This is a genomic window from Nostoc favosum CHAB5714, assembly GCF_020829495.1.
Taxonomy (GTDB): domain Bacteria; phylum Cyanobacteriota; class Cyanobacteriia; order Cyanobacteriales; family Nostocaceae; genus Nostoc; species Nostoc favosum.
Window position 1 is genome coordinate 1 of record NZ_JAIVFQ010000060.1, and the last position, 41,718, is coordinate 41,718.

The 41,718-nt window shown below is 43.1% G+C and carries 45 protein-coding genes and 4 pseudogenes; 28 read left to right on the top strand and 21 right to left on the bottom strand.

The annotated features are described in order from the left end of the window. Positions 1-679 precede the first annotated feature (679 nt). Positions 680-2,293 carry an NAD(P)H-quinone oxidoreductase subunit 4 gene (locus tag LC586_RS27260; RefSeq protein ID WP_229488356.1) on the top strand — a complete coding sequence of 538 codons (1,614 nt, stop codon included), beginning with the start codon at positions 680-682 and terminating at the stop codon, positions 2,291-2,293. Positions 2,294-2,651: 358 nt separating this feature from the next. Here LC586_RS27260 and LC586_RS27265 read toward each other — a convergent pair whose 3' ends face one another. After that, positions 2,652-3,365 carry an SDR family oxidoreductase gene (locus tag LC586_RS27265; protein WP_229488357.1) on the bottom strand — a complete coding sequence of 238 codons (714 nt, stop codon included), beginning with the start codon at positions 3,363-3,365 and terminating at the stop codon, positions 2,652-2,654. Positions 3,366-3,577: 212 nt separating this feature from the next. On the opposite strand from LC586_RS27265, the gene LC586_RS27270 reads away from it, so the two are divergent. Genes LC586_RS27270 through LC586_RS27280 form a run of 3 tightly spaced genes read left to right on the top strand, consistent with a single transcriptional unit; the run spans position 3,578 to position 4,949 of the window. Next, complete coding sequence (locus LC586_RS27270) at positions 3,578-4,183, top strand: Uma2 family endonuclease (RefSeq protein ID WP_229488358.1); 606 nt, start codon at positions 3,578-3,580, stop codon at positions 4,181-4,183. A 26-nt stretch (positions 4,184-4,209) separates the two neighbouring features. Further along, a complete protein-coding gene (locus LC586_RS27275) occupies positions 4,210-4,626 on the top strand; it encodes a XisH family protein (RefSeq protein ID WP_229488359.1) in 417 nt (138 codons plus the stop codon). Then, entirely contained in the window at positions 4,614-4,949 is a 336-nt protein-coding gene (locus LC586_RS27280) for a XisI protein (protein ID WP_190913376.1), read from the top strand. Before LC586_RS27275 ends, LC586_RS27280 begins: the two co-directional genes overlap by 13 nt. 147 nt (positions 4,950-5,096) lie before the next feature. On the opposite strand, the gene LC586_RS27285 is transcribed toward LC586_RS27280, so the two are convergent. The 6 genes from LC586_RS27285 to LC586_RS27310 form a co-directional block, all read right to left on the bottom strand. Further along, the gene (locus LC586_RS27285) at positions 5,097-5,342 is read right to left on the bottom strand and encodes a hypothetical protein (RefSeq protein WP_229488360.1); all 246 of its coding nucleotides are present in this window, start codon (positions 5,340-5,342) and stop codon (positions 5,097-5,099) included. 84 nt (positions 5,343-5,426) lie between these two features. Next, complete coding sequence (locus LC586_RS27290) at positions 5,427-5,798, bottom strand: hypothetical protein (RefSeq protein ID WP_229488361.1); 372 nt, start codon at positions 5,796-5,798, stop codon at positions 5,427-5,429. 380 nt (positions 5,799-6,178) lie between these two features. Further along, positions 6,179-6,529 (bottom strand): DUF1257 domain-containing protein, encoded by a 351-nt coding sequence (locus LC586_RS27295; RefSeq protein ID WP_012407317.1) that lies wholly within the window; start codon positions 6,527-6,529, stop codon positions 6,179-6,181. 140 nt (positions 6,530-6,669) lie between these two features. Further along, positions 6,670-8,184: a stress-responsive protein Ycf46 gene (gene ycf46, locus LC586_RS27300; protein WP_229488362.1), complete on the bottom strand. Its 1,515-nt coding sequence runs from the start codon at positions 8,182-8,184 to the stop codon at positions 6,670-6,672. A 78-nt stretch (positions 8,185-8,262) separates the two neighbouring features. Beyond that, positions 8,263-8,616, bottom strand: coding sequence for a slr0373 family blue light stress response protein (locus LC586_RS27305; protein WP_229488363.1), 354 nt, complete (start codon positions 8,614-8,616; stop codon positions 8,263-8,265). A gap of 226 nt (positions 8,617-8,842) precedes the next feature. Beyond that, the gene (locus LC586_RS27310; protein ID WP_229488364.1) at positions 8,843-9,652 is read right to left on the bottom strand and encodes an FHA domain-containing protein; all 810 of its coding nucleotides are present in this window, start codon (positions 9,650-9,652) and stop codon (positions 8,843-8,845) included. A 220-nt stretch (positions 9,653-9,872) separates the two neighbouring features. Between LC586_RS27310 and LC586_RS27315 the strand changes: the two genes are divergently transcribed. Both LC586_RS27315 and LC586_RS27320 read left to right on the top strand, forming a co-directional pair. Continuing rightward, a complete protein-coding gene (locus LC586_RS27315; protein WP_229488365.1) occupies positions 9,873-10,403 on the top strand; it encodes a hypothetical protein in 531 nt (176 codons plus the stop codon). A gap of 296 nt (positions 10,404-10,699) precedes the next feature. After that, complete coding sequence (locus tag LC586_RS27320) at positions 10,700-11,854, top strand: NAD-dependent epimerase/dehydratase family protein (RefSeq protein ID WP_229488366.1); 1,155 nt, start codon at positions 10,700-10,702, stop codon at positions 11,852-11,854. Between the two features lie 236 nt (positions 11,855-12,090). Here LC586_RS27320 and LC586_RS27325 read toward each other — a convergent pair whose 3' ends face one another. Further along, positions 12,091-12,552 carry a GNAT family N-acetyltransferase gene (locus tag LC586_RS27325; protein ID WP_229488367.1) on the bottom strand — a complete coding sequence of 154 codons (462 nt, stop codon included), beginning with the start codon at positions 12,550-12,552 and terminating at the stop codon, positions 12,091-12,093. Between the two features lie 96 nt (positions 12,553-12,648). Between LC586_RS27325 and LC586_RS27330 the strand changes: the two genes are divergently transcribed. Beyond that, the gene (locus LC586_RS27330; RefSeq protein ID WP_229488368.1) at positions 12,649-13,794 is read left to right on the top strand and encodes a glycosyltransferase family 4 protein; all 1,146 of its coding nucleotides are present in this window, start codon (positions 12,649-12,651) and stop codon (positions 13,792-13,794) included. Here the strand turns inward: LC586_RS27330 and LC586_RS27335 are convergent. After that, positions 13,729-14,031 carry a hypothetical protein gene (locus LC586_RS27335; protein ID WP_229488369.1) on the bottom strand — a complete coding sequence of 101 codons (303 nt, stop codon included), beginning with the start codon at positions 14,029-14,031 and terminating at the stop codon, positions 13,729-13,731. The genes LC586_RS27330 and LC586_RS27335 overlap by 66 nt on opposite strands. Positions 14,032-14,073: 42 nt before the next feature. On the opposite strand from LC586_RS27335, the gene LC586_RS27340 reads away from it, so the two are divergent. Beyond that, positions 14,074-16,668 (top strand): GAF domain-containing protein, encoded by a 2,595-nt coding sequence (locus tag LC586_RS27340; RefSeq protein ID WP_229488370.1) that lies wholly within the window; start codon positions 14,074-14,076, stop codon positions 16,666-16,668. 110 nt (positions 16,669-16,778) lie between these two features. On the opposite strand, the gene LC586_RS27345 is transcribed toward LC586_RS27340, so the two are convergent. Further along, the gene (locus LC586_RS27345) at positions 16,779-17,054 is read right to left on the bottom strand and encodes a DUF7219 family protein (protein ID WP_229488371.1); all 276 of its coding nucleotides are present in this window, start codon (positions 17,052-17,054) and stop codon (positions 16,779-16,781) included. 723 nt (positions 17,055-17,777) lie between these two features. Here LC586_RS27345 and purC point away from each other — a divergent pair. From purC to fabZ, 4 genes are all read left to right on the top strand, one after another. Continuing rightward, on the top strand, positions 17,778-18,515 hold the full coding sequence (gene purC, locus LC586_RS27350; RefSeq protein WP_229488372.1) for a phosphoribosylaminoimidazolesuccinocarboxamide synthase: 738 nt from the start codon (positions 17,778-17,780) through the stop codon (positions 18,513-18,515). Between the two features lie 166 nt (positions 18,516-18,681). Further along, positions 18,682-21,174, top strand: a complete 2,493-nt coding sequence (locus LC586_RS27355) for a BamA/TamA family outer membrane protein (protein WP_229488373.1) — start codon at positions 18,682-18,684, stop codon at positions 21,172-21,174. A 224-nt stretch (positions 21,175-21,398) separates the two neighbouring features. Beyond that, positions 21,399-22,247, top strand: a complete 849-nt coding sequence (gene lpxC / locus LC586_RS27360; protein ID WP_229488374.1) for a UDP-3-O-acyl-N-acetylglucosamine deacetylase — start codon at positions 21,399-21,401, stop codon at positions 22,245-22,247. Between the two features lie 106 nt (positions 22,248-22,353). Continuing rightward, positions 22,354-22,884, top strand: a complete 531-nt coding sequence (gene fabZ / locus LC586_RS27365) for a 3-hydroxyacyl-ACP dehydratase FabZ (RefSeq protein WP_229488375.1) — start codon at positions 22,354-22,356, stop codon at positions 22,882-22,884. On the opposite strand, the gene LC586_RS27370 is transcribed toward fabZ, so the two are convergent. Beyond that, positions 22,881-23,060, bottom strand: coding sequence for a hypothetical protein (locus LC586_RS27370; RefSeq protein WP_229488376.1), 180 nt, complete (start codon positions 23,058-23,060; stop codon positions 22,881-22,883). The two genes, fabZ and LC586_RS27370, sit on opposite strands and share 4 nt — an antisense overlap. Positions 23,061-23,196: 136 nt before the next feature. On the opposite strand from LC586_RS27370, the gene lpxA reads away from it, so the two are divergent. From lpxA to LC586_RS27385, 3 genes are all read left to right on the top strand, one after another. Then, a complete protein-coding gene (gene lpxA, locus LC586_RS27375; protein ID WP_229488377.1) occupies positions 23,197-24,015 on the top strand; it encodes an acyl-ACP--UDP-N-acetylglucosamine O-acyltransferase in 819 nt (272 codons plus the stop codon). Between the two features lie 115 nt (positions 24,016-24,130). After that, positions 24,131-25,297 (top strand): lipid-A-disaccharide synthase, encoded by a 1,167-nt coding sequence (gene lpxB / locus LC586_RS27380; RefSeq protein WP_229488378.1) that lies wholly within the window; start codon positions 24,131-24,133, stop codon positions 25,295-25,297. A gap of 183 nt (positions 25,298-25,480) precedes the next feature. Continuing rightward, positions 25,481-26,737: a DNA cytosine methyltransferase gene (locus tag LC586_RS27385; protein WP_229488379.1), complete on the top strand. Its 1,257-nt coding sequence runs from the start codon at positions 25,481-25,483 to the stop codon at positions 26,735-26,737. Positions 26,738-26,890: 153 nt separating this feature from the next. Here LC586_RS27385 and LC586_RS27390 read toward each other — a convergent pair whose 3' ends face one another. Further along, positions 26,891-27,067: a DUF6887 family protein gene (locus tag LC586_RS27390; protein WP_229488380.1), complete on the bottom strand. Its 177-nt coding sequence runs from the start codon at positions 27,065-27,067 to the stop codon at positions 26,891-26,893. Positions 27,068-27,553: 486 nt separating this feature from the next. On the opposite strand from LC586_RS27390, the pseudogene LC586_RS27395 reads away from it, so the two are divergent. After that, positions 27,554-28,294 (top strand): annotated as a pseudogene (locus tag LC586_RS27395) (IS5 family transposase). A gap of 34 nt (positions 28,295-28,328) precedes the next feature. On the opposite strand, the gene LC586_RS27400 reads toward LC586_RS27395, so the two are convergent. The 3 genes from LC586_RS27400 to LC586_RS27410 all read right to left on the bottom strand — a co-directional run bounded on the left by LC586_RS27400 (position 28,329) and on the right by LC586_RS27410 (position 30,998). Then, positions 28,329-29,318: a J domain-containing protein gene (locus LC586_RS27400; RefSeq protein WP_229488381.1), complete on the bottom strand. Its 990-nt coding sequence runs from the start codon at positions 29,316-29,318 to the stop codon at positions 28,329-28,331. Positions 29,319-29,575: 257 nt separating this feature from the next. After that, positions 29,576-30,376, bottom strand: a complete 801-nt coding sequence (locus LC586_RS27405) for a spherulation-specific family 4 protein (RefSeq protein ID WP_229488382.1) — start codon at positions 30,374-30,376, stop codon at positions 29,576-29,578. Positions 30,377-30,695: 319 nt separating this feature from the next. Further along, on the bottom strand, positions 30,696-30,998 hold the full coding sequence (locus tag LC586_RS27410) for a hypothetical protein (RefSeq protein ID WP_229488383.1): 303 nt from the start codon (positions 30,996-30,998) through the stop codon (positions 30,696-30,698). 91 nt (positions 30,999-31,089) lie between these two features. Between LC586_RS27410 and LC586_RS27415 the strand changes: the two genes are divergently transcribed. Both LC586_RS27415 and LC586_RS27420 read left to right on the top strand, forming a co-directional pair. Then, a complete protein-coding gene (locus tag LC586_RS27415; RefSeq protein ID WP_229488384.1) occupies positions 31,090-31,242 on the top strand; it encodes a hypothetical protein in 153 nt (50 codons plus the stop codon). Between the two features lie 74 nt (positions 31,243-31,316). Beyond that, entirely contained in the window at positions 31,317-31,475 is a 159-nt protein-coding gene (locus LC586_RS27420; protein ID WP_438822938.1) for a DUF4351 domain-containing protein, read from the top strand. A 1-nt stretch (position 31,476) separates the two neighbouring features. Here LC586_RS27420 and LC586_RS27425 read toward each other — a convergent pair whose 3' ends face one another. Continuing rightward, positions 31,477-31,704, bottom strand: coding sequence for a hypothetical protein (locus LC586_RS27425; RefSeq protein WP_229488385.1), 228 nt, complete (start codon positions 31,702-31,704; stop codon positions 31,477-31,479). A 331-nt stretch (positions 31,705-32,035) separates the two neighbouring features. Between LC586_RS27425 and LC586_RS27430 the strand changes: the two genes are divergently transcribed. The 3 genes from LC586_RS27430 (at position 32,036) to LC586_RS27440 (ending at position 33,914) form a co-directional block, all read left to right on the top strand. Beyond that, the gene (locus tag LC586_RS27430; protein ID WP_229488386.1) at positions 32,036-32,383 is read left to right on the top strand and encodes a hypothetical protein; all 348 of its coding nucleotides are present in this window, start codon (positions 32,036-32,038) and stop codon (positions 32,381-32,383) included. Next, positions 32,371-32,661, top strand: coding sequence for a type II toxin-antitoxin system RelE/ParE family toxin (locus tag LC586_RS27435; RefSeq protein WP_229488387.1), 291 nt, complete (start codon positions 32,371-32,373; stop codon positions 32,659-32,661). The genes LC586_RS27430 and LC586_RS27435 overlap by 13 nt, the downstream gene beginning before the upstream one ends. 653 nt (positions 32,662-33,314) lie before the next feature. Then, entirely contained in the window at positions 33,315-33,914 is a 600-nt protein-coding gene (locus LC586_RS27440; RefSeq protein WP_229488388.1) for a Uma2 family endonuclease, read from the top strand. A gap of 394 nt (positions 33,915-34,308) precedes the next feature. Here the strand turns inward: LC586_RS27440 and LC586_RS27445 are convergent. Next, positions 34,309-34,884: pseudogene (locus LC586_RS27445) on the bottom strand (AAA family ATPase); the annotation flags it as partial. A gap of 1 nt (position 34,885) precedes the next feature. Then, positions 34,886-35,056, bottom strand: coding sequence for a hypothetical protein (locus tag LC586_RS27450; RefSeq protein WP_229488389.1), 171 nt, complete (start codon positions 35,054-35,056; stop codon positions 34,886-34,888). A gap of 242 nt (positions 35,057-35,298) precedes the next feature. On the opposite strand from LC586_RS27450, the gene nfi reads away from it, so the two are divergent. The 3 genes from nfi (at position 35,299) to LC586_RS27465 (ending at position 38,822) form a co-directional block, all read left to right on the top strand. Continuing rightward, positions 35,299-35,964, top strand: a complete 666-nt coding sequence (nfi, locus tag LC586_RS27455) for a deoxyribonuclease V (protein WP_229488390.1) — start codon at positions 35,299-35,301, stop codon at positions 35,962-35,964. A 107-nt stretch (positions 35,965-36,071) separates the two neighbouring features. Next, entirely contained in the window at positions 36,072-36,623 is a 552-nt protein-coding gene (locus tag LC586_RS27460) for an FHA domain-containing protein (RefSeq protein WP_229488391.1), read from the top strand. Between the two features lie 243 nt (positions 36,624-36,866). Continuing rightward, positions 36,867-38,822, top strand: a complete 1,956-nt coding sequence (locus LC586_RS27465) for an FHA domain-containing protein (protein ID WP_229488392.1) — start codon at positions 36,867-36,869, stop codon at positions 38,820-38,822. Here LC586_RS27465 and LC586_RS27470 read toward each other — a convergent pair. Together LC586_RS27470 and LC586_RS27475 are read right to left on the bottom strand one after the other, a co-directional pair. Next, positions 38,814-39,236 (bottom strand): hypothetical protein, encoded by a 423-nt coding sequence (locus tag LC586_RS27470; protein ID WP_229488393.1) that lies wholly within the window; start codon positions 39,234-39,236, stop codon positions 38,814-38,816. The two genes, LC586_RS27465 and LC586_RS27470, sit on opposite strands and share 9 nt — an antisense overlap. A 447-nt stretch (positions 39,237-39,683) precedes the next feature. Next, positions 39,684-39,953: a hypothetical protein gene (locus LC586_RS27475; protein ID WP_229488394.1), complete on the bottom strand. Its 270-nt coding sequence runs from the start codon at positions 39,951-39,953 to the stop codon at positions 39,684-39,686. Between the two features lie 134 nt (positions 39,954-40,087). Between LC586_RS27475 and LC586_RS27480 the strand changes: the two genes are divergently transcribed. The 4 genes and pseudogenes from LC586_RS27480 to LC586_RS27495 all read left to right on the top strand — a co-directional run bounded on the left by LC586_RS27480 (position 40,088) and on the right by LC586_RS27495 (position 41,583). Then, the gene (locus LC586_RS27480; protein ID WP_229488395.1) at positions 40,088-40,384 is read left to right on the top strand and encodes a hypothetical protein; all 297 of its coding nucleotides are present in this window, start codon (positions 40,088-40,090) and stop codon (positions 40,382-40,384) included. Next, positions 40,368-40,772: pseudogene (locus LC586_RS27485) on the top strand (NB-ARC domain-containing protein); the annotation flags it as partial. The gene LC586_RS27480 and the pseudogene LC586_RS27485, both read left to right, overlap by 17 nt. 84 nt (positions 40,773-40,856) lie before the next feature. Further along, on the top strand, positions 40,857-41,111 hold the full coding sequence (locus LC586_RS27490; protein WP_193200542.1) for a UPF0175 family protein: 255 nt from the start codon (positions 40,857-40,859) through the stop codon (positions 41,109-41,111). Beyond that, positions 41,101-41,583 (top strand): PIN domain-containing protein, encoded by a 483-nt coding sequence (locus LC586_RS27495; protein WP_229488396.1) that lies wholly within the window; start codon positions 41,101-41,103, stop codon positions 41,581-41,583. The genes LC586_RS27490 and LC586_RS27495 overlap by 11 nt, the downstream gene beginning before the upstream one ends. A gap of 32 nt (positions 41,584-41,615) precedes the next feature. On the opposite strand, the pseudogene LC586_RS27500 reads toward LC586_RS27495, so the two are convergent. Next, positions 41,616-41,718 (bottom strand): annotated as a pseudogene (locus LC586_RS27500) (IS1 family transposase); the annotation flags it as partial.

Consider the following 41,718-nt stretch of genomic DNA (forward strand, 5'->3'; position numbering starts at 1 on the left):
CTTTCACCTCAGCACTTGAGGGGTAGGATTTACACCTACAAAGTCATTCAGTTTAGAGATAAAATCTCTAGGATAATCCTCCAAGACCTTTACAGGTTCTAGTTTCTATCCAACAAATCACACCCAATCAACTGAGTCCAATGTATTGGCAGATTTATTACAAGCCTTTCATTACTGGGTTCAAGACAATCTCCGTTCCCTATGTCCGATCTGATGGGGAAGTGTGGACAATTGTCAACCGGATTGTTTAATGTTTTAGCCTTTTCGTTTGTATGCAATACATTGACCTCACTTCCATTCCTCTCTCCTAAGAGGAGAGAGGCTTTGAATCTTACTCCCCTTCCCTTATAGGGAAGGGGCTGGGGGTTAGGTCTTTGACTCAACTTAGAAACGTAGACTAAATAGCCGTGACAATTGGGCTAGAAAATATGACGGTTTTGTAACGGTGGTTTTAGCTGCCGTTTTTTGTTGACGTTGCAAAAGTTTACATTTAGAATGGAAGCGTCAAAATACGATAAGTATTTATTCCTATTTATCCTAATAATTTGACATTCAATGAGTATATATTCTTGTCAATAGTTAAGATTTAATCTTCTAAAGTTCAAGATAGTTTACAAAAGTATAGATTCCTTAATATAATCAAATTAAAAGCGAGAAGCCAAATTGATTGTCAGAAGTGATGAATGCTATTGAATTTCCCTGGCTAACAGCCACAATCCTCTTACCCTTGGTGGCTGCCTTAGCCATCCCCTTAATCCCAGACAAAGAAGGTAGAACTGTCCGGTGGTATAGTCTGGGAGTTGCGATCGCCGACTTTGCACTGATAATTTATGCGTTTTGGTATAAGTACGACTTTCAGAGTTCAAGACTCCAATTTGTAGAAAACTATCCTTGGGTACCGCAGTTAGGTTTGCATTGGGCTGTGGGGGTTGATGGTTTATCGATGCCCTTGCTGCTTCTGACAGGCTTAATAAATACCCTCGCAATATTCGCGGCTTGGAAAGTTACCACCAAGCCGCGATTATTTTATGGTTTGATGTTAGCGATGTACAGCGCCCAACTTGGCGTATTTGTTGCCCAGGATTTGCTGCTGTTCTTCCTGATGTGGGAAATCGAGTTAGTGCCAGTTTACCTGCTGATTTCCATCTGGGGAGGACAAAACCGCCGCTATGCAGCTACCAAGTTCATTCTTTACACCGCCGCTGCATCAATATTTATCTTGATTGCTGGTTTTGCACTTGTCTTCTCTGGAGATACCGTCACCTTTGATATGGCGACTCTGGGAATGAAAGAATACCCCAAAACCTTGGAATTGTTGGTTTATGCAGGTTTCTTGATTGCCTTTGGTGTGAAGTTACCAATTTTCCCTTTACACACTTGGCTACCTGATGCTCACGGTGAAGCATCAGCACCCGGTTCGATGATTTTGGCTGGTGTGTTGTTAAAAATGGGTGGTTATGCTCTCATCCGCTTCAATGTGGAAATGTTGCCCAATGCCCATGTGACTTTTGCCCCAGTGCTGGCAATTTTGGGTGTGGTGAACATTGTCTACGGTGCTTGCTGTGCCTTCGCTCAAACCAATCTCAAACGCCGCTTGGCTTACTCTTCAATTGCCCACATGGGGTTTGTGCTGATTGGGATTGCCTCCTACACAGAACTGGGTATCAGTGGTGCAGTGCTACAGATGGTTTCCCACGGCTTGATTGCTGCTAGCTTGTTCTTCCTGTCTGGCGTGACTTACGATCGCACCCACACCTTAATGATGGATAAAATGGGCGGAATGGCTAAGGTAATGCCCAAAACCTTTGCTCTGTTTACCATTGGTTCAATGGCTTCTCTCGCCTTACCCGGAATGAGTGGCTTTGTGGGTGAGTTGATGGTATTTCTCGGTATCGCCACCAGTGATGTTTACAGTTCCAGCTTTAAGGTTGTAGTTGTGTTGCTGTCAGCAGTTGGCGTGATTTTGACACCGATTTATTTACTTTCAATGCTGCGTCAAGTGTTCTACGGTGAGCAAAATAAAGAATTACACTTGGATGCTGTAATATCTGATGTCAAACCCCGCGAAATATTTATTACCGCTTGTTTGTTGCTGCCAATCATCGGTATTGGGTTTTATCCCAAATGGGCAACGCAGACTTATGATGTGAAGGCAGTGGAATTAGCCGCCCATGCTCGTGAAGTTCTACCAGTTGTTGCTCATCAGCAACCATCAAGTCTGTACTCGCGGATTTTCTCTGCACCAACATTAGCTACTTCTCAAGTTGAAAGTTCGATTAATATTTCTGAGTAAATTAACTTCCCATTAAGGGGGCTGCAACTAAATTCTAAATATGAGGGGAATGATATCATGTTCGCTTGATTACTTATTAAACCCAAAGAACCCCACCCCGCCAAAGCTACGCTTCGCCTCCCCTCCTGCTTGCGGGGAGGGGATTAAGGGGAGCCAGTGCGGTCTTGGGGTCTCCCCAAGTGGAGCATCTGGCGTGTGGGGTGCAATGACTGTGGAAATCATAACTAATTATGCGAACATGATATGAAGGGGTGGTTACGAAACCACCCCTAAAATTTTGGCATTTTCGAGAGGTAATCAGGTGCGTAGGCGTAGCCCGCCATAGGCATCGCTTGCATTCCCCGACCTAGAAATAAAACTAAATCGCAGCAGAATAGGCTTCATCCACCTTGAGAGTTGTGCCTGTGATAAACTTGGCATCATCAGAAATCAGAAAAGCAATTGTTTTAGCAAACTCTGCATAGGTAGTAGGACGACCAAACATCAAATCCGAAGGCACATTCCATCCCTCTAACTCTGCCATTGAATCTGCAACAAAAAAAGGCGCTACGGAAACCATGCGAATTCTATCTGCTTTGTAACGCTTGGCATAAAGTTTTGTAAATCCTTCCATTGCGGCGCGGAGTGTACCGCTAAAGGGTGTCCCTAATTCTGGTTCATGGGAGTCACATGCGGAAATATTCACGATGACACCGCCTCCTGAATATCGCATTGCTTCTGTAACTAATCTGGCGATGCGGACAACACTCAAAAACAGCATTTCAAAGTTTTCTATCCACATTTCATCAGAAATAGATAGCAAATCTGGTCGAGGTGGATCTCCAAAACTATTTACCACTGCATCAATACGACCGAATTGAGCTAAAGTCGTTTCTACCAATCGCTGTAAGTCTTGGAAATTGGTAATTGATCCTTGAGTAGCAATACCGCCCAACTCATCTGCTAAATCCAGAATATCAGGCGATCGCGCCATCAGTGAAACCCTATAACCCCGCGCTGCTAACTCTCGCGCACAACCTGCGCCAATCCCCCGACTAGCAGCCGTAATAATCGTTACTTTCTGTGAATTCATACAAGTAATTTTACTCCATGACTTTCAAATAAATTGTACCAATGGTCGTTGTTTGGCATGGTTTCAGGCTACGTTTAGAGATAGGTTCCCACTGCCAATAATTCCAATCTTCTGAGTTACAGCTATTTAACTGAAAATAGCTGTAACCCGCATTTCGCCCTATAGTGTGAAGAGATTATAGTGAAGGCAAGTGAAGTAGCCAAAAAGCAATTATGACCACCAACTTACCTGTAGTCACAGAAATTATACCAATGGTCTTGCAATTGCAACCTGCGATCGCACTAACCGACGACCAGTTTTACGAGCTTTGTCAGCTAAACGGTGATTTTCGCATCGAACGCAATGCTGCTGGAGAATTAGTCATTATGCCCCCTACTGGTTCCGAAACTGATGAACGCAACTTTAACTTAGTTGGGCAGTTGTGGGTATGGACAAAGCAAGATGGTACAGGTGTAGGCTTTGGTTCGAGTGGTGGGTTTACTTTACCTAATGGTGCAGTGCGTTCTCCAGATGCGGCGTGGATAAAACGCGATCGCTGGCAAGCGATACCACCAGAACTGCGAAAAAAATTTGCACCGATTTGCCCTGAGTTTGTAATTGAATTGCGTTCTGAAACTGATAACTTGCGAATTTTGCAAGACAAGATGCAAGAGTATATTGATAATGGCACTCAACTTGGTTGGTTAATTGATAGAAAACAGCGCCGAGTTTTTATTTATCGTCCTAATATTGCGGTTGAACAATTGGATAATCCTAAGACACTTAATGGTGAACCTTTGCTACTTGGGTTTGTTTTGGATTTAAGCCAGATTTGGTAAGAAATAAATACAAATGCTAGGAATCTATGGCGGCGAAAGACATATTCCATGATGCAGTAAGACGCGCTTTGGAGAAAGAGGGTTGGCTTATTACTAATGACCCACTTTTCCTCCGTTTTGGTGGTTTGGATATGTACATCGACCTTGGTGCAGAGAAAGTTTTAGCAGCTGAACGAAATCAAGAAAAAATTGCGGTTGAAGTTAAAAGCTTTGTTGCTCCATCTACTACAACTGAATTTAGTACTGCTTTAGGACAGTATCTCAAATATCAGTTAGCACTTGAAGAAGAACAACCTGAGAGACTTCTATATTTAGCAGTTCCCTTAGACACCTATCGTTCTTTTTTTACCTTAGAACTGCCACGCTTATTAATTCAACGTTATCAAGTTCGGCTGATTGTTTTCGACCCAGAAGAGGAGGCGATCGTAAAATGGCAAAAGTAGAACAGTACCGTCAACTTATTCAAGAACTGCTACTAGCTTACAGCGAAATCAAAGCCAGCAACGAAGAAGTCGAAGCAGAAGTTATTTTTGATAGAGAGCGCGATCGGTACCAAGTTGTTCACGCGGGGTGGTCAAATAAGCGCCGTGTATATGGCTGTGTTTTACATTTAGATATTAAAAACGAAAAAATTTGGATTCAACACGATGGTACAGAAGGAGGTATTGCCAATGAACTTATTAGTCGAGGTATACCCAAAAAAGACATCGTTTTGGCTTTTCATTCCCCCTTTAAAAGACAATTTACCGAGTTCGCTGTTGGTTAAGATGGCTGAAGGTTGAAAGGAACCCAATCACTCAGATAAAAATTTCTAAAACTCCCAAAACATACTTTTGGAGACTAAGGCAATAACCACACTGGTGATTCGCCTGTATACGTATCTGTACCCGGACTTGTTCAGGAATCTGGCTCACTAGCTTAAGGGTTCAATCAACCCACGTTTGACAGCTTCGCTTAACGCAGTGGCTTTTCTTAAAAGTCCTTCTTGATAGACCTGCATCAGTGTTTGTAACTCTGAGCGATCGCCTTCAGTAAGAATCCCTGATTGCTGGCGATCGAGCAGTTCGCTTAACCGAGCATCCTGTTCCGATTCCATTTGCAGTTCGGTCAACATCAGGACTTGTTCATCAGAAAGGACACTAAAAGACTGTGCCTTCATCTATTACTACCTGGGTTTCTTTTGGATTGAAGTTAAGTTTGGTAAGGTGTATGTTTTGTTTCTAATTTATTGATATAACAGTATTTATGTCTCGTTATTTTTAGCTCCAAAATAAAAACCCAATACTGTTCCTATTAATCCAGTTTGTGATGTAATTACTAAGGTTATTAAATCTTTAAAATAATTTCTGTCTTCCTTATCTGGACTAAATGCTGCAACTCCTGTCAAAACAAAACTTAAGAACAAAGTTCCTATTAACGTATAAACTAAATATAAAGCAAGCTTAGTTCTTGTTTCTTCTTGCTTTATTGGAATTTGTTTAATTTGAAAGTTTGTATCCTTGATTTTTGGAAGAAAACCATCTATATCAAATTTTTTTAATGTAATATGACCTGTTGTTAAAGATTCAACTTCTTCAGGCTTGGAATGGTTTTTGATTGTTTGCTCATTGGTCATTAGTAATATTCCTTTATTAATTTATTTAAAAGTGATTTCTCCTATAGTATTATCTTTAGTTTTAAGAAGTATTTTACCTTCTTGAATCTTAGTGAAGCTTTAAATAATTAAATTAACTTTCTTTAATCACTCTCGGAAAATAAAAATAAGAGCCAAATTTTTAACTGTACACGGAGCAGGAATTTGAGGCATTATTTCCTAACATAGTGCCTGAAATGAAGGTTTTTTGTAAAAGCTTTATTCCATAAGGATTATAGATTATTCTCTCGCAAGAGTTATAGAAGAGGCTTAATTAAATCTCAAAATTTCCATAAAAAAAGCGGGTTAACCGCAATTTATGTGGTTAACCCGTGCAGCTTTGGGAACGCGCAGAGAAATTGTTATTGCAATACCAACTTCACATTGGCGTTTTGCAGACCGCGCTGTTTTACTTCAGCCAAAGTTTTGTTAACGGCATACTTTTGGTTGATTGAGTTGATCAACTCGGTTTGGTTGTGCTTCTTAGCAACGCCCCACAGGTCAGCAATTAGGTCAAAAGAACCATCGCTGTTGCGAGACCAGCCGAGGTCATATTCGCCATCCAACATAGCAACGATGTCGGAACGGACACGCTGACCGTTATAACCACGGACATCAGCTTCAGTCTTTACGCTGATACCGAGGTCGCGCAAAGAAGCTTTGAGGATTTCGGCATCGGTGATTTTGGTACGCAGGGTGCTAAAGTGAGACATTTGGGTTTCCTCCAATGAGAAGATTGAGAAAAACGACAACGGTTTGTTTTGGGCGAAGCCGCGTTAGCAGGATGCGGCTTTTCTTATAACTGCTAGCATTGGGAGCTAGCCTTTCCCCCTGGGATGGCAGAGGAAAGCTTTTAGAACTCCATTCGCTGATATTCAGCTACGGAGGATGCTGCGGGGCGTGCGCGCTGTCTGGCCCAATCTCTCAGAGCCGTTACTTGTTCTTGCATCGTTCGAGACAGCGGCAATGTTGCCTTCAGTGCAGCAATAATATCTAGTTGGGTGAACTCCCGATCTTGGGCAAAAGCTTCATACATTGCCGCAACGATCGCTTGCTCAACTTCTGCCCCAGAAAATCCATCAGACATCTTGGCTAGTTGCTCAAGATCGAATCGAGAGATGTCTTCACGGCGCTTAGTTAGGTGGATATTGAAAATATCCTGCCGTTCTTCTGGCGTTGGCAGATCCACAAAGAAAATTTCATCAAAGCGTCCTTTCCTCAGAAACTCGCCAGGTAAGCGTTCTACTCTGTTGGCAGTTGCCATCACAAACACTGGAGATTTCTTATCTTGCATCCATGTGAGGAAAGAGCCGAAGATTCTACTTGAAGTCCCCCCATCAGAATCGGAAGAACCTCCACTACCAGCAAAGGATTTATCCAATTCATCGATAAACAAAATCGCTGGGGAAATAGATTCTGCTGTTTTCAGGGCGTTTCGCAAGTTTGCTTCACTTCGTCCCACCATTGAGCCGTCGTAGACTCGCCCCATATCCAACCGCAACAGTGGTAAACCCCACAGCCGGGAAGTAGTTTTGGCAATCAATGACTTACCGCAACCGGGAACCCCTAGAATTAACATCCCCTTTGGTTGAGGCAAACCATACTCTCTCGCTCTTTCTGTAAAAGCGTTAGAACGTTGCTTGAGCCATCTTTTTAACTCTTCTAAGCCACCTACAGCATCAATGGTTTCATCTTCTTCAATGTATTCTAAGATTCCATTGCGCCGAATTAGTTGCTTTTTCTCAGATAAAACTATATCTACTTCATCTTCGGTCAAACGCCCAGTTGTTACCTGTGCCTTTCGGTAGACTTTCTCAGCTTCATCTTTAGTTAGACCTAAAGCTGCTCTAAGAAGCTTTTCTCTAGCTTCTGTTGTCAACCGCCGACCACGATTTTGGTCTACGTGCTGAGTTAGTACTTTATTCAACTCTGCCATATCTGGCAGTGTAAAATCGATAACAACAACTTCTTTTTCCAACTCTATAGGTACTTGCTGCATCGGTGACATCAAAATGATGTTCTTATGCGTACCTTTAAAGCTAGCGATCGCATCACGTAACGATCTGGTTGTTGCAGGCGCATCAATAAAAGGATGTAAATCTTTAAGAATAAATATACTGGGTTCTTTCTGCCGGATTATCCACTCAATCGCCGCCTCTGGAGACACGGTATTATGTTGGGTGACATTCCGGGGTTGACCATACTCTACAATCCCGTGTGTTACTGTCCAAACAAATACTCGGCGCTGGGGCTTTAACTCTGACTGGGCGATTGCGGAAATTGCTTGCTCGGCCCGCTCTTCCTCGGAGGTCACAAGGTAGATTAAAGGGTATTGAGCTTGAATTAGGATCTTGAGCTCTTGGTTCATACTTCGACCTACTTGAGACCTTATAGAGACAGTAGAGACATTGCTTCTGGTAAAGACAACCGAATCATTAATATCTATCTAGCAAGGAACTAACTCTTCCTCACCCTTGGGATTGGTTTCATCCTCATCCATTTCATCTATGGAAAGATGTTGTTGACCAACTACTCCTGGTTGATTGCCTAAAGCAACCAGTTCCCCATCACGTAATATTAGTGAGCTATCACAAGTTGGGCATGAATAAACTCTATGAGTCCGCCCATAAGAAGAATCTTCTACCTCGTCAACCAATTCTGAATTAGATAAGTAAAAAACGAGGGCACGTTCCGCAAGTTCTGACATTGGTTCTGAATCGACTGCTGAACGAATCTTCAATTTTTTGTGCAACTCTGGCGATAAATACAAAGTGACCTTTTGCTTCGTTTGCGTTTGCATATAACTCTTTAACGGTCTTACCCGGGTATGTATATCAAGTTATCGGTTCTTCTATTGGTTGTCAAGACAGCAAAACGTTTTGACGCCAATATTGTTACATTTGTTTACGTTTGAGGCTGAAATGCTGTTTATTGAGTGATAAATCGCTGACTACAAACTTCTCAGAATTAATCAGGACTTACGCATTCAAAATCTGAAACCTCAATGGGAATTAGCGATCGCTAATTTAATGATTGCCTGAGTTGGCTGATTTTTTAACTATTTGAAGCGTAAGCGGATTAAAGTTGAACACCTTTCCGGTTGTAAACAACTGATATCCACAAGAGATGCCAGCGAATGACACCAGCATAGAAAAAAGGGACACAGAGCCGATTACAACACCACTGGCGATGAATAGAGCAATTCCTATCCCAATCAACACCCATCCTAGCTTCCGATTATCGCGCCCACCCCAATTTAGAGCTACTACACCTCCGATACACAGCAAAATTCCAGGTGTGCTGCGTAAGTAGACGCTCACATAAATACTTGTACTTAAAAATGTAACGCCTGCTAGGATTAGTCCTAAACCAATAAGCTTGCTGGCAAGGATTACTTGTTCCTCTTCTTTGCCGATGTTAGGCGCTGTAATTTTTGTGGGCGCGGAGTTTGGCGGAGGATTTTTTGTGGCAGATGCAGATTGCTGCTGCACCCTAAACATGAAAGTTATTTTGTCTCCCTGCCCAAGGGAAATTCTATCTCCTGGATGCAGTGGGAAAAAAATTTGAGGTTGAAGTTTCGCACCGTTAATGTATGTGCCATTAGAACTGCCCAAATCGGTGATATGGTATTCATCCCCATTTATCCAAATTTGCGCGTGGATGCGAGATGCCACATCCGAATCTGGTAAGCCAGAAATATCAATATCTGGTGATTTTTGCTCGTTTGGCTTACCGATGCAAATTACAGAAAGATTTGCTGGAAATTGCAAAGATGTGTTGGTTTGGAAGTGAAAAAGCTCCAAAGTTAGCTCGGCTGTCTGAGATGCACTGTGCATAAATTGTGTGATAAAGCACTTTTTATAAGTTTCTCTACTGAGAACTCAAAAGAGAATGGTAAATATCCTGAATATTATTGAATTTTTAATGAGCGCTCTTTTGGTGCAGTTTATTCAGCAGTTTACGGATTCGAGAATAGCTAGTAAATTGGCGAAGGTATTGATCTGAGTTTCTGGTACTTCTGTAAAATCAGTGACTTTGGCAAAATGTGTAATGTAAATGGCTACTGCTAATAAAATCTGTAGTTTGGGGCGAAGAATTTATCGGTTTGCCGCCAGCGTTAGCGGAGTTATTGGCCTGTTAATAATCTTGTGGGGTTGTACTGCAAATGATTTTAACGCCGGAGCGATCGCATGGAAAACTTATAGCAACTCCCGTTATGGCTTTGAATTTCCATATCCGAGTAACTGGACTGCTTTAGCAGCACCAGCAAATGATGATGGGATTGCGTTTCTTTCACCACAGGATAACTCAGTGGAAATTCGGGGGTGGGCAAGTCAGCAGTTAGCAAATTCGATTGTTACAAACCAAGAGTCAGTGAAAAAGATTAAACCCAACTTTCAAACCGCCCAAGGAGTATCTGGGGTGCTGGTTGTAGAAGTTGATCAACGAGTAGGTTCAATGACACTGACACTAACTCAGAGTCAAGTGAAATACTATTGGCAGGGACGAAGCAAGAGCCAAGATTTTCAAGATTACTATCGTTTGTTTTATTACATTGCCCAGCAGTATCGCATTCCGAAGCCCTGAGTGAGGAGTTATACCAATTCTGTATGAAGATGCGCTAAAGCATATTTAAAGTACAAAAAAGAAAAACGAACCGCAAAGGACGCAAAGGACACAAAGAAGGAAGGAAGAAGTTAAAAGGGTTTGGCGCAGCGTCACAAAGAAATGGTATTAAGAGTGAAGCGTGAGGAGAACTACCTTTATTTTCCACCATTTCCCCCTGTTCTCTGCTCCCTAAATCCACATCTCTCCCAGAATGATGATTGAGAGGGTACACAAACCTGATAGATTTAGCTATCAGCGAGTAAAAACTGGTGAAGATGAAAGTCCTGGTTATTGGTGGTGATGGATATTGCGGTTGGGCAACTGCTCTTTACCTTTCCAATCGAGGTTATGAAGTTGGAATTTTAGATAGTTTGGTGCGGCGGCATTGGGATAATGAACTTGGTGTTGAAACTCTCACTCCGATCGCACAAATTCAACAACGTCTCCAGCGCTGGCAAGATTTGACGGGTAAATCTATCGATTTGTTCATCGGCGATATTACTAATTACGAATTTCTCCATAAAACATTACAGCAATTTCAGCCAAATGCTCTGGTGCATTTTGGTGAACAGCGTTCGGCCCCATTTTCCATGATTGACCGAGAACATGCAGTTGTTACCCAGGTCAATAATGTAGTTGGTACGTTGAACTTGCTGTACGCCATGCGGGAAGATTTCCCCGACTGTCATTTGGTGAAGCTGGGGACGATGGGTGAATACGGTACACCCAACATTGACATCGAAGAAGGGTATATCACCATTGAACACAATGGACGCAAGGATACCCTACCTTATCCCAAGCAGCCCGGTTCGATGTATCATTTAAGCAAAGTCCATGATAGTCATAACATCCACTTTGCTTGCCGGATTTGGGGATTGCGGGCAACTGATTTAAATCAGGGTGTAGTTTATGGTGTCTTAACCGAAGAAACGGGGATGGACGAACTATTGATTAATCGGCTGGATTACGATGGTGTGTTTGGTACTGCACTAAACCGCTTTTGTATTCAAGCAGCGATTGGACATCCGTTAACTGTCTACGGTAAAGGTGGACAAACTCGCGGATTTTTGGATATTCGGGATACAGTCCGATGTGTGGAATTAGCGATCGCTAACCCTGCCGAAGCTGGTGAATTCCGCGTATTTAACCAATTTACCGAACAATTCAGCGTCGGCGACTTGGCATTGATGGTGAAAAAAGCTGGTAATGCTATGGGATTGAATGTAGAAATCAATCACTTAGATAATCCCAGAGTCGAGAAAGAAGAGCATTACTTCAACGCTAAAAACACTAAATTGCTCGATTTAGGTTTACAGCCTCACTTGCTTTCTGATTCTTTACTCGATTCTCTGTTAAACTTTGCCATCAAGTATCAAAAACGAGTTGATCACAAGCAAATCATGCCCAAAGTCTCTTGGCACAGAAATTAGGGCGATGTAGGAGTTTCAGATTCCCTCTTGTTAAAAGGTAGGCAAAAAATGGTCAGACTTTCTGCCAGTTTATTGCCGTTAGCTAGAGAGAAACTTAAGTTGTGAACCTTACTTGCACAATCCCTTTAACTTCCGGATGAATGATACTTTTGACTGATTAATGAGGCGTGACACCCTACAGCCTCACTTTCTTCTCATTCCCATGCTCTGTATGGGAATGAGAGAAAACCGAAACTCTAAAGCGCCATAACCATAATTAAGCAGGGATTGTCAGACCAGATGCTTGTAAATTCTTCAAGAGGTCGAAATCCTACCTTAAAATAGAATTTCCTAGTGCAATCAAAGAAAGAATCAGGGCACGATAGTCCAAGAGTTTTTACTTGAAGGAATTCTAACCCTCTATTCCGGCAGTGCTCAAGTGAGTATTCAAGGAGAGCCTTTCCAATGCCGTGACGGTGATATTCGGGCGCAACAGCCATAACGTAAATCTCTCCACTAAACTCATTGTGTTCCTTAAGTGAAAGGAATCCAACAACGGCATCTGTTTGAGTCACAGCAGCGAATAGGGGGAGTTCATTGACCTCACGGCAATACTCTATAATCCCTGACTCAAGACCAAACCAATCAGGCAGTAAGCGCAAAATGCCCTCAGCGATTTCACCTTTACGATCAGTGATTTCTTCAATGGAGAATTTCACAACAGAATTGATTAGACCACGGGAGATAGTTTACTCTGAGTTTGATACCGAAACGCAAGAAAAGCTGGGATTATTTGCCTGGACTGAATAGTTTTTATGAGAATTGCCCTATTCACCGAAACCTTTTTACCCAAGGTTGACGGCATTGTAACGCGTCTGCGCCATACTGTTGACCATTTACAGCGCAGTGGTAATCAAGTGCTGGTGATTGCCCCTGATGGAGGCATCACAGAACACAAAGGCGCTAAAGTTTACGGCGTTACTGGCTTTCCTCTGCCATTGTATCCAGAATTGAAAATGGCACTTCCCCGCCCAGCCATTGGGTACGCCTTAGAAGAGTTCAAGCCAGATGTTATCCATGTTGTGAATCCAGCAGTTTTAGGTTTGTCTGGCATCTTTTATAGCAAAATCCTCAAAATACCCTTAGTAGCGTCTTATCACACGCATTTACCCCAATATCTCCAACATTACGGCTTGGGGATGCTGGAAGGTTTTCTTTGGGAACTGCTCAAAGGCGCTCATAATCAAGCAGCTTTAAATCTGTGTACCTCAACAGCAATGGTGGAGGAACTGACAGCACATGGTATTGAACGTGTAGATTTATGGCAGCGCGGGGTAGATACGGAATTATTTCACCCGGATTTGGCTAGTGTAGAGATGCGATCGCGCCTATCAAAAAATCATCCAGAAAGTCCATTGCTACTTTACGTGGGGCGGCTTTCTGCTGAAAAAGAAATTGAGCGCATCAAACCAATTTTAGAAGCAATTCCCGAAGCGCGGTTAGCATTGGTTGGGGATGGTCCCCATCGTGAAGCATTGCAAAAACACTTTGCTGGCACAAACACTTATTTTGTTGGGTATCTCATGGGGCAAGAATTAGGTTCTGCCTTTGCGAGTGCTGATGCCTTTATCTTTCCTTCCCGTACAGAAACACTAGGCTTAGTACTACTAGAAGCAATGGCAGCTGGCTGTCCAGTAGTAGCAGCCCGTTCCGGGGGAATTCCCGATATTGTCACAGATGAGGTAAATGGATATCTTTTTGAGCCAACAGCAGATGTTCAAGGAGCGATCGCTGCTACTGTTCGCCTCTTAGAACAAAAACAACAACGAGATATCATCCGTAAAAATGCCCGCCAGGAAGCAGAAAGTTGGGGTTGGGCCGCTGCTACTAGGCAGCTACAAGATTACTATCAAAAGGTGATATTTTCTGAAGAGTTGGCAAAATCGGGGAATGGGGAGTAGGGAGTGAAAGAGAAGGGAAATTAGAGACTCATTAATGGAGTTCAAAGGCTCATTAATGGAGTTCAAAGGCTCATTAATGGAGTTCAAAGACTCATTAATGGAGTTCAAAGACTCATTAATGGAGTTCAAAGACTCATTAATGGAGTTCAAAGACTCATTAATGGAGTTCAAAGACTCATTAATGGAGTTCAAAGACTCATTAATGGAGTTCAGAACCTCAAATTTCTCAATCCGCACTCCCTACTCCCCATTCTCCATTCCCTCAAATCTAAAATTCTCATGACACTCCCCAACCCTGGTAGCGTCTTGGCTACATTAACTGAACTGACTCAAGTTAATCGTACTCACGCCCTACTGCGTCGTGTTAAAGACTTATCTGTTAATGAATTTGTTTGCTTACTCGACTTCATAACTGCTGAATTTCAGCAATTTCTTAGAGCTATTGAACTGATCAATAATGAAGCTCTAGAAACTATGTTGGAGAAGGTGCTAGAAGCTATCACACTCAAAATTGGTCAAATCCTGCAAGCAGAACACACAGCTATTTTTTTAGTTGACTATGACAAAGGTCAACTGTGGTCAAAAGTTCCTCAAGATAATACCCAAAAATTCTTAGAAATTCGGACTCCCATCACAGTGGGTATCCCCGGTCATGTTGCCAGTACAGGTGAATATCTAAATATATCTGAAACTTATACTCATCCCTTATTTAGCCCAGAACTTGAAAAACAAATGGGCTACAAAATCCATAATATTTTATGTATGCCTGTTATCAGTAGCAAAAACCAGACTGTAGCGGTAGTGCAACTGGCTAATAAAACCGGGAATGTTCCCTTTAATTCTGATGATGAAGAACGTTTTCGAGACTTCGCCGCTTCTATTGGTATTATTCTAGAAAGCTGCCAATCTTTTTATGTAGCCGCTCGTAATCAAAGAGGCGCAACGGCTTTGTTGCGGGCAACTCAGACACTGGGGCAAAGTTTGGATTTAGAAGCAACTTTGCAGATAGTCATGGAGCAAGCTCGAATTTTAATGCAAGCAGACCGCAGCACACTGTTTTTATATCGTAAAGAGATGAACGAACTCTGGACGAAAGTTGCAGCAGCAGATGGCACAAACTTGATAGAAATCCGCATTCCCGCTAACCGTGGCATTGCTGGCTATGTGGCTTCCACTGGTGAAGCCTTAAATATTTCCGATGCCTATAAAGATCCCCGGTTTGACCCGACTATAGATAGAAAAACTGGGTATGTAACTCGTAATATTCTGTGTTTGCCAGTATTTAATTCGGCAAATGAATTAATTGGCGTTACACAATTAATTAATAAGCAACAAAGCAGTTTTACCGCTTCTGATGAAGAGTTTATGCAGGCTTTTAATATTCAGGCAGGAATTGCCTTAGAAAATGCTCGTCTGTTTGAAAATGTGCTGTTAGAAAAACAGTATCAAAAAGATATTTTACAAAGTCTATCAGATGCGGTGATTTCTACAGATATGGCAGGGCGAATTGTCACGATTAATGATGCAGCGCTAGAGTTGCTGGGATGTCCTATAAAAGATGCTAATAGTAAGAACAACAAGCTTTCGTGGGAACAAAATTTGATTGGGCGCCTAGTTTGGGAAGTTGTGCCAATTGAAAATCTTCAAATGCGGCTAGAAGATAGTTTAAAAACTGGAGCTAAACATTATGTGCCAGAGCAAAGTTTGATAGTGGGAATTTTTCAAGTTAAGAGTGAGGAGTTAGAAGTTAAAAGTGAGACTCAAGAATCAAAATTCTGGATTCAGGACTCAATTTTAGCAGTCCGCGATCGCACTAACCCCGATGTGTTCATTCCCTGGAATCTACCTCTGACTTCACAATCTGAGTTTCTTACTGCTGATGAGGTGCAAAAATTAGAACGCAGCACAAATCTAACTGTTAATCCTCTAACTAACCCCGAAGGCGGCGTCCGGGGTGGTTTGGTCGTGTTGGAAGACATCAGTCAGGAAAAACGGATGAAAACTACCATGTCCCGCTACCTAACGCCCCATGTAACCGAGCAAGTTATGGCTTTGGGGGAAGATGCTTTAATGGTGGGTGAGCGCAAGGAAGTAACCATCTTGTTTTCTGATATCCGAGGCTACACCACACTTACAGAAAATCTCGGTGCAGCTGAAGTGGTATTGCTGCTCAATCAGTATTTTGAAACGATGGTAGAGGCGGTTTTTAACTACGAAGGCACTCTTGATAAATTTATTGGTGATGCCTTAATGGCGGTATTTGGTGCGCCGCTACCACTTACAGAAAATCATGCTTGGAGGGCTGTACAGTCAGCATTAGATATGCGACAACGGTTAGAGGAATTTAATCGGCGGCGAATTATCCAGGCGCAGCCACAAATCCATGTTGGCATTGGGATTAGTTCTGGAGAAGTGGTTTCGGGTAATATTGGTTCCCGCAAACGGATGGATTACACCGTAATTGGAGATGGCGTAAATTTAAGTTCGCGTTTAGAAGCGGTAACTAAAGATTATGGTTGTGATATACTTTTAAGCGAATTTACTTATCAGCTTTGCAGCGATCGCATTTGGGTGCGCCAGTTAGATAAAATTCGAGTCAAAGGGAAACACCAGGCAGTTAATATCTACGAGTTAATTGGCGATCGCAGCACCCCTCTAAATGCCAACACTCAAGAGTTTTTGTTTCACTATCATACTGGACGCTCGGCTTATTTATCGCGCAACTTTTCACAAGCGATCGCCTGTTTTGAAGCCGCCAAATGTATCCAACCCCAAGACCAAGCTGTTGATATCCACCTAGAACGTGCGCGTAATTACCAACAAGCGCCGCCCCCAGAATCCTGGGATGGTGTTTGGACAATGCTTACCAAGTAGTCATTAGTCATTAGTCATTAGTCATTAGTTATTCTTTCCCTGCCTCCCCTGCCTCCCCTGCTCCCTTATCCCCCTCATCCCCCTCATCCCCCTCATCCCCCTTGTCCCCTTCAACCTTCAGCCTCTCCCTGGTCATTCTGAAACGGATCTTCGCCAATTCTTAGCTCTTTTTTTGAACGTTTCAACTGTTTCCATAAATCCTTTATTTGTTCGTAAGCTTCACCTGGAGGCAGTTTTCCACCTGTTTCTAAGTTGCAAATGTAGCTTACTCGTTGGGCAAATTCTTGTAGATTTGCATTAAAAACCAAGTTTTCTGGCTTTACCTGACCATAGTAGCGGCCGCGAGGATAAAGAAAATCATCCTTGTTCACTATTTTGTTCTCCAATTTATTCAACTCCCCTTATGTTTGAATCTCTAAAGCTGAATCATTAGCTACCTTGATCTTTACTTAGCAATTTACCGTGGTCAGACTGCGGGAACTCGAAGCATCGAACTCCTTTTCCAATTAATGATGGGGAAATTGGTTGATTTAGATTTTGAGACTAGAAAATAAAGCTTGAAATACTTCTTTTACTGTAAAAGTTACAAAAAAAGTTTCTGCTAAAGTGACTAAAGAGAATATTTGACTTACCTCCCAGTTGTCAATTTATCTCATCTTAATTTATGAATTTTTGACTGTAATTAACTTCAGTTGAAACCCTGAGTTACAGTATACGAAAAAATACCCGTATTATCTAGTAGTTATCATTATTGCAAAAATAATTACAGATTTTTGCCGTGTAAAAGTACTTAGGCAAACATACTATGGCTTAAAGCAAATTGTCGTCTGTTAAAAGTTAGAGATTCAGTAGTGGATCTTTAGCAACTTTCTGCTGGGCCGTGACCAAAAAGAGGTAAAGGGAAAGGAGAACAGAGCGGAAAGATTTTCCTCTGTACCCGTCTGCCCTCTTCCCGCGTTACCGGTTCCTGCCATAGACCTCTGCCCAATTAACCATGTCCTAGCACCCTCCTAAATAATCATCAATGGCTAATAGTTAATAACTAAAGATAAAATGGTGAAGCCTCAAAGGACAACTTTTGTCCATCGCCTAGAACTTTACCTGCCACCATGTCTGTTAATTTCAAGTTATACGAAGGCAAAGCCAAAATTCTTTATACAACAGACGATCCGGAAGTCTTGTTGGTCGATTTTAAGGACGACGCCACAGCGTTTAACGCCCAAAAACGTGGCAGTATCCAAGAGAAGGGAAAAATTAATTGTAGCATTTCCAGCCAGCTTTTTAAACAGTTGGAGGCAAATGGTATAAAGACTCACTTTATCGACAGCCCTACCCCGAATCAGATGCGGGTGAAGGCAGTAAAGATTTTACCCTTAGAAGTAGTTATCAGAAATATTGCTGCTGGCAGTTTGTCTCAGCAAACAGGCTTACCAGTGGGTACAATTCTAAAACAGCCTTTGGTTGAGTTTTATTATAAAAACGATCAGTTAGGAGATCCTTTGCTGACACGCGATCGGCTGTACCTGCTAGAACTAGCTACTGCGGAACAACTAGACGCAATTACACATCTAGCATTGCAAATCAATGAATTTCTCAATAACTTTTGGCAACGATGCGGCATTACCCTAGTAGACTTCAAACTAGAGTTTGGTTTGGACTCACAGCAGCAGTTGCTCTTGGCAGACGAAATTAGCCCCGACACCTGCCGTTTATGGGATACCGCAGAACAGGACTCAAACCGCCGGGTAATGGACAAAGACCGCTTTCGCCGCGACTTAGGAAATGTAGAGGATGCCTACCAGGAGGTTTTACAAAGAGTGCTAAAAGCAGTAGAGAGTAATAATTAAGTGGATAAAAATCAATTAAACTCGTGTGGATTGTCCAAAGTCCAATTGTCAGTTGTCCTTTGTTATTCACCAACGGCTAATGACTAATGACCAATGACTAATGACTAATGACTAATGACTATTTGTGATGGTGTGTGTGTGGTCGTGAAGAGGAATTATAAGTAAAATGCGTTTATCTCCCATGTTGCTGGCAGCAGTAGCAATTGCAGCCCCTTTGGGCGGTTCATTGAGTGCAAATGCAGAAACCGCCAACAGTTCAAAACAGACAACAGAAGTTTTGACACTAGAAACAAATCAGCAGCCAGAAAAGGATACTGGTCAGGTTGATAGTAAAAGTTTAGAGTCTCGACCTAATTCCACAAGGCTTATAGAGACGGATAAATCCCGCATTGTCGCAGTTTACCCTGCCAATCCAGGAGCGATGCCTGCGGCGGGCTACGCCTACGCGACCCCAAAGGTAATAGTGCCAACCTCCACAACGCCAAAAACGGCACAAACCCCTCAAATAGATCCTAACCCTACTCAACAGCCATCTCCCGCTCCAGACATTCCACCGCCAGAAATTCAACAACCAACGCCTTCCCCAACTCCTGAGACTACTCCAGTCCCAGAAAATGTTAACCCACCGACAACAGAACCTTTATTACCTACAACTCCAGAACCATCTGTCACTCCCGATCTTCCATTCCCAGGTAGTCAACAAAGAACACCTGCCCCAAGCCCAGGTGCGACTCCCAGTCCGCAGAATGTTAACCCACCGACAACTCCGGAAAATACTCAACCCAACGCAGCCCCAGAAGCCAATGACCCTCGCGTACTGGTGTCGGAAGTAGTAATTAGATCACAGGCTGGCCAACTATCACCAGAACTGGAAAACCAAGTTTACAGAGTAATTCGTACCCAACCAGGACAAACAACAACCCGCAGCCAACTGCAAGAAGATATTAATGCCATCTTTGGTACTGGCTTCTTCTCCAACGTGCAAGCAGCGCCAGAAGATACTCCCTTGGGAGTACGGGTGAGCTTTGTTGTACAGCCTAATCCCATTTTAAGCAAGGTAGAAGTGCAAGCCAATCCTGGTACTGGTGTTGCTTCTGTACTCCCAGCGAATACTGTGGATGAAGTATTTCGAGAGCAGTATGGCAAAATCCTCAACTTGCGTGACTTGCAGGAAGGCATCAAGCAGTTAAACAAGCGGTATCAAGATCAAGGTTACGTGCTAGCCAACGTGATTGGAGCGCCACAAGTCTCTGAAAACGGAGTTGTTACCTTGCAAGTAGCAGAAGGTGTAGTAGAGAATATTAGAGTCCGGTTCCGCAATAAAGATGGTCAGGAGACAGACGAGAAAGGACAACCAATTCGGGGACGGACACAAAATTACATCATTACACGAGAATTGGAGTTGAAGCCAGGACAAGTATTCAATCGCAACACAGTGCAAAAAGACCTACAGCGCGTGTATGGACTGGGACTGTTTGAAGATGTGAATGTCTCCCTTGACCCTGGTACTGATCCTAGCAAGGTGGATGTAGTAGTGAATGTAGCTGAACGCAGCAGTGGTTCTATTGCGGCTGGTGCAGGGATTAGTTCTGCTAGCGGACTTTTTGGAACAGTTAGCTATCAACAGCAAAACCTGAACGGTAGGAACCAAAAACTGGGAGCAGAAGTACAGGTGGGAGAACGGGAACTGCTGTTTGACGTGCGGTTTACAGACCCCTGGATTGCCGGAGATCCTTACCGGACTTCTTACACAACCAATCTTTTCCGTCGCAGTTCGATTTCGTTGATATTTGATGGACAAGATGAAGATATTAGGACATTTGACGTAAATGATCCCACTAATACAGATTCTCAGGATCGCCCCCGCATTCTCCGGCTAGGTGGCGGTATCACCTTTACCCGTCCTCTTTCCGCCAATCCTTACAAAAGTTCCGTCTGGACTGCCTCAGCAGGTTTACAGTATCAACGAGTTTCTGCCCGTGATGCTGATGGCAATCTCAGAAAACAAGGGGCAGTAATCGACGATAATAATCTACCTGACCCAAACAGAACAATTGACCTGACTGAATCTAACACAGGTCAAGACGATTTGTTGCTGTTCCAAGTGGGTCTACAGCGCGATCTCCGTAATAACCCATTGCAACCCACTAGCGGTTCTTATCTCCGCTTCGGGGTCGATCAGTCGGTTCCTATCGGGCTAGGCAACATCTTACTCACCAGATTGCGGGGAAGCTACAGCCAATATTTACCCATCAAGCTGATTAGCCTCTCCAAAGGCGCACAAACCTTAGCATTTAACCTGCAAGCAGGAACTATCCTTGGTGACTTGCCTCCCTACGAAGCCTTTACCATTGGTGGCAGCAACTCCGTTCGGGGTTATGAAGAAGGAGCATTAGCTAGTGGACGCTCTTATGTGCAAGCATCAGTAGAGTATAGGTTTCCAGTTTTTTCAGTAGTCAGCGGCGCACTATTTTTTGATCTCGGCAGTGATCTGGGAACTAGTACTAGAGCGGCTGAAGTTTTGAACAAAAATGGTAGTGGCTACGGTTATGGTCTCGGCGTTCGCGTCCAGTCTCCACTGGGGCCAATTCGGATTGACTACGGTATCAACGATGATGGTGATAGCCGAATTAATTTCGGTATTGGCGAAAGGTTTTAACCAGTTAAGAGTTAGAAGTTAGAAGTTAGAAGTTAGGAGTTATGAGTTTTAATTCCTCACTCCTCACTCTTAACTCATAACTTTTTTGGATTTGCTTGCTAATTTTGACATTTACCTCAATACTGTTCCGATAAAGGGATTAATGACATTTTCAGGGGAATATCAGGGATTTTACCAAAACAGACGATGAACAATGCTAAAGGAAATATACTGACTTTTCGGCTATGCAACAGCACACTCTAGCTGGGGAAATCACCCAAATAGGGGTGGGATTGCATAGCGGTGTTAGTACCCAGGTGCGGATACTACCAGCAGAGGCGGGAAGTGGACGCTACTTTGTGCGGGTAGATTTACCGCATTTGCCGATCATTCCAGCCCAAGTTGCGGCAGTTAGTCACACTGTTCTCTCAACTCAGTTGGGCAAAGGTGAGGTATATGTCCGCACGGTAGAACATTTGTTGGCTGCGCTTTCGGGTATGGGTGTGGATAATGCCCGGATTGAAATTGATGGTCCAGAAGTTCCACTTTTAGATGGTTCAGCAAGTGTATGGACAGCCAATATTGCCCAAGTTGGCTTAGTATCACAACCCGTTAACAACCAAGTTCCCAAGGCTATTACAGAACCAATATGGGTCTATCAAGGCGATGCCTTTGTATGTGCCCTCCCAGCACCAGAAACCCGCTTTAGTTACGGTATTGATTTTGACCTGCCCGCCATTGGGAATCAATGGCATAGTTGGTCACTAACCACTGAACTAGAAAAAGCTTCTGCTAGCTTTGCTGCGGAAATTGCTCCCGCCCGGACTTTTGGGTTACTGCATCAAATTGAACACTTACAAAAAACAGGGTTAATTAAAGGTGGCAGTTTGGATAATGCACTTGTTTGTGGGCCAGAAGGCTGGCTAAATCCACCATTAAGATTTGCAAATGAGCCAGTCCGTCATAAAATCTTGGATTTAGTAGGAGATTTAAGTTTACTAGGAACTTTTCCTATTGCTCATTTCTTAGCGTATAAAGCCAGCCACAATTTACACATTCAACTGGCTCAGAGAATTTTAGATTTTGGATTTTAGATTTTAGATTTTAGATTTGATCTAAAATCTAAAATTCAGGATTATTAAGGCTTTCGACATACGCTTGCCTACTCAACTTTCAGATGAAAAATCAACTATACGGCCAATGTCAATCCTCACTGAAGTGAATACCATCGATACGACTACACCTACATCTACCAAATCAGAAGCTATAAATGAGACTACAATCATATCTGAGATTAAAACAACCTTTACATCTGAAGAAATTCAGAAATTGCTACCCCACCGCTACCCATTTTTACTTGTAGACAAAATAATTGACTACGTTCCAGGTAAAAAAGCTGTTGGTGTTAAAAATGTAACTATCAACGAACCCCATTTTCCAGGACATTTCCCCGCACGGCCACTGATGCCAGGGGTGCTAATTGTCGAAGCAATGGCACAAGTTGGGGGCATTGTTCTTACTCAAATGTCTTCGGTAGAAGGCGGACTGTTCGTGTTCGCTGGTATCGATAAAGTCCGCTTTCGCCGCCAGGTTGTACCGGGGGATCAACTAGTAATGACGGTGGAACTGTTATGGGTAAAACAACGTCGTTTCGGTAAGATGCAAGGTCGTGCCGAAGTTGACGGTCAACTTGCTTGTGAAGGGGAATTAATGTTTTCTCTAGTTAATTAAAAGTTTGCTTTCGTGGTATTGGCATAGCCGTGAAATGCCCTTACTGAATCCCGAAAAAGGATCGCAGTTAAAACAATCCACAACAGCATCTGAATAATTTCTTGATTTTCGACGCCCTCTTTACGAGACGCACTCACGAACACACTTAACTTGCTTTGCCCGACACTTTCGTTCACTGAAATACTTAACGCTCAACAATGCCAGTCGCCTCAATGGGACGGCAGTCAGTATAACTCTCTTAACCAGGGTAACGCACTGCTTTAAAAACCCCACCCGGCGCTGGCTTATCAAGACAGTTCTGGAGATTCACCCTTGAAAACGCTAATTCATCCAACTGCTGTAATTCATCCGAAATCGGAACTCCACCATACAGTGCAAGTCGGTGCCTATGCTGTGATTGGAGAGCATGTCAAAGTGGGCCCTGAAACAATAATCGGCGCTCATGCCGTGCTAGAGGGGCCTTGTGAAATTGGGGCGCAAAATCAGATTTTTACAGGTGCAGCCATCGGCATGGAACCCCAGGATCTTAAGTTTGTGGGAGAACCAACCTGGGTCAAAATTGGTGATAACAACTTGATTCGTGAGTACGTTACCATTAACCGCGCTACTGGTGCTGGTGAAGCAACGGTAATTGGCGATGGAAACTTACTGATGGCTTATGTCCATGTGGCTCATAACTGCGTGATTGAAGACCAGGTGGTGATTGCTAACTCTGTGGCGTTGGCAGGTCATGTTCATATAGAGTCACGCGCTAGGCTGAGTGGGGTTTTAGGTGTCCATCAATTTGTGCGTATTGGTAGACAGGCAATGGTGGGAGGCATGGCACGGATTGACCGGGATGTGGCCCCATATATGCTAGTGGAGGGAAATCCGGCGCGGGTACGAACCCTCAACCTTGTCGGACTTAAACGGTCTGGTATGGACTCAACAGATTTGCAAATGCTGAAAAAAGCCTTCCGCATTCTCTACCGTTCTGATTTGCCCTTTAAGGATGCTTTAGAACAGTTGGAATTGTTAGGGGATAGCGAACAGTTGCAGCATCTGCGCCGCTTTCTGCTACTTTCTCAGATGCCAGGAAGGCGTGGCTTGATTCCCGGTAGGGGAAAAAAAGGCGTGAGTGATGAATCGTGAATTATAAGTTAGGAGTTATGAGTTGATAACTTAAATTTTTAACTCCTCACTCCTAACGTACAGACGCGATTAATCGCGTCTCTCCTAACTCCTAACTCCTAACTTTAATTATCAAATGCGGATATTTATCAGCACTGGCGAAGTATCTGGCGATTTACAAGGGTCGCTGCTAATTACAGCGCTGAAGCGTCAAGCTGTGGCGATTGGGTTGGAATTAGAGATTGTGGCGCTGGGTGGCGAAAAAATGGTGGAGGCTGGGGCAATTCTGTTGGGAAATACCAGTAGTATTGGCTCAATGGGTATTCTAGAAGGACTGCCTTATATTTTACCGACTCTCCAGGTGCAACGTCAGGCGATCGCTTTCTTAAAGCAAAATCCACCGGATTTAGTGGTGCTGATCGATTATATGACTCCTAATCTGGAAATTGGGACTTATATGAAACAGCAGTTACCAGATGTGCCTGTAGTGTATTATATCGCTCCTCAAGAGTGGGCTTGGTCATTAAGTTTGCGTAGAACTAAGCGGATTGTTGATTTTACAGATAGGCTGTTGGCAATCTTCCCACAAGAAGCCCGTTACTTTCGGGAGAAAGGGGCAAAAGTTACTTGGGTAGGGCATCCTTTGGTTGACCGAATGCAAGACGCTCCCAGTCGCCAAGCAGCTCGTGCAACACTGGGAATTGCACCAGAACAAATTGCGATCGCACTTCTCCCCGCCTCTCGCCGCCAAGAACTAAAATATCTTTTACCAGTAATTTTTCAAGCCGCCCAAACTATTCAAGCTAAATTACCTGAAGTTCATTTCTGGATTCCCCTATCTCTGGAAGTCTATAGACAGCCAATTGAGCAGGCTATTGAGCGTTACGGTTTACGGGCGACAATTATATCAGGTCAACAAATGGAAGTTTTTGCTGCTGCTGATTTAGCCATTAGTAAATCTGGTACTGTCAACCTGGAACTTGCTCTGTTAAATGTGCCGCAAGTTGTAGTTTACCGTTTAAGTTCCCTGACTGCTTGGATCGCTCGTAAAATCCTCAGAGGTTCTATAACCTTTGCATCACCAGCTAATTTAGTAGTGATGAAGCCGATTGTGCCAGAATTTTTACAAGAGCAAGCCACACCAGAGAATATTATTCAAGCAGCGATGGAACTGCTACTCAATCCCAGTCGCAGAGAGCAAACTTTGGTAGATTATGAAGAAATGCGGCAAAGTTTAGGAGAAATTGGGGTGTGCGATCGCGTTGCTCAAGAAATTTTGCAAATGCGACTAAATAATTCGTAATTCGTAATTCGTAATTCGTAATTTAAGGTAGAAAATTAATTTATTTATGAGTAAAATTAAGTGCGAACTACCTCTTTTGCCAGAAGCCGCATTTATCCATAGGGTAATTACGAATTACGTTAGCGTAGCGGGGCGAAGCCCATTATAAATTACGAATTAGATTGGGGTGTCATGGCTTATGAGATGAAAAAACAAAGAGCGATCGCAGTTGACTTATTCGCCGGTGCGGGGGGTATGACTCTTGGCTTTGAGCAAGCTGGCTTTGATGTGCTAGCGTCTGTGGAAATTGACCCTATCCACTGTGCAACACATGAGTTTAACTTCCCTTTTTGCTCAGTGTTATGTAAAAGTGTTGTGGATACAAGCGGGGAAGAAATTAGGAATCGGTCTGAGATTGGCGATCGCGAAATTGATGTGGTAATTTCTGGCTCACCATGTCAAGGATTTTCTCTAATTGGTAAACGAGTTATTGATGATCCCCGAAACTCTTTGGTGTTTCACTTTCATCGGCTGGTTTTTGAGCTAAAACCAAAGTTCTTTGTAATGGAAAATGTCCGAGGTATCACAGTTGGCGAACATAAACAAATCCTCCAAACCTTAATTAGCGAGTTTAAAATTTACGGCTATAAAGTAGAAGAACATTACCAAATTCTCAACGCGGCACATTACGGAGTACCACAGTCCCGTGAAAGATTATTTCTCATAGGCGCAAGGGAGGATGTAGAGTTACCGAAATATCCTCAGCCGATTACTAAACAAGCATTACCAAATAATTTAAATTATAAAATAATATCTGATATCCCATTGAGTCCTACAGTATTGGATGCAATTGGAGATTTACCTGAAATAGAAAAATATCCAGAGTTACTAACAAGAGATTGGGTTGTAGCAGAATACGAAAATCCTAGTAATTATGCTCTTGTACTTCGCGGTATCAAATGCCTAGAGGATGATTATTCTTATAAACGAGAATATGATTTGCGAATACTTTCTTCAAGTTTAAGAACAAAACATTCGGCGGAAACTATTCAACGTTTTCAGGAGACTCAACAAGGCGAGAGAGAAAAAATTAGTCGTTTTTATAAGCTACATCCTGCTGGTGTCTGTAATACTTTAAGAGCCGGAACAGACAAGTATAGAGGTTCTTTCACATCTCCTAGACCAATTCATCCAATTACGCCGCGCTGTATCACAGTTAGAGAAGCGGCGAGATTGCATTCTTACCCTGATTGGTTTAGATTTCATGTAACTAAATGGCACGGATTTCGGCAAGTTGGTAACTCTGTACCACCTTTACTAGCAAAGACTGTGGCGGCAGAAATTATTCGCAATTTGAATATTTCGCCTTTTAAACCGAGTTTTGGATACAAATTGGGAGAGGAAAAGCTATTACAATTTAATATGTCGCAAGCGGCACAATATTATCAACGGAACTGGTAAGTTGTAATACAGCAGAATTCAGAATTCAGAATTCAGTAGCAAAACACGCTTTATACCTGGGTAACAGACTTAGCTTGTGTACCTCACCAACTTGAAATCTGCTGTATCTGCAAGATTTCATTATCTCAACCCATCGTTAAACCTTTCAAATAGTTAAACAGCCTCTCCACTACTACCCAGTTTTTTCTTGAGTATCTCTTCCATTTCCCTTAAATCCTCATTAGTCTCAGGGAATGGATATGTCGGACTATTAGGACTTCGCCGTTTGATTAATGCCTCAATCGCTTCATCATCTTCACGATGAGCTAAAATATATCCTACATTCCGCACTTCAATTAGTAGTATAAGTAAACTACGTTGAGAGAAAATCTAAAATTATAATTTGGACACCCAAGTAACTATAAAGAAAAGTAAATTATGCAGTATAAAGATACCCAGCTATGATTTTTTGTGTAAAAAGCTAGTTAGACAAGAATATTTAGCCCACATTACGCACTTCAAAATGTCACATTTTAATACTTCAATAAATATTACAAATAACTGTTAATATCATTAAGTATTAACACTGATATTTTTTAGGCTTTTGGCGACGCCGATAGCGAGTCTTGTCTGCGACACGCTACTCGCGTTCGAGCGTCATAGCCCGTCGTAGACATCGCTATTCAACTACCATTAGCCCAAAGTTTGTAATTTTGGCATATTACAAAACGAAGTGCGGAATGTGGGTTTAATTGCACCAGATGGACTAGGGCGTGTCATCAGTTGATGTAAAGAAAGATAAAGTAGAAATGACCAAGCTACAAGGATTTGCTCGCCATGACAAGCCGTCGTTATGCTCTAAGGGATGACCAGTGGGAAAGGATCAAAGACCTGTTGCCAGGACGAGACGGTTATGTAGGCGGGACAGCCAAGGACAATAGGCTGTTCGTGGAAGCGGTGTTGTACCGCTATCGAGCCGGCATCCCGTGGCGGGACTTACCCGAAAGGTTTGGGGACTTCCGAATCGTACACACGCGCTTGGGTCGATGGAGCAAAACTGGGGTGTGGCAACGGGTATTTGAGGTGTTAGCTCTTATAGGCGGACAACGAGTACGCAATGATTGATTCCACGATTGTCCGCGCCCATCAACGAGCGTGCGGGTGTAAAGGGGGGGATGCAAACACCGAAGCAATTGGACGTAGCAAAGGTGGGTTGAGTACCAAGATCCATGCGGTGGTAGATGCGTTGGGGAATCCGGTCAGCTTTCACCTCACACCTGGACAAGCCTGTGATCTAGATGGTGCGGATGTGCTGTTGCCTGACCTGAAAACGACACTGTGTTAGCAGACAAAGGATACGATGCTGATGCACGGGTAATCAATGTTCTCCAAGCACAAGACAAGACTGCCGTCATTCCCTCCAAGCGTAACCGCACCACTAAGCGCGATTATGACTCTTACTTGTACAAAGCCCGTCACTTAATTGAAAACATATGAGCCAAACTCAAGCAGTACCGTGCGATCGCCACCCGCAATCGACTTACTCAAAGTCAATTTTCTCACGCCAACAGAGCATAATATTTCACCCGATCCCACCACGCATTACCAGTCATTATTGCAGAGTTGGTGGGCCACCAAGAAATTCTTTGATAGTGATCTTCTGTTCGATAAAGTCCTTGACAAAATCCCGAATCTGAGAAACAACATTTATTTGATTGTCTATCGTTTCTACCATCAAAGCCATAGCATCAATGCCTTTCTTAGCAGCTTTGCGAGAATCGGAAACCATCGTTCCTTCTGGAGTATTTTTTGCTAAACGCAGTTCCCGTTTCAAGTTTTCATATTGAGTCAGGAGAATTTGATTTTGCTGTTCTATAGTTCGACATTTCCGAGTTAAGTCATCTTCGCTATTATTGTCAATAACTTCCCCGACTTGGTGAAGTCGCTCAATTTCTAGAAGTCTTGCCAAATCACCTTCTTGGTAGGCTTGATTGATTGATTTCATGATTTCTGTATGATCTGTCTGTGTCTCGCTGTCTTTTACCTTGTCAGGGTGGAAGATTTCAGCTAACCTCAGAAATGTTTCACGAATTTTTCTCTTATCTTCTGTTCTAGCTTCACCATGAGATTCTACAGATTCTTGTGTTTGCCAATGTTGATGGCGACCTTCAGCAGTTTTCCTTGAAAAATCTGATTCGGTATCAGGATTGTCAAACAATTCGTCTAGCTCTGTTGAAAATTGTTTGCGACTTGGTTTGAGACTAATGATTCCTGTCAACTGGAGCTTAAGGTAAACTGCCTCTATATTTTTGAAGGTTTGTTGACCAAACTTTCTAGTAGTGAAAATTTCCTCAAAAAGAGCATGAATATCCTGGTCTAACTCAGCCATTTTTCGGAAACTGGGACTGGCTTTATGAAATATTTCTGTGACGAAAGTTCGCGTCTGTTCAACAAAGTTATTCAGTTCTGTGCGTTTTCTCTTAATCTGTTTGAGTAGCGATTGGTGTTCTTTTTCTAGAAACTGTAAGCGGATATGTAATTGAGACAGAGCCAGTGGAGTTTCAAGAGTAGAGTGGGATGGAGGTGGGGTTTTTCGAGGCATAGAAGATTTATGCTTTTTTCAAGGTAAAAAAACTATAACGACAATTAACACCTCAATGATGATACACGAATGTCTACTGAGATTAATTTCCTGGAGACAGCAATGCTAGTAAGTGCTGCACTTGTTTTGTTCTACACTTAAACCCGTGAACCGCTTATCAAAATCAACCTACGGTCACTGCTGAGGATGTTATTGGCGTAGCGTTCCCCAGTTGCGCCATTTACCCCCGCGAACAGATACCTTTATTTTTCAATTACTTAGGTGCTGCATTTTGTTGTCATAGCAGTTAATTCATTAGTCCAATATGTAGGAAGAGTATCCCAAGGATTCGGCAAAACATCATCAGTTACATAAATAGTGCCTGCATTTCGGACAAGAGCCAATCCAATGGCATTATTCATCTCAGTTGTGCCAAATGTATTATGTATAAGATGTGCAAATTTATTCGCGGGGTAATTAAATAGCCAAGCTGGCGCTTGCCAGTTTTGGTAATTACTATAAGTATCTTCAAACACTACGGTAATGTCCGCCAGTTTTATGTAATCCTCTGCAGGAGCAGTACCAGGGTTTAGCATCACTAAAGTGCCTTTTGTATTACGAATGTAATTGGCGAGATTTGTGTAGTAGGCAAGGTTATTGGTACTCTTGGCTACTTCATCCAAAAAGATGCCATCTACTGCATACCAAGTTTTATATTGATCTATTTCTGTTTTGACAGCTGTTGCACTACGGGTTCCATAGCTTGTATATACATAACCAATAACTTTAATGCCTGCCGCTTGTGCATTCTTCACAGCAGTAACGTAGTCTGTGTTTTTTGCTGTGCCGGAGCCACTGTTAGGATTCATGATCATCACGCCAACTCTAGGCGCTGCCCCATTTGCCTTTTGCCAATAAGTTCCTGGATAAAAATAGGCAGGAATAGAAATACTTTGGCAAAGACCAGCTGAGGCTTTGGGAGCGGAATTAATCACACCTAGCAATGCTCCCCCAGCTATCAAACTTGCTACTGCCACCTGACGCGATAAGCGTGCAAGTCCCATAGTTAAATTTTTCATCCTATTGATACTCAAATGACAGTTGTTGCTAAATTATACTGCGAGCAGGGGTGCAGAGGAGATACCTGTACTACTTTTCCCCTCTGCGTAATTTCAATCCCATACTGCATCTGCATTCTAGCCGCATAAACTGCATGACTCTCTTGCTCCTGGTGACGCTTTCGTTCCCTCACTTCTCTCTGCTTTTGGCGCTTACGAGACTGTAGCTAATCGGATGGCGCTTTCATGAAGGTAAGTTTTCCCCAACGCCTCGCTCAAGGCGTGGACATCTCCAATTTTGACGGAACAACACAAAGTGTCGCTTTTTCTACCCAACAAATCACGCCATCCATTCAGTCCACTGTGGGGCATCTGTCACCAATCGAGCAAAATTATCAGCGTAAGCATCCTCGAACTCCAGCATCACGCCGTAACGCTCATCAATCGTTAGGGTACTGAGTAATTCTTTAACTGACTCCACGCCATGTTCAACCCGCTCAATTACCATCTGAGCATAATATTTAACCCGCTCCCACCAAGAATCACTGAATTCTGCTTCTGTGTCCATACCCCCCCGATTATTACTTCCATCTTCATTAATGGGCGGTGTGGACAGCGGGTTAATCCCGTATTGAGACTGCATTCTAGCTGTGTAAGCCGCATGACGCTCTTGCTCCTCTTGGCGTTTCCTTTCCCTCTCTCTCGCTGCTGTTGCCGATACTCCAATACCTGCTGTGCAAACTCGACATCATCAGTATTCAGCCGATAATACCGAACACGCTGACCATCCTCCAGCGATCGCTTTGAATCATTGGACAAACCCAGTTGCGAGAAATACTGCTCCAAAATTCACACAGGAGATTCCGATAGCGGGATGGTCAGATTGAGGATACCTTTAACGTGAGATGCGTTGCGTCTGAAAAACTCCGCTAAAACTTGAATCATCGCCTCGTCCCCTTTAATCTCAACCCCAGCCAAAGTCCAAGAAGAAGGACAGCAGGATTTAATTATACGTCTACTAAATCGTCGTTTTGGTGAAATTGATGCAGTGTTGATTGAACGAATTCGAGGATTATCTATTGAAAAATTGGAGGGGTTAGGAGAGGCGTTATTAGATTGACCTACACCACCACCAACCAATCGCACACCACAGACGTACACCCGCCTCCAAAGTTAACCCAAACCTGCCACTTGCCCAGATACCCATTCCAGTAAAGCTCACCATCAGCAACGCCGACAGCCTCGCCACAGGTGCAAACTAGCTGTTGGTAGAAGGAGCCAACACTGTCGAGTCCTTGCTGCATTTTCAGCTTCAGCCCTTTTGATCCAAGTCCTTGGGGACTGGACACTACCTCTTCTAATTTTTGGGAGGTTGTGTCAGTTAGTTATATCGTGTCCGTTTAAAGACTTATCATTAAGACCGCAGGGGGGCAGGGGGCAGGGGGCAGGGGGAAAGAGGGTTTCCCGGTTTTTGCACAGATGTGGGAATTATAACTAATTAGCCGAACATGATATTATTTGTGCTTGTGACTCTATATTATTAGTGACTGACACCAAATAAGACACAGTATTTTGAGCGTTAGCTAAGTTATAGGCATGGTTTAGTATAGGCTTAGTTAGAATTAGATATGCAGGTATTACGTTGAATTCTAATGTTTTGCGACAAAAATCAAATACTATATGACAGCAAACAATATTAGACGCCAAATTTTAGAGCATCTTGAGGCATTACCGGGAGAACAGGTGAAAACTCTGCTCAAAACATGGTTGACCGTTCCGGAAGGAGACTTAGAAGATTTTGAGCGTTTACTAATCAATGAACCTATTCAAACCATAGAAGAAGTATTTGAGTACGGTGAAATCGATACAGCATTAAATTTTCAACCATTGACCCAAGCCCAAATGGTTGAGCAAAGTCAATCTGCTCTGGAAATGTACCGCCGTACAGGTTCAGGAGTGGCACATGAGCGTGTGCATGAATGGGCAAACAGTTTGGGAAGCGACGAAGAACGCCCATGTCCCAGATAGTTTGGACTTTAACGGCGATTGATGACTTAAACCGTCAATATGATTTTATCAAACTAAACAATCCTGAAGCCGCGGCACGGGCAGTAAAAGCAATAGTATCTTCAGGAGAGAGTCTACAGCAAAATCCTCGTCGAGGCGCGATTGTAGATGAAATAGCAGGATTACGAAAACTCGTAGTTTCTTTTGGGAAATACGGTTTTATAATTCACTACGTGATTCTTGAGGATGATGTTGTAATCTTACGCATCTATCATGGGCGAGAGAATCGACCTCGCTAGTAAGATGTTCCATTGCTCTCTGGTTTCCCTACACTGCCACCAACCAATCGCACACCACAGACTTACACCCGCCAGCAAAGTTAACCCAAACCCATCAGTGAGAGGTTAAGGTAATTGCACAAATGTCTGCGAGGGTGCGGGAAAAGGAGATAAATCCAGCTTGGAGACTGGCAATCGCTTGAATTTACCTAAGAACTAAGCCCATTTTTGACAAAGTTATTCTCTCGTTACAATACCTTTTAATATCCTATTTAAGTTGTCAAAGACGTTAAAGATAATGATAATCAAATAGAGGGGAAGGAGGCGAGCGACGCTCGCCTCCTTCCCCTCTCCCCCGCACGATTATCATTTTCAATAAGATTATTTTGAGTATTTTAACTGATTGACAAAATGCACTTTATCTTAATCCTCACGGATGATCGTAGCCCCACTTGGAAACTACGGCATTCGACCGTTCATTGGCAATTTTTCTTTCCGTTGCTGATAATAGTTTTAGAGCTAATTATTTAACAGTGAACAGTGAACAGTAAACAGTTATCAGTTTTCAACCGCGATAACTGATAACTGTTTACTGATAACTGATTTAAATCCCCCACCAACGCTCCATGTAACTGATAATGCGGATACTTGATAACTGATTCAAGAGGTTGATTGTGGTCTTTGCTCAAACCAGTCCCCCAGATGTAATAACAACTCGCCTCACGTTAGACGAGTATCGGGCTATGGAAGAAACCAACCCAGAACGCCATGAATACCGCAACGGAGAGGTTATTACTATGTCGGGAGGATCGGAATCTCACAGTGCGATCGCCAGCAACTTCTTAATTTACTTGGGGTTTTTACTGAGAGACACCGATTTTCGTTTGTATAACAGCGACTTGCGAGTTTGGATTCCTGAATATCAGTGCGGTACTTATACCGATTTAATGGTTGTTAATGGCGAACCAGAGTTTAATGGCGATCGTAATGATGAAATTCTCAATCCAATGCTTATTGTCGAAGTTTTATCACCCTCTACCGAAGCATACGATCGAGGTGACAAGTTCAAAAAATATCGCTCTCTTGCCAGCTTTTGTGAATATCTCCTTGTGAGTCAAACTGAACCCTACATTGAGCAGTATCACAACTTGGATCGTAATAGTAACGATCGCTGGCTATGGCAAGTTCACTCTCACCTTGATCGGGCGATTTTTCTGCATAGTTTAAACGTAGAAATTCCCCTGACTGAAATCTATCGTCGGATTAATTTTTAAGGGTGGCTAACTATTTTACGAAAATATCAAGTAAGCCAGAAAACATCAACTCACCCTCGTAAATTGGCAGAGGCATTGATTAAACCAATTCGCAATTCGCAATGACGCTCGTGGACTCGCTAACGCTGCGCTAACGCAATTACGTGAAAGTGACTCTTATTTAGACCCCGACACAAAACGCGCTGCCTGTAGAGACTCTTGACTTAAACCCCCAAAGTTCGTTAAATCAGACATAGTTTTAATGCTTGAATTAGTGAACAGGTGAATATCTGAAAAGTGGATATTCACCTGTAATTAGTTATTGAATTGTTAACAATCGGGTACTTGGCGTAGCAATTCTTTCTTTTGATTAGCGATTTATCCTGTTATGTTCAAGAGTGCTTCGCCAGCATTATCAGTTCATATTACGGAATCGTGGAGTTCGCAGAGACTTGGTACTTTGTGCAACGGCACTTGATGCAGCCCTTGCCGTTGCCGCCCAAGACTGCATTCGCTCAACAGATGCAGCATCCTGGACAGCCAAAGGTGTGATATTCTCACAACACTGCATCAGATCCCCCAGTGTTACCTGCTGTGGTCGTCCCTCATCAAATGCCAGTAGTGCCGCTTCTGCTGCTAGAGTTTCCAGTTCTGCCCCTGAAAACTTCACGGTGTTATTAGCGATCGCCTCGAGATATTCCGACTCCACCGCAATACCAAATCGTTCCAGATGAATCTTGAGGATTTGGCAGCGCTCCGGTTCGGTTGGTAAATCGACGAAAAAATTTTCATCAAAGCGTCCCTTCCGTTTCAACTCACTGGGCGGTGCTGACGGGTCGTTGCAGGTAGCCACAACGAATACCCCTGCTGTACACTCACTCATGAATGTAAGCAGATTCCCCAGGATTCGCTGGGAAACTCCCGAAGTATCGCCGCTACCAGATAAGGCTTTCTCGATTTCATCTACCCATAAAACGCAAGGTGCGATCGCATTATTTGCCACCGACGGCATTTTTCTTTGCGTAGTTTAGATTTCTCTGATATTCTATGATTTTTTGTTGAGCTACTACATAATTGGGGCTAGAAGATGGCACGTCTTTCATAAGTGCGATCGCCTGTACATCTCCATGTTTTGCAAGTTCCAGAATATTTGGCTGTGTCATAACCAGTAAAAGAGAAAATATAGAAAAATAAACTTATATTCTCAGGATTCTCTATTGACAGCTTTAAGTAACATTATGATGCAAGATATCAGCTAACCTGGGCTAAAATGTCTAGGATAAAGATAGTCATTCACAGACTTTTGCAAAAAATATATTTTCCCTGTATCAACATCAAAAACTCTTGTTTTTGTGCTTGCAAATTAACAAGATTAATATTAATCAGTTTAATTCCAATTTTAAATATGAAGTTTAATCGAGATCATGCTTGGCCCTCGACCCTAGAAGAAGCCATCGTTATCCAAGAAACGCTGCGCGATCAAGTAATTACTGAGGATCAACTGCAAGAACCTATCCAGTACGTTGCTGGAGTGGATATGGGTTTTGAAGCTGATGGAACCATTAGCCGTGCAGCTGTGGTAGTACTGAGTTTTCCTGATTTGCAAGTAATCGAGACAAGCCTAGCACACCGTCCTACGACCTTTCCTTATGTTCCTGGGTTCCTCTCATTTCGGGAAATTCCAGCTGTCCTCAATGCCTTGGAAAAGATTAAAACAACACCAGATATTATCTTGTGTGATGGTCAAGGAATTGCCCATCCCCGTGGATTAGGTATAGCTAGCCATTTAGGGTTACTTATAGATATGCCGACAATTGGTGTAGCCAAGTCCAGGTTGGTAGGCAAGTATGAGGAATTGTCAGAAACAAAAGGCAGTAAGCAACCACTTGTATATAAAGGTGAGACGGTTGGGGCGGTTCTACGCACACGCACAGGAGTAAAACCTCTGTACATCTCCAGTGGTCATCGAGTTAGTTTACCTACGGCAATTAACTATGTATTACGCTGCATAACAAAATATCGGCTGCCAGAAACTACGCGCATAGCTGATAAATTAGCGTCGGCGAAATAAAGCTTGTTGAAGTTTTTTCTAAATACTTGCTTGCTCATACTCAAACGTGTTAGGAATCGCACAGAAAGAAGTTGAAGTAGCTAAATACGATTTACGAAGTTAGAACAATGAACGCACTAACTTTACAGTGGCACGATGCAGGCCAAGATAAAACTCAGAACATTTACGAACAACAGCCAAGTCAAAATCCTGGCACTGTCCGCATTGGTCGTGACCCACTCCGGTGCGATATTGTTTTGAATCACCCCACTGTCTCTGGTTTACACGTTGAAATATTTTTTCATCACCAGCAACAACGCTTTTATATTAGGAATTTGCGATCGCAAAATCCCCCCCTTATCGATGGACGGCAATTAGTCCAAGGTGAAATGCCTTTAACTCAGGGCACTAGTATCTCTTTGGGACAAATAAAACTCAACGTTACTAGCGTTTCCACGGGTAGCATTCCAGCAACAATTTTGCTGCCACCCCATCCACCAGTAAACATCGGACATCACCACCATCCACCAACACCCCCCGCACCACCGCCAGGAGTTTATGGCTTAGAATGCCCCAAATGTCATAAAGTTTCCCCAGGAGAAAATCTACAAATTGGCTGTCATTGGTGTGGGACATCTTTGGCTGCGGCGGTGAGTGTGTTGGTAGCACCGGGTAGTTGAGAAGGAGGGCAGGGGGGAGCAGGGGAGGCAGGGGGAGCATGGGAAGAATTTCTAACTCTTGACCAATGACTAATAGACCTCTTGCATAAATTAAAAATAAGAACCCCACCCCGCCAAAGCTACGCTTTGTCTCCCCTCCCCGCAAGCGGGGAGGGGTTGGGGGTGGGGTGTTAGGGACTTTTGGAAGAGGTCTAATGACCAATGACCAATGACCAATGACTAATGACTAATGACTAATGACTAATGACTAATGAACAAATCCAATTGAGTTGGGAAGAACCAGCGACGGGTGAACGGCGACAACCAAGGTTGAGTATGCCGATCGCTTTTGGTCGAGAATTCGCTCGCTTACCTGCTGAACTCAGGGGAGTACGGGTTTCTCGGATGCTGCTTAACAGTAACGAAGTTTCTCGCTACCATGCCCTAATTGACTGGGAACAAGACCATCTAGTAGTGATTGACCAAGGTAGCGTTAACGGTGTATATGTCAACGGTCAACCACAAACGCGCAGTGTTCTGGCTAATGGCGATACGTTGCAAATTGGCCCCTATTTAATAACAGTGACATTTGCTGTTAACGTACCCGCACCAGATACCAGCCCTCCTTCAACGATTCATTTCAACGCAAATACCAATCTTCCAGACCCCAGCTTGCCTGTAGTTCAGCCGCTAACGCCCTTGACGAGTAATTTCCCACCACTAGCGTTTCAGGCTCAGAAAGTCGCTGTGCAAGCACTTCATGCTACAGGACTGCCAGTAGATGAATCTGATTATCTAGCGATCGGGGCAGGACTGGGTAGCTTTGTTTGGGCTGATTTGCTGCGAATTAGTGGTGTGCGTGCTGACAAAATTGTGGCATTGGGATTAGAGGCGGAACCTTATGCTCGTTACAAGCGCCTTTGTTTGAATTCGCAAATTCCCTTATATGAAAGACTGCGTTCTAATTCTGACTCTTGTCCTGATAATATTTGGGGCTGGCCTAGTTATGCCTTGCGTGAGGCTGGGCACGATTTCAGCAAGGGACAGATGAAATCAGCATTCAAGTATTTGTGGCAAGTGTTTGCTGAACCTACATTTGCAGAAACTTATACTCCTCGTGCGGGTAATGTCTTTGATTCCATAGATAGGGAGGCGAAGCGCATTGGCTGGAATCAAATTTATCGCTATGGACGAGTTAGGGGAATTCGCAAAACTGATGACGGTAGATATTGCATAGCCTATTCTCGCGCCCCAGGAAATTATGCTTTTTTAGTTAGTCGTTATTTACATTTAGCTACTGGGTATCCAGCAATTCAGTTTCTCCCAGATTTGCAAGCTTATAGGGAAAAATATCAAGATTTTAAATCTGTCGTTAATGCTTATGAAGCTCACGATCATGTTTATGAGCAACTAGAGCAACAAGGTGGTACGGTATTGATTCGGGGGCGGGGAATTGTGGCTTCGCGGATTGTGCAGCGCATTTATGAAGCAAGAAAAAGAAATCGGAATATTGCAGTTTTGCATTTAATGCGATCGCCTAAACCTCAAGGCAACAAATTTCAAAATACCCAGCGCCTAGTCAAAAATCATTACGAATTTCAACCCTTTAACTGGCCAAAAGCCTGTTGGGGCGGCGAACTCCGAGCAATGTTAGAAAAAGCCACCCCCGATGAACGCAAACGTTTACTAGCAGACTGGGGTGGAACTACTACCGCCGACCGCCAAGACTGGCAGCAAATTACTGCCCAAGGGTTAAGCGAAGGCTGGTATCAAATTACCTTCGGAGAGGTTTTGGATGTAGAACGAGATGCCCAAAACCGGACTATTACCCATATCCAAGAGCAAAGCTTTGGGGAAATGAAATTGCTAGCTGACTTTATTGTTGACGCTACTGGGCTGGATGCCAAGGTAGATGCCAATCCCCTCATAGCAGATTTGGTGAAGCATTACAACCTCCCAGTGAATCATCTGGGGCGGTTGACTGTAGCGAACAATTTTGAATTAGTAGAAATGCGTAGTGATAGAGGTCAAATGTATGCTGCTGGGGCTATAACTTTAGGTGGCCCTTATGCCGCAGTTGATAGTTTCTTGGGCTTGCAATACGCCGCATTAGTCGCCCTTGATGGACTCGCCGCCGCCCGTGCGCCTGGAGTTCAAAGGTTGAATGTTGTAAGTTCCTTTGGGCAGTGGTTGAAGTGGGTGTTAAATCAGTCACCTTAGTTTAAGAAGGCAGAAAGCAGGAAAAATACAGTATTTATCTGACTGTTTTGAGTACCAAATCTCAAATTTGAGGTTCAAAGGCTCAACGTTGAAGCTCAGAGGTGCAACGTTGGAGTTCAAAGGCTCAACGTTGAGGTTCAAAGGTTCAACGTCGAGGTTCAGAGGTGCAACGTCGAGGTTCAGAGGTGCAACGTCGAGGTTCAAAGGCTCAACGTCGAGGTTCAAAGGCTCAACGTTCAGGTTCAAAGGCTCAACGTCGAGGTTCAAAGGCTCAACGTCGAGGTTCAAAGGCTCAATGTTCAGGCTCAGAGGCTCAACGTTGAGGTTCAAAGGCTCAATGTTCAGGCTCAGAGGCTCAATGTTCAGGCTCAGAGGCTCAACGTCGAGGTTCAAAGGCTCAACGTTAAAGTTCAAAGGCTCAAAAGCTCAAGTGACGGGCGATACCTTCAGTGAGCTTTCCTGTAGAACGCTGCGCGAACGCTAACACAGAATTCTTGCTCTCTGATATGGTGAGTACTTAGCCAAGATTTTAGTGAAATCAATAGCCCGCCTGCGATTCAAATCGCAGGCTAACAGCATAAGTCAGTTAAAACTGACTCAAATTAACTAAATTTAGTCCGTTTGAACGGACTTAGGCTATTAGCCTCGGAATTGATTCCGAGGCGGGATAGCAACGAAGCAAAGAATTTGCTTTTGCCAGTGTCCCTACTTAGTTTTTTCCCTTGTTGGGCGCACCATCACAGGTACTCTGACTTTTCACGGCATGTGGAAAAGGCCATTTTGAGGGTTTTCCAAACCCTGATTTTTCCGTTAGCTATTTTCATTAACTTAAAGCTATTGACAATTAGGCTGTAGAAAAAGTCACGTTTTTTCGAGGCTTGAAGACTTCCCGTGAAAAGTCAGCACAGGTACTAGGGTTTTAACTAAACCCGTAATCGCCACAATCACACTGGCAATTCCCCCAATCGACAATGAAGTTAAAATTGCCGCCGCCAGAATAATTTCAGTAGGACTGTATCCATCTCGCATCCAGGTAGATGGATTCTCTACCAATGTTGGTGAGGCGGGGATTAATTGCGAAGTTTGGGTGGTTTGATTGGAGTTGACTGGAGTTGTTAAGGCAGTTTTCATGGCTGAACCTCTTCTAAATGTTTCTATGCAAATGATATTTCTGCCAGAAGAAGAGGAGATTCCTTAGAAATAGAGACAAAGTAGAGAGAAAGTAGAAATTAAGTAGAATCGAGAAGAAATCTCACAAGCTGTCTATGCAATGGGCTGATTTTCTAGCCAAGGAAGCTGCTACTCATAGCTTATCCCCAGAGCAAACGGCAGCTTTTGTAGAGCGATTGAAGACTGAAAACTTAGGAAAGAGTGAGGCAAAACTTGCCAGCGAATTAAACATTGGTGCGGCTGCCTTCAAAAAGCGGATGGCTGAGGTTTATGAAAAGTTCGCCAAGAGTTATCCTGAATTAGCCACTTCTAATAGTCGGGGTAAGCTGGAAAAGTTACGGGCTTGCCTCACAGCTAAATATAATGGCGGGCAAGATGTTCGCCACAATTAAAGAAATTCAGCAAAATATTCCCCCTGCTGTCCCATTTGAAAAATTTGTGGGACGTGAGGCGGAACTACAAAACCTGCACTCTTCATTACAAACATCTCGGCAAGTTGCCATTGTAGCTGTGGCGGGTATGGGTGGAGTAGGCAAAACTGAACTGGCTACCCAATACGCCAAACAGCACTTGCAGAATTATCGAGGTGGGGTTTGCTGGTTATCTGCACAGGGAATAGATGTCGGAATTCAGATTCTCAGATTTGCCCAATTGAAATTTAAACTCATTGCACCGGACGATTGGGAATTAGCAGATAGACTGAGATACTGCTGGCAGAATTGGCAACCAGGTGAAGTACTGCTAGTGTTTGATGATGTCACTGACTACAAAAAACAGGTTCAGCCTTATCTACCCCCAGAATCACCCCGCTTTAAAGTCTTGCTGACAACGCGCCTAGAGTTTGATAAAACTGAGGAGAAATTTATGCGAACAGTACCAATCCAATTACCAGAAACAGTATTTTCAGCACTTCGGAAAAATCCTGAAGAATTCATCCAAGAAATGCGAATTGCAGCAGCAGTTAAATGGTATGAATTAGGTGACATTTCCCAAGCCAAAGCAGCAGAAATTGCTGGGTTAACTCGTGCTGAATTTATTAATGCCTTATCACGCTACCAAGTAGATTTTATGCAATATACAGCCCAAGAGTTAGCCCAGGAACTGGCAAATGTCGATTAATTGTGTAATTATTAACTCTTCACCTTTAATTGTTCTTCTGAAAAGTCAGCAAGCACAACTACTTCCACAATTATTCACAGAAATTATAGTTCCATTAGGTGTTTTTGAAGAAGTCACAACAAAAGATGATGCCGCATCAACACTATTACCCAATATTACTTGGATACAAACAGTAGAAGTTAATACTATTAATCCTGTTGTAGCAGCTTGGGATTTGGGAAAAGGAGAATCACAAGTATTGAGTTTGGCACTAAAAAATTCAGACTGTGCCGCTATTGTTGACGATAGGGCAGCACGGCGTTGTGGTCAAGCTTTAGGTATTAATACTATTGGAACAGGAGGTTTGCTGATATTAGCAAAAAGACGTGGACTAATCCCAAGCATATCTCCTGGGATTCAAGCTATCCGTGACGCTGGTTTGTGGTTATCCGATAGTTTGGTCAATTTGCTCAAACAACAAGCAGGGGAATAGCGAAATTAGGCGTTGCATAAATGCGGGATGAATCAGTTAAGGACGGGTATTTCTCTATACTTGAAATAGTGAAGTAACAAGCGAATTGAGTATTTAAGCATATCTACTGATTTGGAATAGCATAATGTTTTTCGA

What these genes read in the sequence shown, in the direction of transcription:
- LC586_RS27385 (WP_229488379.1), top strand. Translation starts at nt 25,481, where the DNA reads ATGAAAAAACAAAGAGCGATCGCAGTTGACTTATTCGCCGGTGCGGGG.
- LC586_RS27285 (WP_229488360.1), bottom strand. Translation starts at nt 5,342, where the DNA reads ATGAAGGCACAGTCTTTTAGTGTCCTTTCTGATGAACAAGTCCTGATG.
- LC586_RS27460 (WP_229488391.1), top strand. Translation starts at nt 36,072, where the DNA reads ATGAACGCACTAACTTTACAGTGGCACGATGCAGGCCAAGATAAAACT.
- LC586_RS27315 (WP_229488365.1), top strand. Translation starts at nt 9,873, where the DNA reads ATGGCTACTGCTAATAAAATCTGTAGTTTGGGGCGAAGAATTTATCGG.
- LC586_RS27305 (WP_229488363.1), bottom strand. Translation starts at nt 8,616, where the DNA reads ATGCAAACGCAAACGAAGCAAAAGGTCACTTTGTATTTATCGCCAGAG.
- LC586_RS27290 (WP_229488361.1), bottom strand. Translation starts at nt 5,798, where the DNA reads ATGACCAATGAGCAAACAATCAAAAACCATTCCAAGCCTGAAGAAGTT.
- LC586_RS27310 (WP_229488364.1), bottom strand. Translation starts at nt 9,652, where the DNA reads ATGCACAGTGCATCTCAGACAGCCGAGCTAACTTTGGAGCTTTTTCAC.
- LC586_RS27295 (WP_012407317.1), bottom strand. Translation starts at nt 6,529, where the DNA reads ATGTCTCACTTTAGCACCCTGCGTACCAAAATCACCGATGCCGAAATC.
- LC586_RS27475 (WP_229488394.1), bottom strand. Translation starts at nt 39,953, where the DNA reads ATGAAAACTGCCTTAACAACTCCAGTCAACTCCAATCAAACCACCCAA.
- LC586_RS27400 (WP_229488381.1), bottom strand. Translation starts at nt 29,318, where the DNA reads ATGCCTCGAAAAACCCCACCTCCATCCCACTCTACTCTTGAAACTCCA.
- purC (WP_229488372.1), top strand. Translation starts at nt 17,778, where the DNA reads ATGTCTGTTAATTTCAAGTTATACGAAGGCAAAGCCAAAATTCTTTAT.
- lpxB (WP_229488378.1), top strand. Translation starts at nt 24,131, where the DNA reads ATGCGGATATTTATCAGCACTGGCGAAGTATCTGGCGATTTACAAGGG.
- LC586_RS27450 (WP_229488389.1), bottom strand. Translation starts at nt 35,056, where the DNA reads ATGACACAGCCAAATATTCTGGAACTTGCAAAACATGGAGATGTACAG.
- ycf46 (WP_229488362.1), bottom strand. Translation starts at nt 8,184, where the DNA reads ATGAACCAAGAGCTCAAGATCCTAATTCAAGCTCAATACCCTTTAATC.
- lpxC (WP_229488374.1), top strand. Translation starts at nt 21,399, where the DNA reads ATGCAACAGCACACTCTAGCTGGGGAAATCACCCAAATAGGGGTGGGA.
- fabZ (WP_229488375.1), top strand. Translation starts at nt 22,354, where the DNA reads ATGTCAATCCTCACTGAAGTGAATACCATCGATACGACTACACCTACA.
- LC586_RS27405 (WP_229488382.1), bottom strand. Translation starts at nt 30,376, where the DNA reads ATGAAAAATTTAACTATGGGACTTGCACGCTTATCGCGTCAGGTGGCA.
- LC586_RS27410 (WP_229488383.1), bottom strand. Translation starts at nt 30,998, where the DNA reads ATGCAGTCTCAATACGGGATTAACCCGCTGTCCACACCGCCCATTAAT.
- LC586_RS27465 (WP_229488392.1), top strand. Translation starts at nt 36,867, where the DNA reads ATGACTAATGAACAAATCCAATTGAGTTGGGAAGAACCAGCGACGGGT.
- LC586_RS27280 (WP_190913376.1), top strand. Translation starts at nt 4,614, where the DNA reads ATGGCAAAAGTAGAACAGTACCGTCAACTTATTCAAGAACTGCTACTA.
- LC586_RS27435 (WP_229488387.1), top strand. Translation starts at nt 32,371, where the DNA reads ATGTCCCAGATAGTTTGGACTTTAACGGCGATTGATGACTTAAACCGT.
- LC586_RS27355 (WP_229488373.1), top strand. Translation starts at nt 18,682, where the DNA reads ATGCGTTTATCTCCCATGTTGCTGGCAGCAGTAGCAATTGCAGCCCCT.
- LC586_RS27430 (WP_229488386.1), top strand. Translation starts at nt 32,036, where the DNA reads ATGACAGCAAACAATATTAGACGCCAAATTTTAGAGCATCTTGAGGCA.
- LC586_RS27265 (WP_229488357.1), bottom strand. Translation starts at nt 3,365, where the DNA reads ATGAATTCACAGAAAGTAACGATTATTACGGCTGCTAGTCGGGGGATT.
- LC586_RS27260 (WP_229488356.1), top strand. Translation starts at nt 680, where the DNA reads ATGAATGCTATTGAATTTCCCTGGCTAACAGCCACAATCCTCTTACCC.
- LC586_RS27480 (WP_229488395.1), top strand. Translation starts at nt 40,088, where the DNA reads ATGCAATGGGCTGATTTTCTAGCCAAGGAAGCTGCTACTCATAGCTTA.
- LC586_RS27490 (WP_193200542.1), top strand. Translation starts at nt 40,857, where the DNA reads ATGCGAACAGTACCAATCCAATTACCAGAAACAGTATTTTCAGCACTT.
- LC586_RS27340 (WP_229488370.1), top strand. Translation starts at nt 14,074, where the DNA reads ATGACACTCCCCAACCCTGGTAGCGTCTTGGCTACATTAACTGAACTG.
- LC586_RS27275 (WP_229488359.1), top strand. Translation starts at nt 4,210, where the DNA reads ATGGCGGCGAAAGACATATTCCATGATGCAGTAAGACGCGCTTTGGAG.
- LC586_RS27270 (WP_229488358.1), top strand. Translation starts at nt 3,578, where the DNA reads ATGACCACCAACTTACCTGTAGTCACAGAAATTATACCAATGGTCTTG.
- LC586_RS27495 (WP_229488396.1), top strand. Translation starts at nt 41,101, where the DNA reads ATGTCGATTAATTGTGTAATTATTAACTCTTCACCTTTAATTGTTCTT.
- LC586_RS27320 (WP_229488366.1), top strand. Translation starts at nt 10,700, where the DNA reads ATGAAAGTCCTGGTTATTGGTGGTGATGGATATTGCGGTTGGGCAACT.
- nfi (WP_229488390.1), top strand. Translation starts at nt 35,299, where the DNA reads ATGAAGTTTAATCGAGATCATGCTTGGCCCTCGACCCTAGAAGAAGCC.
- LC586_RS27330 (WP_229488368.1), top strand. Translation starts at nt 12,649, where the DNA reads ATGAGAATTGCCCTATTCACCGAAACCTTTTTACCCAAGGTTGACGGC.